The organism is Streptomyces sp. PH9007 (assembly GCF_059813725.1).
Genome location: NZ_CM187440.1, coordinates 5055078 through 5112748 on the forward strand (window position 1 = coordinate 5055078; position 57671 = coordinate 5112748).

42 protein-coding genes and 1 pseudogene (2 of these 43 cut by a window edge) are annotated in these 57671 nt (G+C 72.4%); 29 read left to right on the plus strand and 14 right to left on the minus strand.

Annotated features, from left to right (window positions below; all coding sequences use genetic code 11):
• A protein-coding gene (locus ACTFAP_RS23380; RefSeq protein WP_495682209.1) for a SpoIIE family protein phosphatase crosses the window boundary here: on the minus strand, positions 1-98 show its beginning. Its footprint begins 2512 nt before the window's first position; 98 of the gene's 2610 nt are visible here — the first part of the coding sequence; the start codon lies at positions 96-98; its stop codon lies off the left edge, out of view.
• 312 nt (positions 99-410) lie between these two features.
• Between ACTFAP_RS23380 and ACTFAP_RS23385 the strand changes: the two genes are divergently transcribed.
• The 8 genes from ACTFAP_RS23385 to ACTFAP_RS23420 all read left to right on the plus strand — a co-directional run bounded on the left by ACTFAP_RS23385 (position 411) and on the right by ACTFAP_RS23420 (position 14190).
• The gene (locus tag ACTFAP_RS23385) at positions 411-5933 is read left to right on the plus strand and encodes a HAMP domain-containing protein (RefSeq protein ID WP_500469544.1); all 5523 of its coding nucleotides are present in this window, start codon (positions 411-413) and stop codon (positions 5931-5933) included.
• A gap of 388 nt (positions 5934-6321) precedes the next feature.
• The gene (locus ACTFAP_RS23390; RefSeq protein ID WP_495682210.1) at positions 6322-6996 is read left to right on the plus strand and encodes a response regulator; all 675 of its coding nucleotides are present in this window, start codon (positions 6322-6324) and stop codon (positions 6994-6996) included.
• A gap of 216 nt (positions 6997-7212) precedes the next feature.
• Positions 7213-9894, plus strand: a complete 2682-nt coding sequence (locus ACTFAP_RS23395) for a DNA translocase FtsK (protein ID WP_495682211.1) — start codon at positions 7213-7215, stop codon at positions 9892-9894.
• Positions 9895-10048: 154 nt separating this feature from the next.
• A complete protein-coding gene (locus ACTFAP_RS23400) occupies positions 10049-10870 on the plus strand; it encodes a helix-turn-helix domain-containing protein (RefSeq protein ID WP_390125839.1) in 822 nt (273 codons plus the stop codon).
• Positions 10871-10974: 104 nt separating this feature from the next.
• Positions 10975-12492, plus strand: coding sequence for a 30S ribosomal protein S12 methylthiotransferase RimO (gene rimO / locus ACTFAP_RS23405; RefSeq protein WP_500467316.1), 1518 nt, complete (start codon positions 10975-10977; stop codon positions 12490-12492).
• Entirely contained in the window at positions 12489-13163 is a 675-nt protein-coding gene (gene pgsA, locus ACTFAP_RS23410) for a CDP-diacylglycerol--glycerol-3-phosphate 3-phosphatidyltransferase (RefSeq protein WP_390125835.1), read from the plus strand. Before rimO ends, pgsA begins: the two co-directional genes overlap by 4 nt.
• Positions 13160-13714 carry a CinA family protein gene (locus ACTFAP_RS23415; protein WP_500467317.1) on the plus strand — a complete coding sequence of 185 codons (555 nt, stop codon included), beginning with the start codon at positions 13160-13162 and terminating at the stop codon, positions 13712-13714. The genes pgsA and ACTFAP_RS23415 overlap by 4 nt, the downstream gene beginning before the upstream one ends.
• Positions 13715-13809: 95 nt before the next feature.
• A complete protein-coding gene (locus ACTFAP_RS23420) occupies positions 13810-14190 on the plus strand; it encodes a helix-turn-helix domain-containing protein (protein ID WP_026047653.1) in 381 nt (126 codons plus the stop codon).
• Between the two features lie 79 nt (positions 14191-14269).
• On the opposite strand, the gene ACTFAP_RS23425 is transcribed toward ACTFAP_RS23420, so the two are convergent.
• Positions 14270-18937 (minus strand): ATP-dependent helicase, encoded by a 4668-nt coding sequence (locus ACTFAP_RS23425; protein WP_500467318.1) that lies wholly within the window; start codon positions 18935-18937, stop codon positions 14270-14272.
• Positions 18938-19054: 117 nt separating this feature from the next.
• Between ACTFAP_RS23425 and ACTFAP_RS23430 the strand changes: the two genes are divergently transcribed.
• The 3 genes and pseudogenes from ACTFAP_RS23430 to recX form a co-directional block, all read left to right on the plus strand.
• Positions 19055-19249, plus strand: coding sequence for a DUF3046 domain-containing protein (locus tag ACTFAP_RS23430; RefSeq protein ID WP_030730086.1), 195 nt, complete (start codon positions 19055-19057; stop codon positions 19247-19249).
• A gap of 177 nt (positions 19250-19426) precedes the next feature.
• Complete coding sequence (gene recA / locus ACTFAP_RS23435; protein ID WP_495682214.1) at positions 19427-20572, plus strand: recombinase RecA; 1146 nt, start codon at positions 19427-19429, stop codon at positions 20570-20572.
• Positions 20494-21183, plus strand: a pseudogene (gene recX / locus ACTFAP_RS23440) (recombination regulator RecX); the annotation flags it as partial. The gene recA and the pseudogene recX, both read left to right, overlap by 79 nt.
• A gap of 35 nt (positions 21184-21218) precedes the next feature.
• On the opposite strand, the gene ACTFAP_RS23445 reads toward recX, so the two are convergent.
• The 5 genes from ACTFAP_RS23445 to ACTFAP_RS23465 all read right to left on the minus strand — a co-directional run bounded on the left by ACTFAP_RS23445 (position 21219) and on the right by ACTFAP_RS23465 (position 26255).
• Entirely contained in the window at positions 21219-22796 is a 1578-nt protein-coding gene (locus tag ACTFAP_RS23445; RefSeq protein ID WP_495682215.1) for an FAD-dependent monooxygenase, read from the minus strand.
• Between the two features lie 73 nt (positions 22797-22869).
• Positions 22870-23814, minus strand: coding sequence for an amino acid ABC transporter permease (locus tag ACTFAP_RS23450; protein ID WP_500467319.1), 945 nt, complete (start codon positions 23812-23814; stop codon positions 22870-22872).
• The gene (locus tag ACTFAP_RS23455; RefSeq protein ID WP_390125821.1) at positions 23811-24485 is read right to left on the minus strand and encodes an amino acid ABC transporter permease; all 675 of its coding nucleotides are present in this window, start codon (positions 24483-24485) and stop codon (positions 23811-23813) included. The genes ACTFAP_RS23450 and ACTFAP_RS23455 overlap by 4 nt, the downstream gene beginning before the upstream one ends.
• A gap of 98 nt (positions 24486-24583) precedes the next feature.
• Positions 24584-25408 (minus strand): transporter substrate-binding domain-containing protein, encoded by an 825-nt coding sequence (locus ACTFAP_RS23460; protein ID WP_495682217.1) that lies wholly within the window; start codon positions 25406-25408, stop codon positions 24584-24586.
• 61 nt (positions 25409-25469) lie between these two features.
• Positions 25470-26255, minus strand: a complete 786-nt coding sequence (locus ACTFAP_RS23465; protein WP_390125816.1) for an amino acid ABC transporter ATP-binding protein — start codon at positions 26253-26255, stop codon at positions 25470-25472.
• 268 nt (positions 26256-26523) lie between these two features.
• On the opposite strand from ACTFAP_RS23465, the gene ACTFAP_RS23470 reads away from it, so the two are divergent.
• Together ACTFAP_RS23470 and ACTFAP_RS23475 are read left to right on the plus strand one after the other, a co-directional pair.
• Positions 26524-27210, plus strand: coding sequence for a response regulator (locus ACTFAP_RS23470; RefSeq protein ID WP_495682218.1), 687 nt, complete (start codon positions 26524-26526; stop codon positions 27208-27210).
• A gap of 15 nt (positions 27211-27225) precedes the next feature.
• Positions 27226-28665: an ATP-binding protein gene (locus tag ACTFAP_RS23475; RefSeq protein ID WP_495682219.1), complete on the plus strand. Its 1440-nt coding sequence runs from the start codon at positions 27226-27228 to the stop codon at positions 28663-28665.
• Here the strand turns inward: ACTFAP_RS23475 and ACTFAP_RS23480 are convergent.
• Positions 28628-31711, minus strand: coding sequence for an alpha-mannosidase (locus tag ACTFAP_RS23480; RefSeq protein ID WP_500467320.1), 3084 nt, complete (start codon positions 31709-31711; stop codon positions 28628-28630). The genes ACTFAP_RS23475 and ACTFAP_RS23480 overlap by 38 nt on opposite strands.
• 147 nt (positions 31712-31858) lie before the next feature.
• Positions 31859-32869: a TAXI family TRAP transporter solute-binding subunit gene (locus ACTFAP_RS23485; protein ID WP_500467321.1), complete on the minus strand. Its 1011-nt coding sequence runs from the start codon at positions 32867-32869 to the stop codon at positions 31859-31861.
• 116 nt (positions 32870-32985) lie between these two features.
• On the opposite strand from ACTFAP_RS23485, the gene miaB reads away from it, so the two are divergent.
• Positions 32986-34491, plus strand: coding sequence for a tRNA (N6-isopentenyl adenosine(37)-C2)-methylthiotransferase MiaB (gene miaB, locus ACTFAP_RS23490; protein ID WP_390125803.1), 1506 nt, complete (start codon positions 32986-32988; stop codon positions 34489-34491).
• 164 nt (positions 34492-34655) lie between these two features.
• Positions 34656-35375 (plus strand): class III extradiol dioxygenase subunit B-like domain-containing protein, encoded by a 720-nt coding sequence (locus ACTFAP_RS23495; RefSeq protein WP_500467322.1) that lies wholly within the window; start codon positions 34656-34658, stop codon positions 35373-35375.
• Positions 35376-35443: 68 nt separating this feature from the next.
• Here ACTFAP_RS23495 and ACTFAP_RS23500 read toward each other — a convergent pair whose 3' ends face one another.
• The gene (locus ACTFAP_RS23500) at positions 35444-35668 is read right to left on the minus strand and encodes an antitoxin (protein ID WP_390125797.1); all 225 of its coding nucleotides are present in this window, start codon (positions 35666-35668) and stop codon (positions 35444-35446) included.
• A gap of 38 nt (positions 35669-35706) precedes the next feature.
• Complete coding sequence (locus ACTFAP_RS23505; RefSeq protein WP_500467323.1) at positions 35707-35985, minus strand: hypothetical protein; 279 nt, start codon at positions 35983-35985, stop codon at positions 35707-35709.
• 119 nt (positions 35986-36104) lie between these two features.
• Here ACTFAP_RS23505 and miaA point away from each other — a divergent pair, with 119 nt between their 5' ends.
• The 5 genes from miaA (at position 36105) to hflX (ending at position 42654) form a co-directional block, all read left to right on the plus strand.
• Entirely contained in the window at positions 36105-37055 is a 951-nt protein-coding gene (gene miaA, locus ACTFAP_RS23510; RefSeq protein ID WP_500467324.1) for a tRNA (adenosine(37)-N6)-dimethylallyltransferase MiaA, read from the plus strand.
• A 110-nt stretch (positions 37056-37165) separates the two neighbouring features.
• Positions 37166-37645, plus strand: a complete 480-nt coding sequence (locus ACTFAP_RS23515) for a hypothetical protein (RefSeq protein WP_500469546.1) — start codon at positions 37166-37168, stop codon at positions 37643-37645.
• A 56-nt stretch (positions 37646-37701) separates the two neighbouring features.
• Positions 37702-38574 carry a diaminopimelate epimerase gene (dapF, locus tag ACTFAP_RS23520; RefSeq protein WP_436978393.1) on the plus strand — a complete coding sequence of 291 codons (873 nt, stop codon included), beginning with the start codon at positions 37702-37704 and terminating at the stop codon, positions 38572-38574.
• A 300-nt stretch (positions 38575-38874) separates the two neighbouring features.
• Positions 38875-41028, plus strand: coding sequence for a RelA/SpoT family protein (locus ACTFAP_RS23525; protein ID WP_500467325.1), 2154 nt, complete (start codon positions 38875-38877; stop codon positions 41026-41028).
• A 150-nt stretch (positions 41029-41178) separates the two neighbouring features.
• Complete coding sequence (hflX, locus tag ACTFAP_RS23530) at positions 41179-42654, plus strand: GTPase HflX (RefSeq protein WP_030730146.1); 1476 nt, start codon at positions 41179-41181, stop codon at positions 42652-42654.
• A 55-nt stretch (positions 42655-42709) separates the two neighbouring features.
• Here the strand turns inward: hflX and ACTFAP_RS23535 are convergent, their stop codons facing one another.
• Positions 42710-43723 carry a glycoside hydrolase family protein gene (locus tag ACTFAP_RS23535; RefSeq protein WP_390125784.1) on the minus strand — a complete coding sequence of 338 codons (1014 nt, stop codon included), beginning with the start codon at positions 43721-43723 and terminating at the stop codon, positions 42710-42712.
• Positions 43724-43978: 255 nt separating this feature from the next.
• Here ACTFAP_RS23535 and ACTFAP_RS23540 point away from each other — a divergent pair, with 255 nt between their 5' ends.
• The 5 genes from ACTFAP_RS23540 to ACTFAP_RS23560 all read left to right on the plus strand — a co-directional run bounded on the left by ACTFAP_RS23540 (position 43979) and on the right by ACTFAP_RS23560 (position 49966).
• Positions 43979-45037 (plus strand): LacI family DNA-binding transcriptional regulator, encoded by a 1059-nt coding sequence (locus tag ACTFAP_RS23540; RefSeq protein WP_500467326.1) that lies wholly within the window; start codon positions 43979-43981, stop codon positions 45035-45037.
• A gap of 80 nt (positions 45038-45117) precedes the next feature.
• Positions 45118-46722 (plus strand): FAD-dependent oxidoreductase, encoded by a 1605-nt coding sequence (locus tag ACTFAP_RS23545; RefSeq protein ID WP_500467327.1) that lies wholly within the window; start codon positions 45118-45120, stop codon positions 46720-46722.
• Between the two features lie 118 nt (positions 46723-46840).
• Positions 46841-48100 carry an ABC transporter substrate-binding protein gene (locus ACTFAP_RS23550; RefSeq protein WP_500467328.1) on the plus strand — a complete coding sequence of 420 codons (1260 nt, stop codon included), beginning with the start codon at positions 46841-46843 and terminating at the stop codon, positions 48098-48100.
• Positions 48101-48108: 8 nt separating this feature from the next.
• A complete protein-coding gene (locus ACTFAP_RS23555; protein WP_500467329.1) occupies positions 48109-49053 on the plus strand; it encodes a carbohydrate ABC transporter permease in 945 nt (314 codons plus the stop codon).
• 160 nt (positions 49054-49213) lie between these two features.
• Positions 49214-49966, plus strand: a complete 753-nt coding sequence (locus tag ACTFAP_RS23560) for a carbohydrate ABC transporter permease (protein WP_390125849.1) — start codon at positions 49214-49216, stop codon at positions 49964-49966.
• A gap of 99 nt (positions 49967-50065) precedes the next feature.
• Here ACTFAP_RS23560 and ACTFAP_RS23565 read toward each other — a convergent pair whose 3' ends face one another.
• Positions 50066-50542, minus strand: a complete 477-nt coding sequence (locus ACTFAP_RS23565) for a macro domain-containing protein (RefSeq protein WP_500467330.1) — start codon at positions 50540-50542, stop codon at positions 50066-50068.
• A gap of 265 nt (positions 50543-50807) precedes the next feature.
• Here ACTFAP_RS23565 and ACTFAP_RS23570 point away from each other — a divergent pair, with 265 nt between their 5' ends.
• The 3 genes from ACTFAP_RS23570 (at position 50808) to panD (ending at position 54822) form a co-directional block, all read left to right on the plus strand.
• The gene (locus tag ACTFAP_RS23570; protein ID WP_495682229.1) at positions 50808-52442 is read left to right on the plus strand and encodes an ATP-binding cassette domain-containing protein; all 1635 of its coding nucleotides are present in this window, start codon (positions 50808-50810) and stop codon (positions 52440-52442) included.
• A gap of 79 nt (positions 52443-52521) precedes the next feature.
• Entirely contained in the window at positions 52522-54183 is a 1662-nt protein-coding gene (locus ACTFAP_RS23575; protein WP_500467331.1) for an ABC-F family ATP-binding cassette domain-containing protein, read from the plus strand.
• 216 nt (positions 54184-54399) lie between these two features.
• Positions 54400-54822, plus strand: a complete 423-nt coding sequence (panD, locus tag ACTFAP_RS23580; protein WP_390121612.1) for an aspartate 1-decarboxylase — start codon at positions 54400-54402, stop codon at positions 54820-54822.
• A 75-nt stretch (positions 54823-54897) separates the two neighbouring features.
• On the opposite strand, the gene ACTFAP_RS23585 is transcribed toward panD, so the two are convergent.
• Positions 54898-56091 carry a trypsin-like serine peptidase gene (locus tag ACTFAP_RS23585; RefSeq protein WP_495682230.1) on the minus strand — a complete coding sequence of 398 codons (1194 nt, stop codon included), beginning with the start codon at positions 56089-56091 and terminating at the stop codon, positions 54898-54900.
• A gap of 307 nt (positions 56092-56398) precedes the next feature.
• On the opposite strand from ACTFAP_RS23585, the gene ACTFAP_RS23590 reads away from it, so the two are divergent.
• A protein-coding gene (locus ACTFAP_RS23590) for an IucA/IucC family protein (RefSeq protein WP_500467332.1) crosses the window boundary here: on the plus strand, positions 56399-57671 show its 5' portion. It continues 662 nt past the right edge of the window; the window shows 1273 of its 1935 coding nt (coding positions 1-1273); it begins with the start codon at positions 56399-56401; its stop codon lies off the right edge, out of view.

A 57671-nucleotide genomic window follows, 5' to 3' on the forward strand; every position in this document is an offset into this window, starting at 1 on the left:
AGTCCCCAGCCCTGGAGTGTGTCCCGGACGAAGCCGCGTGCCGTGGCGACGGAGCGCCCAACCGGCTCGAAGGTGGCAGCGGCTCGCGCGGTGATCACGTCACTCCCCCAAAAGGTCTCTCGTCGCTTCCGGACGCCTCATCGACGGCCGGAAGCCAGATTACTGACGTTGACCGCCCGCGCGGGCGTCGGATCCGGTGATTTCCCCCCGACCGGGATACCCGGGTGTGCGATGCTGCCGAACTGTTATCGCCCGGTTCTTCGAGAGTGAAACACTGGGAAGGCTCGTTGAGGTAAGCCCGGGCGAAATGGTCGAACCGCAGGAGGGACACAGTGGTGTCTGAGGGAGCAGTGGCGCGCACCGGAACGCGTGGGCGCGGCGGGAAGTCTCGGGGAAGCGGCACGGTGGAAGTGGACGCCGTGGCGCTGGGCCGGCTGCTCTCTGCGCTGGAGTCGATGCGGGACGGGAACTTCCGGCGGCGGCTGACCGTGGCCGGTGAAGGACCGATGGCCGAGCTCGCCGCCGTCTACAACGAGGTCGCGGACCGTAATCTCCATCTCACCGGGCAGCTGTCGCGGGTGCGCCGGGTCGTGGGCCGTGAGGGAAAACTCACGGAACGGATGGAGAGCGGGGTCAGCGACGGCGCCTGGGCCAAGGCGATCGACGACGCCAACGAGCTGGTGGACGATCTCGCGCGGCCGATGGCCGAGGTGGGGCGCGTGCTGTCGGCGGTCGCCGTCGGTGATCTGGAGCCGCGCATGGAGCTGAAGGCGCCGGGCGGCAACGGCTCGGCGCGTCCGCTGCGCGGCGAGTTCCTGAAGGTCGGGCGCACCGTCAATGGCCTGGTGGATCAGCTGTCGGAGTTCACCGACGAGGTGACCCGGGTCGCCAGTGAGGTGGGGACCGAGGGCAAGCTGGGCGGCCAGGCGCACGTGCCGGGCGTCGCCGGCACCTGGAAGGACCTGACGGACTCGGTCAACCAGATGGTGCTGCGGCTGACCGCGCAGGTGCGGGACATCTCCACGGTCACCAAGGCGGTGGCGGACGGCGATCTGTCGCAGAAGGTCACCGTCCATGTGGAAGGGGAGATGCAGGAGCTGAAGAACACCGTGAACTCCATGGTGGATCAGCTCTCCTCCTTCCAGTCCGAGGTGACGCGGGTGGCCCGCGAGGTGGGCACCGACGGGCAGCTCGGCGGTCAGGCGCGGGTGGAGGGCGTGGCCGGTGTCTGGAAGGACCTGACCGACAACGTCAACACGATGGCCACGAACCTCACGGCCCAGGTGCGGGACATCGCCCGGGTGACGACGGCGGTGGCCAACGGTGACCTGTCGCAGACGATCCGGGTGAGCGCGCGCGGTGAGGTGGCGCAGCTGGCGCGCACCGTCACGGAGATGAACGGCACGCTGCGCAACTTCGCGGACGAGGTGACGCGGGCGGCCTCGGAGATCGGTACGGACGGCCGCCTCGACGCGCAGGCCCGGGTGCACGGGGTGGCCGGTACCTGGAAGGAGCTGACCGACACGGTCAACGACGCCTTCCGGAACCTGACGGCGCAGGTGCGCGACATCGCCGAGGTGACGACCTCGGTGGCCATCGGCGACCTGTCGAAGAAGGTGACCGTGGACGTCTCCGGCGAGATGCTGGAGCTGAAGACCACGGTGAACACGATGGTGGACCAGCTGTCGTCGTTCCAGTCCGAGGTGACGCGGGTGGCCCGGGAGATCGGCCACGAGGGCGCGCTGGGCGGTCAGGCGTCCGTGCTGGGCGTGGCCGGGGAGTGGCGGGACCTGACCGACTCGGTCAATACGGCGTTCCGCAACCTCACCGCGCAGGTCCGGGACATCTCGCAGGTGACGAAGGCGGTGGCCAACGGTGACCTGTCGCAGAAGGTCACGGTCGATGTCTCGGGTGAGATGGCCGAGCTGAAGAACACCGTGAACACCATGGTGGACCAGCTGTCCTCGTTCGCGGAGCAGGTCACGCGGGTGGCCACCGAGGTGGGCATCGAGGGCCGGCTGGGCGGCCAGGCGCGGGTGGACGGCGTCTCCGGTACCTGGCGGCAGCTGACGGACTCCGTCAACGACATGGCGACGAATCTGACCGATCAGGTGCGGGGCATCGCGCAGGTCACGATGGCGGTGGCCGGCGGCGACCTGTCGCGGAAGATCACCGTGGACGCCCGCGGCGAGATCCTCGAACTGAAGAACAGCATGAACACGATGGTGGATCAGCTGTCGATGTTCGCCGCCCAGGTCACCAGGGTGGCCCGTGAGGTGGGTACGGAGGGCCGCCTGGGCGGTCAGGCGATGGTCGCCGGGGTCGGCGGTGTGTGGCGGGACCTGACCGACTCGGTCAATGACATGGCCACCAACCTGACCAGCCAGGTGCGGGGCATCTCGGAGGTCGCCACGGCGGTGGCCCGGGGTGATCTGTCGCGGAAGATCACCGTCGACGCGCAGGGCGAGATCCTTGAGCTCAAGGACACCCTGAACCAGATGGTGGACCAGCTCTCGTCCTTCGCCGACCAGGTGACACGTGTCGCCCAGGAAGTGGGCACGGAGGGCCGCCTCGGCGGGCAGGCCCGGGTGGACGGGGTCTCCGGCACCTGGAAGGACCTCACCCGGTCCGTCAACAGCATGGCGAACAATCTGACCGATCAGGTGCGGGGCATCGCCGAGGTGATGAAGGCGGTCGCGGACGGCGATCTGACCAAGAAGATCACGGTGGACGCCCGGGGCGAGATCCTGGAGCTGGTCACCACGGTCAACACGATGGTGGACCAGCTGTCCTCCTTCGCCGACCAGGTGAGCGGCGTGGCCCGCGAGGTGGGTACGGAGGGCCAGCTCGGCGGCCAGGCGCGGGTGCGCGGGGTGTCGGGCACCTGGAAGGACCTGACCGACAACGTCAACGTGATGGCCAGCAACCTGACGATGCAGGTGCGCGGCATCTCCGACGTGGCCACGGCGGTGGCCAACGGTGATCTGTCGAAGAAGGTGACGATCGAGGCCAGCGGCGAGGTGGCGCAGCTCGCCGACACCGTCAACAAGATGGTGACGACGCTGTCCTCGTTCGCGGACGAGGTCACGCGTGTGGCGCGCGAGGTGGGCACCGAGGGGCAGCTGGGCGGCCAGGCCAGTGTGCCGGGGGTGTCGGGGACCTGGCGGGACCTGACCGAGTCGGTGAACCAGATGGCCACCAACCTGACGCTCCAGGTGCGCAACATCGCGGATGTGACCACCGCGATCGCGCGCGGCGATCTGACGAAGAAGATCGACATCAACGCCCAGGGCGAGATCCTGGAGCTGAAGAGCACGATCAACACGATGGTCGATCAGCTGTCGATGTTCGCGGATCAGGTGATCCGGGTGGCCCGCGAGGTGGGTACGGACGGACAACTGGGCGGTCAGGCGGTGGTGCGCGATGTGGCCGGGTCCTGGAAGGACCTGACGGACTCCGTCAACGAGATGGCGGGGAACCTGACCCAGCAGGTGCGCACGATCGCCCGGGTGGCGACGGCGGTGACCCGCGGGGATCACACGGTGCGGATCGAGACCGACGCGGAGGGCGAGATCCTCGCGCTCCAGGAGAGCGTCAACACGATGATCACCAACCTGCGGGACACCACCAAGGCGAACGACGAGCAGAACTGGCTCAAGAGCAATCTGGCCAGGATCTCGGCGCTGATGCAGGGCCGTCGCGATCTGAAGGACGTGGCGGGGCTGATCATGAGCGAGCTGGCGCCCGCCGTCTCCGCGCAGCACGGCGCGTTCTTCCTGTCGATGCCCGCCGACGCGGAGTCGCCGGTGGTGGCGGGGCCCGACGACGGGGACGGGTTCGAGCTGCGGCTGATCGGCTCGTACGGCTACGCGGCGGGGGCGCATCCGACCTCGTTCCGGCCGGGTGACTCGCTCATCGGCACGGCCGCGGCCGAGCGCCGGACGATCATGTTCGGGCCGACGCCCGAGGGCTACCTGGCGATCTCCTCCGGTCTGGGGCAGGCCCCGCCGGCGCAGGTGATCGTGCTGCCGGTGGTGTTCGAGGACCGGGTGCTCGGTGTGCTGGAGCTGGCGACGTTCGGCGAGTTCACCGTCATCGAACGGGACTTCCTCAACCAGATGGCGGAGATGATCGCCGGCAGCGTCAACACCATCAGCGTCAACACGCGGACCAAGATGCTGCTGGACCAGACGCAGGAGACCGCGGACAAGCTGCGGGTGACCCGCAACGAGCTGGAGGAGCAGCAGCGGGCGCTCAAGAACTCCAACGAGGAGCTCGTCCTCAAGGCGGATCAGCTGGCGCGCACCAACCGGGACATCGAGGTGAAGAACTCGGAGATCGAGGACGCCCGGCAGGTCCTGGAGGAGCGGGCCGAGCAGCTGGCGCTGTCGATGAAGTACAAGTCGGAGTTCCTGGCGAACATGTCGCACGAGCTGCGCACGCCGCTGAACTCGCTGCTCATCCTGGCGAAGCTGCTCGCGGACAACGCCGAGGGCAATCTCTCGCGCAAGCAGGTGGAGTTCGCCGAGACGATCCACGGGGCGGGTTCGGACCTGCTGCAGCTGATCAACGACATCCTGGACCTGTCGAAGGTCGAGGCGGGCAAGATGGACGTCTCGCCGGCCCGGATCGCGCTGGTGCAGCTGGTGGACTATGTGGAGGCGTCCTTCCGGCCGCTGACGGCGGAGAAGAACCTGGAGCTGTCGGTGCGGGTCTCGCCCGAGCTGCCGGCCACGCTGCACACCGATGAGCAGCGGCTGCTGCAGGTGCTGCGGAACCTGCTGTCGAACGCGGTGAAGTTCACCGACACGGGTTCGGTGGAGCTGGTGATCCGGGCGGCCGGCACCGAGGCGCCGTACGAGATCCGGGAGCAGATGCTGGCGAACGGGTCGATCGAGAACGGGGACGCGCCGCTGGTGGCGTTCTCGGTCTCGGACACCGGGATCGGGATCGCGGCGAGCAAGATGCGGGTGATCTTCGAGGCGTTCAAGCAGGCGGACGGCACGACCAGCCGCAAGTACGGGGGTACGGGCCTGGGTCTGTCGATCAGCCGGGAGATCGCGCGGCTGCTGGGCGGTGAGATCCACGCGGCGAGCGAGCCGGGGCGCGGATCGACGTTCACGCTGTTCCTGCCGCTGCACCCCACCGAGCTGCCGCCGCCCGGATACCGGCAGCTGACGGAGGGCGCCCCGGTCCTGGACAGCGCGCAGACCCGGGAGGCGATCGCGCGCAAGGCGGCCGAGCGCCGGGCCCTGGAGGCGGCGCGCCTGCCCGAGCCGGACGCCGGGGTGACCGGCGCCGCACGGAACGGGGAGGGCCCCGTACCGGCGGCCGACTCCGCGCCCGCCGTACCGCCGGCACTGCCGCGGGCGCGGGAGAGCGAGGACCACGCGCAGAACGGGTCCGGGAACCGTACGGCGGCGTCCTCCGCGGCCGAGCGGGCCGCGGCCACCATGACGCGGCGGTTCCGCGAGCCGGAGGTGCCGTCCGGCGGTGGGGACCGCGAGGCGGAGCGGGGCCGTGACGCGGTCCGCAGGCGGCGGGAGTTCCACGACTTCCGGGGCCGCAAGGTACTGATCGTCGACGACGACGTGCGCAATGTGTTCGCGCTGACCAGCGTGCTGGAGCAGCACGGGCTCTCGGTGCTCTACGCGGAGAACGGGCGGGAGGGCATCGAGGTCCTGGAGTCCAACGAGGACGTGGTGCTCGTGCTGATGGACATCATGATGCCGGAGATGGACGGCTACGCGACGACGGCGGCGATCCGCCGGATGCCGCAGTTCGCCGGGCTGCCGATCATCGCGCTCACCGCGAAGGCGATGCAGGGCGACCGCGAGAAGAGCATCGAGTCGGGCGCCTCGGACTATGTGACCAAGCCGGTGGACACCGATCATCTGGTGGCCGTGATGGAGGAGTGGATCGAGAGGAAGTGACCTTTCCCACGGCCGGTGTTGACGGAACCATCCCGGGGTTGCGGGCGTTGACGGTGTGCGGTTCACTCTGTTCGCCGCTCCCGAGCGCACATGGTATGGTGACGCAGCGCAATGCGCTGATCACCGGGCGCCGTGCGCGGTCGGTTGCTGAACGGCGGGCAGGGTAATCGCCCGTGGAGCGGGGAGCTGGCCGAAAGTGATTTCGGCTTCCCGTGACGAAGCGGGGCCCACCGTAGGCCGCCGCCCCCTGGGCTGGTGACCGGGATCGCTGGCGGTCCCGCGCGCGTGGGTGCCAACATGTCCGGCACAGGAGTGGGCGGCGTGCACAACAGCCGTCCTGGACAGCGGCGCGCCACGGCGACGCCGCAAGGGGCGAGGAGGACGGGCCATGGTGCAGAAGGCCAAGATCCTCCTGGTCGATGACCGGCCCGAGAATCTGCTGGCGCTGGAGGCGATCCTCTCCGCGCTCGATCAGACACTGGTCCGGGCATCGTCAGGGGAGGAAGCGCTCAAAGCGCTGCTCACAGACGATTTCGCGGTGATCCTGCTGGACGTCCAGATGCCGGGGATGGACGGCTTCGAGACCGCCGCGCACATCAAGCGGCGGGAGCGCACCCGGGACATCCCCATCATCTTCCTCACCGCGATCAATCACGGCCCGCACCACACCTTCCGCGGCTACGCGGCGGGCGCGGTGGACTACATCTCCAAGCCGTTCGACCCGTGGGTGCTGCGGGCGAAGGTCTCGGTGTTCGTCGAGCTGCACATGAAGAACGTGCAGCTGCGGGAGCAGGCGGCGCTGCTGCGCCGCGAGCTGGAGGGCGGCGTCTCGCCCGCCGACACCGAGCGCGGCCCCGGCGGTCTGCTGCCGGAGCTGTCGGCGCGGCTGGCGGCCGTCGAGGAGCAGGCCGAGGCACTGTCCAAGGAGCTGGCCGAATCGGGCGGCTCGGCGGCGGTGTCCACGGCAGCGCATCTGGAGCGGAAACTGTCCGGGCTGCGCAGGGCGCTGGACGCCCTGGAGCCGGGGTCGGGAGAAGCCGGCCAGGCGGACGAGTCGCCGTAGCGGAAGACAGGGGCCGGGCCCGGTGGCGGAGCGTGCGACGTGCCGGGCCCGTTCCGGTGGTGGACGGCCGGCCGCTGCCGCCCGCCGTGGCGGCGGCCCGGGCGCGCTCGCGGCCCCGCGGCGCGTGCTCCCACTACCCGTTCGGCACCCGCCCGCTGGCGGCGCCCGGGAGCGGTGTCCGTGCTCCGGCGCGAAGTCCCCGGTAATCTGCCCCTCATGGCTTCAGGTACGTCCGGCAGGAGTTCCCACAGCGCAGGCGCCGGGCGCAGCGGCGGGGGAGCCAGGAAGACGGCGCCCGCCAGGAGAGCGCCCGCGAAGAAGACGGCGGCACGCAAGCCGCCGGCCAAGAAGAAGGCCGCGCCCAAACGCAACATCGTGGTCCGCGTCGCCCGCCGGCTGTGGCTGGGTGTCGCGCACTCGGTGGGCGCCATGATGCGCGGCATACGGAGCGGCACCAAGGGGCTCGACCCCGATCTGCGGCAGGACGGGCTCGCTCTGCTGCTGCTCGGCCTCGCGCTGATCGTGATGGCCGGCACCTGGGCCAATCTCCAGGGCCCGGTCGGCGATCTGATCACCCTGATCATCACCGGGGCGCTGGGCCGCCTGGATCTGGTCTTCCCGCTGCTGCTCGGCTTCATGGCGGTGCGCCTGTTCGCGCACCCCGAGAAACGCGAGGCGAACGGCCGGATCGTGGTCGGGCTGACCGCGCTGGTGATCGGGGTGCTCGGCCTGGTGCACGTCGCCACCGGCGCGCCCGGCCGCAGCGACGGTGCCCAGGCGCTGCGGGACACGGGCGGCTACATCGGCTGGGCGGCCTCCCGCCCGCTGATCCTGACGCTGGGTGAGATGCTGGCCGTGGCACTGCTGGTGCTGCTGACGGTCTTCGGACTGCTGGTGGTGACCGCCACCCCGGTCAACGCCATCCCGCGCCGCGTGCGGCAGGCAGCCGTCCGGCTGCGGGTCTACACCGAGGACGACGACGGGGACCCGTACCCCTCCGACACCCCGTACGGCGGCACCGAGCGCCCGGTGCGCCCGCGCCGGCCGCGCCGTGGCGAGGGCTCCGAGCGGGGCGAGGACGCCGAGGGCCCGGAGCAGGAGGAGCTGGAGCGCCGCCGGGCGCCGCGCGGCCGCAAGGGGGCGCGGGAGCGGGACGGTGACCCCATCGACGTGGCAGCGGCGACCGCCGCCGCCCTGGACGGCGCCGTGCTGCACGGGGTGCAGCCCTCGCCGCTGGTCGCCGATCTCAGCAGCCGGGTGTCCACCGGCCGCTCCCGTACCGCCTCCGCCGCCGACAGCGGGGCCGCCGCGCCGCCCGCGCAGCGTGGTGCGAGCGGCGGTGTGCCCGATCTGACCAAGGCCGCCCCCGAGCCGGTGGAGTCGCTGCCGCGGCGCGCCGAACAGCTCCAGCTGGCGGGGGACATCACCTACGCGCTGCCCTCCCTGGACCTCCTGGAGCGCGGCGGCCCCGGCCGCACCCGCAGCGCCGCCAACGACGCGGTGGTGGAGTCGCTGACCACGGTGTTCACCGAGTTCAAGGTGGACGCGGCGGTCACCGGTTTCACCCGGGGCCCGACCGTCACCCGCTACGAGGTGGAGCTGGGTCCGGCGGTCAAGGTGGAGAAGATCACCGCCCTGACCAAGAACATCGCGTACGCGGTGGCCAGTCCCGATGTGCGGATCATCAGCCCGATCCCCGGCAAGTCGGCGGTCGGTATCGAGATCCCCAACAGCGACCGGGAGATGGTCAACCTCGGGGACGTGCTGCGCACCGCCGACTCAGTGGGGGACACCCACCCGCTGCTGGTGGGGCTCGGCAAGGACGTCGAGGGCGGCTATGTGGCGGCGAACCTGGCGAAGATGCCGCATCTGCTGGTGGCCGGTGCCACCGGATCCGGCAAGTCCTCGTGCATCAACTGCCTGATCACCTCGATCATGCTGCGCGCCACCCCGGAGGAGGTCCGGCTGGTGCTGGTGGACCCCAAGCGGGTGGAGCTGACGGCGTACGAGGGCATCCCGCACCTGATCACCCCGATCATCACCAACCCCAAGCGGGCCGCCGAGGCGCTCCAGTGGGTGGTGCGCGAAATGGATCTGCGGTACGACGATCTGGCCGCGTACGGGTTCCGGCACATCGACGACTTCAACGCGGCGGTGCGGTCGGGCAAGGTCACCGCGCCGCCCGGCAGCGAGCGCGAGCCGGCCCCGTACCCGTACCTGCTGGTGATCGTCGACGAGCTGGCGGATCTGATGATGGTGGCGCCGCGGGACGTGGAGGACGCGATCGTCCGCATCACGCAGCTGGCGCGGGCCGCGGGGATCCATCTGGTGCTCGCCACCCAGCGGCCCAGCGTGGACGTGGTGACCGGTCTGATCAAGGCGAACGTGCCCTCGCGGCTGGCGTTCGCGACGTCCTCGCTCGCCGACAGCCGGGTGATCCTGGATCAGGCGGGCGCGGAGAAGCTGATCGGCAAGGGGGACGGTCTGTTCCTGCCGATGGGCGACAGCAAGGCCACCCGCATGCAGGGCGCCTTCATCACCGAGGCCGAGGTCGCCGCCGTGGTGCGGCACTGCAAGGAGCAGATGGACCCGGTTTTCCGGGACGACGTCACGGTCGGCGGCGGCGGGCGCAAGAAGGAGATCGACGAGGAGATCGGCGACGATCTGGATCTGCTGTGCCAGGCGGCGGAGCTGGTGGTGACCACCCAGTTCGGTTCGACGTCGATGCTCCAGCGCAAGCTGCGGGTGGGCTTCGCCAAGGCCGGGCGGCTGATGGACCTGATGGAGTCGCGGGGCGTGGTGGGGCCGAGCGAGGGGTCCAAGGCGCGGGACGTGCTGGTGAAGCCGGACGAATTGCCGGGGGTGCTGGCGGTGATCCGGGGTGAACCTCACCCGTAAGGCGTAATCCGGTGCGCCGTGTGAGGCCGGGAGGGGGCGCGGGCGGGACCATTCGGTTGGCGGACAAAGTTCACCGGCCCGCTTGCCCGTTCCTTCGGCGTCCCCCCTAGACTTGTCCGCACAGCACGCGGTATCACGCTCGAAAGGCCCGCCCGTGTCCAACGGCAATTCCCCCGCCAAGGACCGGCCTTCCGTCGGTCGCACCCTTCAGCAGGCCCGGATCGATGCGCGCCTGACCGTGGATGAGGTCAGTTCCGCGACTCGGGTGCGGGCTCCGATCATTCATGCCATCGAGGCGGACGATTTCTCCCGCTCCGGCGGTGACGTCTACGCGCGCGGGCACATCCGGATGGTCGCGCGCGCGGTCGGGCTCGACCCGGCCGAGGTGATCGCCCTGTACGCGGATCAGGAGGGCGCCGCGCCGCCACCGTCGCCCGCCGCGCCCGTCTTCGAGGCGGAGCGCATCCGGCCCGAGCCCCGGCGCCCCAACTGGACGGCCGCGATGGTCGCCGCGATCGTCGCGGTGATCGCCTTCGTGGGCTTCAGCTTCCTGTCCGGCGGCGGCAACTCGGCCGGTTCGGTGGCCCAGGACAGCCCCTCGCCCTCACCCACCGCCGAGGGCGGCCCGGAGGGCGCGGAACAGGAGAGCGAGCCGCTGCCGCCCGCCGACCCGGAGCCCGACCCGTCGGACGAGGCGGTGGCCGGGGTGCCGGCCGACAAGGTCACGGTGATGGCCACGGTGGAGGGCGGATCGAGCTGGATCTCCGCCAAGGACAGCAGCGGCCGACTTCTGTTCGAAGGGGTGCTGAGCGACGGCGACTCCCAGACCTTCGTGGACGACGAGCAGATCGACCTGGTGCTGGGCAACGCCGGCGCGGTGCAGCTGCATGTCAACGGGAAGCCCCTGGACAGCGTGGGCGACTCGGGCCAGGTGCAGCGGCTGACGTACACCAAGGGCGACCCCGAGGAAGGCTGAGCCGGCGCCTGGTGGAGCCGCCGCGGGGTCGCACGACCGTGCGTGCGGGCTCTGTTGCCGGGCCGGGGGCGGGCGGGCCGGTGGGGACGAAGTAGGCTGAGCCCATGTCCGATCGCCGTACCGTTGCCCTGGTCACCCTTGGATGCGCCCGTAATGAGGTGGATTCGGAAGAGCTGGCGGGGCGGCTGGCCGCAGACGGCTGGGATCTGGTCGAGGACGCGGCGGACGCCGACGTCGCCGTGGTCAACACCTGCGGCTTCGTCGAGGCCGCCAAGAAGGACTCGGTCGACGCGCTGCTGGAGGCGGGCGACCTGAAGGCGGCGGCCGGCCAGGGCCAGGGCCGCACCCAGGCGGTGGTGGCGGTCGGCTGTATGGCCGAGCGGTACGGCAAGGAACTGGCCGAGGCCCTGCCGGAGGCGGACGGCGTGCTCGGCTTCGACGACTACGCGGACATCTCCGAGCGGCTCGGCAGCATCCTGTCCGGCGGCGGGCACGTGCCGCACACCCCGCGCGACCGGCGCAAGCTGCTGCCGATCAGCCCCGTGGAGAGGCAGGGCGCCGAGGTGGCGCTGCCCGGGCACGGGGAGAGCGTCCCGGCGGACCTGCCGGCCGGTCTGGCGCCGGCCTCCGGGCCGCGGGCGCCGCTGCGGCGCCGGCTGGGCGACGGCCCGGTGGCGTCGGTGAAGCTGGCCTCCGGCTGCGACCGGCGCTGCTCGTTCTGCGCGATCCCGTCCTTCCGGGGCTCGTTCATCTCCCGGCGGCCCTCCGACGTTCTGGGAGAGGCGCGCTGGCTGGCCGAGCAGGGCGTCAAGGAGATCATGCTGGTCTCCGAGAACAACACCTCCTACGGCAAGGACCTCGGCGACATCCGGCTGCTGGAGACCCTGCTGCCCGAACTCGCCGCCGTGGACGGCCTGGAGCGGATCCGGGTCAGCTACCTGCAGCCCGCCGAGATGCGGCCCGGGCTGATCGACGTGCTGACCGGCACCGAGAAGGTCGCCCCCTACTTCGATCTCTCCTTCCAGCACTCGGCGCCCGCGGTGCTGCGCGCCATGCGGCGGTTCGGGGACACCGACCGCTTCCTCGAACTGCTCGCCACCATCCGGGGCAAGGCGCCGCTGGCCGGGGTGCGGTCCAACTTCATCGTGGGCTTCCCCGGTGAGACCGAGGCCGACGTGGCGGAACTGGAGCGCTTCCTGATCGGGGCCGACCTGGACGCGATCGGTGTCTTCGGATACTCGGACGAGGACGGCACCGAGGCGGCCTCCTACGAGCGGAAGAACGCTCCGGAGGTGATCGCCGAGCGGCTGGACCGGATCACTCAGCTGGCGGAACAGCTGACCGCGCAGCGTGCCGAGGACCGGATCGGTGAGCCGGCCCGGGTGCTTATCGAGTCCGTCGCGGCCGAGGACGGCGCCGAGGACGGGGTCATCGCGGTGGGTCGCGCCGCCCACCAGGCGCCCGAGACCGACGGCCAGATGCTGATCACCGGCTCCCCGGACGCCCCGGTGCCGGGCGTCGGGGAGTTCGTCGACACCGAGATCACCGGCGCCGAGGGAGTGGACTTGTTCGCCGCACCGCGCCCGGCCGCCGTCCCCGTACCCGCCGGGGCCGACAGATGAGCAATGTGCCGGCCGCGGCGGCCGGGAAGGGACGGCCGGCCGGCGGGCGGGCCGCGGCGACGGCGGCCGGGCCCGGACTGTGGAACATCGCCAATGTGCTGACCATGATCCGGCTGCTGCTGGTGCCCGGCTTCGTGCTGCTGATGCTCGCCGACGGCGGCCACGACCCGGTCTGGCGGGCCTGGGCATGGGCCGCGTTCACCATCGCCATGATCACCGACCTGTTCGACGGGGAGCTGGCCAGGCGCTACAACCTGGTCACCGACTTCGGCAAGATCGCCGACCCCATCGCGGACAAGGCGATCATGGGCGCCGCGCTGATCTGTCTGTCGCTGCTGGCCGAGCTGCCCTGGTGGGTGACCGGGGTGATCCTCGCCCGTGAGCTGGGCATCACCGCGCTGCGCTTCTGGGTCATCCGGCACGGGGTGATCCCGGCCAGCCGGGGCGGCAAGGTGAAGACCCTCGCCCAGGGCGTCGCGGTCGGCATGTACATCCTGGTGCTGCCCGGACTGCTGGCCACCGCCCGCTGGTGGGTGATGGCGGCGGCGGTGGTGCTCACGGTGGGCACCGGTCTCGACTACATACGGCAGGCGATCGTGCTGCGCCGGGCCGGACTGGCGCGCGAGCGCGGTGGGCGGCGTACGGCGGAGCGGGAGGAGAGCGAACGGTGAGTGACGGCGGCACGGCGGGGAACCCCGCGGCCCAGGTACTGACCCTGCTGGCCGGGCGCGGACAGACTCTCGCGGTGGCCGAATCCCTCACCGGCGGGCTGGTGGCCGCGGCGCTCACGGACATCCCCGGGGCCTCCCGGGTCTTCCGGGGCTCGGTCACCGCGTACGCCACCGATGTGAAGCGCGGGACGCTCGGCGTCGACGGAGCCCTGCTCGCGGAGCGCGGCGCGGTCGACGCGGAGGTCGCCAGACAACTGGCCACCGGGGTGCGCGAGCGGCTCGGCGCCGACTGGGGCGTGGCCACCACCGGGGTGGCCGGTCCTGATCCGCAGGACGGTCAGCCGGTGGGCACCGTCTACGTAGCGGTTTCGCCTCCCGGATCCGGGGGAGTCGTCGCTCAGCGGATTCAGCTCAGTGGGGACCGGGCCGCGATCCGGGCCGGGAGCGTACGGGCGGTGCTCGCTCTGCTGCGCGAAGAACTCGTCCATACCGCCCGAGCGGCGGGTCGAGATACGGAACAGAACGGAGAGGATGGATGTTTGCAGCCCTGAGTGAACAAGACATCGCTCCCCGCACGGGTGGAGTCCGAGGCGGTACGGTGGGGCATGAAGCAAGCGAGGCCAACGGTCCGAGGAGGGAGCCACCGATGATCCTGCTCCGTCGCCTACTGGGTGACGTGCTGCGTCGGCAGCGCCAACGACAGGGCCGCACTCTGCGCGAAGTGTCCTCGTCAGCCCGGGTCTCGCTCGGTTACCTCTCCGAGGTGGAGCGCGGGCAGAAGGAAGCGTCCTCGGAGCTGCTGGCTGCCATCTGCGACGCTCTTGAGCTGCGGATGTCGGAACTGATGCGGGAGGTCAGCGACGAGCTGGCACTCGCCGAGCTGGCCGCGTCCGCCGCGAGCGACGCGGTGCCGGCCCCGATGCGCCCGATGCTCAACCCGGTCCGCGTGACCTCGGTCACGCACCGTCCGGACGAGCATGTGACGATCAAGGCGCCGGCCGAGGCCGTGGACGTCGTAGCGGCCTGAGCACACAGGCACCACACCGCCGGGGAGAGCCGTCAGGGCCCTTCCCGGTCGGTCTTTCCGGAGCGCGCCTCCGGCCGGCTCAACCGCGCAGCCGCAATCCGCGCGGGGTGGCGTGGAAGCCCGCCTCCTCCAGCAGCCGCACCCAAGTGGGGTCCGACAGCACGGCCGTGCCGTTGACCCGTTCCACCGTGATGGTGCCCAGCGCGCCGTGTCCGGCCGCCGCCGCCAGCGCCCCGGCCGCCGCCCGCAGGGCTTCCGTGTCGTCCGCGTCCCGCCAGGCGAGCAGGGACCGGCCGCCGCGCTCCAGGTAGCACACCAGGGCGCCGTCGACGAGGACGACCAGGGCGCCCGCCTTGCGGCCGGGCTTGTGGCCGGCGTCCTGCGGGGGCTCAGGCCACGGCAGCGCGGCACCGTAGGCGTTGGCCGGGTCGGCCGCCGCCAGCACCACCGCCTTGCCCGCCGTCCCGGGGCCGGGATGCTCCCCGGAGGTGGCGATCGCCCGCAGCCGGTCCACCGCCCCCTCCATCGCGAACTGGGCGGCGCCCAGGCCCTCCACCACGTAGCCGCGCCGCGCCTGGCCGCTCTCCTCGAACACCGACAGCACCCGGTAGGCCGCCGCGAAGCCGCCCGTCACCCCTTCGGCGGACACCGCGCCCCGGGTCACCACCCCGTGCCGGTCGAGCAGCGTACGGGCCAGGGCGTGCGCACGGACCGTCGGATCGCTCTCCCGGGGCGGCAGCAGCGACCAGCGGCCCGCCACGGTGGGCGGTCCGCCGCGCGAGGCCGGCGGTCTGCGGCCGGGGCCCGCCGCCACCGTCAGGGAGCCGTACCGGCCGCGCGGGGTGCTGCGCCGGGCCCGGTGGGCGGTGGAACCCGCCGTGCGCCCCGAGCCCAGCAGTGACCGCAGCGGGGCCAGCGAGTCATTGGTCAGCCGCCCGGACCAGGCCAGCTCCCACACGGCCTCGGCCAGCGCGGGTTCCGGTGTGTCGGACCCCTGCTGATGGACCCGGTCGGCGATCTGCCGGAAGAACAGCCCGTAGCCGCCCTCCAGGGCCGACAGCACCGCCTGGTGAACCGGGGTCAGCTCCAGCGGGTGCGCGGGAGGCAGCAGCAGCGGGGCGCTGTCCGCCGGATACAGCGCCACCCAGCCGTCCTTGCCGGGCAGCGCCCCGGCGCCCGCCCAGACCACCTCGCCCGAGGTGGTCAGCTCGTCCAGCAGATGTGGGCCGTACCCGGGCACCCGGGAGGGCAGTACCAGCCGTTCCAGGGCGGAGGCGGGCACCGGCGCGCCCTGGAGCTGTTCCACGGCGCGCAGCAGTCCGTCGACGCCCCGCAGGCCGCCCCCGCCGCCCGACGGGTCGCCGACGTGCTGCCAGCGCGGCAGGAAGGCGGCCAGCGCGGTCGGCGGCACCGGCTCCAGCTCCTGGCGCAGCACGGCCAGCGAGCGGCGCCGCAGCCGGCGCAGCACCGTCGCGTCGCACCACTCCTGGCCCCGCCCCTGGGGGTGGAACTCGCCCTGGACCAGCCGCCCCTCGGCCGCCAGCCGGTGCAGCGCGCCGTCGGCGACGGCGGTGCCCAGCCCGAACCGTTCGGCGGCGTGCGCGGAGGTGAAGGGGCCGTGGGTACGGGCGTGGCGGGCCAGCAGGTCACCCAGCGGATCGCGCACCGGCTCGGTGAACGCCTCGGGTACCCCCACCGGGAGGGCCGCCCCCAGGGCGTCCCGCAGCCGTCCGGCGTCCTCGACGGCCGCCCAGTGCTCCCGGCCGCCGATGCGCACCCGCAGGGCGCGGCGGGTGTGCTCCAACTGCTCGGCCCAGTGCGGTTCCGCGCCGCGTTCGGTCAGCTCGGCGTCGGTCAGCGGGCCCAGGACGCGCAGCGCGTCGGCGACGGACTCGGCGTCCTTCAGCCGCCGTTCCGGGGTCAGCCAGCGCAGTTCGCGCTCCAGCTCCTCCAGGACGCCGGGGTCGATCAGCTCGCGCAGCTCCGCCTTGCCGAGCAGTTCGGACAGCAGCCGGGAGTCCAGCGAGAGGGCGGCGGCGCGGCGTTCGGCCAGCGGCGAGTCGCCCTCGTACAGGTACTGCGCCACGTACCCGAACAGCAGGGAGCGGGCGAAGGGCGAGGGTTCGCGGGTGGTGACCTCCACCAGGCGGACCCGGCGTCCGGCGATGTCGCGCATGAGTTCGGCGAGCCCCGGCACGTCGAAGACGTCCTGCAGGCATTCGCGCACGGCTTCCAGGACGATCGGGAACGAGCCGAACTCGCTGGCGACCGAGAGCAGATGGGCGGCGCGCTGGCGCTGCTGCCACAGCGGGGTACGGCGGCCGGGGTCGCGGCGCGGCAGCAGCAGCGCGCGGGCCGCGCACTCGCGGAAGCGGGCGGCGAACAGCGCGGAGCCGCCGACCTGTTCGGTGACGAGGTCGTCGACCTCGCCCGCCTCGAAGAGCACATCGGCGGCGGTGACCGGGGGCTGTCCGTCGTCCGCCGCGTACCGCGCGGGGTCGAGGCCGGCGTCGGGGGCGGCGCTGTCCGGGTCGAAGCCCAGCAGATCGATGTCGGGCAGCCGCAGCACGATGCCGTCGTCCGCGTGCAGCACCTGGGCGTCCACGCCGAAGCGTTCGGTGAGCCGGGCGCCGAGGGCCAGCGCCCAGGGGGCGTGCACCTGCGCGCCGAAGGGGGAGTGCACCACCACCCGCCAGTCGCCCAGTTCGTCGCGGAACCGCTCCACCACGATGGTGCGGTCGTCGGGGACGTGCCCGCACGCCCGGCGCTGCTCGTCCAGGTAGCCGAGGACGTTGTCCACGGCCCAGGTGTCCAGGCCGGCCGCGGTCAGCCGTTCCCGGGCCGCGGCGGGCTCCAGGGCGCCGACCTCGCGCAGGAAGGCGCCGAGGGCGCGGCCGAGCTCCAGCGGGCGGCCCAGCTGGTCGCCCTTCCAGAACGGCAGCCGCCCCGGCACCCCGGGTGCCGGGGTGACCAGCACCCGGTCCCGGGTGATGTCCTCGATCCGCCAGGAGGTGGTGCCGAGGGTGAACACGTCGCCGACCCGCGACTCGTACACCATCTCCTCGTCCAGCTCCCCGACCCGGCCGCCGCCCTTGCGCGGGTCGGAGCCGGCCAGGAACACCCCGAACAGGCCGCGGTCGGGGATGGTGCCGCCGGAGGTCACGGCCAGCCGCTGGGCGCCGGGGCGGCCGGTGACGGTGTGCGCCACCCGGTCCCACACGAGGCGGGGCCGCAGCTCGGCGAAGGCGTCCGAGGGGTAGCGGCCGGCGAGCATGTCGAGGACCGAGTGGAAGGCCGATTCGGGCAGCGCGGCGAACGGGGCGGCGCCGCGCACCAGTGCGAGCAGTTCGTCCACGTCCCAGGTGTCCAGGGCGGTCATCGCGACCAGCTGCTGGGCCAGGACGTCGAGCGGGTTGGCCGGGACGCGCAGGGCCTCGATGGCACCGGCCCGCATCCGTTCGGTGACCACCGCCGACTGCACCAGGTCGCCCCGGTACTTGGGGAAGACCACGCCGGAGGAGACCGCGCCCACCTGGTGTCCGGCGCGGCCCACACGCTGGAGCCCCGAGGCCACCGAGGGTGGGGACTCCACCTGGATGACCAGGTCGACGGCGCCCATGTCGATGCCCAGTTCCAGTGAGGAGGTGGCGACGACGGCGGGCAGCCGGCCCGCCTTGAGGTCCTCCTCGATCTGGGAGCGCTGCTCCTTGGAGACCGAGCCGTGGTGCGCGCGGGCGAGGACGGCCGGGGCGCCCTTCGCGGCGCCCGAGCCGCCCATCAGGTCGGCGGGGGAGTGTTCCTCGGGGAGCGGGGTGCCGGTGTCGCGCTCGTGGGCGATCTCGTTCATCCGGTTGCACAGCCGCTCGGCCAGCCGCCTGGAGTTGGCGAAGACGATGGTGGAACGGTGCGCCCGCACCAGGTCGACGATGCGCTCCTCGACGGAGGGCCAGATGGAGGGCTTCTCGCCGGAGCCGGGGGCGTCGGGGACGGGGGAGCCGCCGAGCTCGCCGAGGTCGGGGACGGGGACGACCACGGACAGCTGGAACTGTTTGCCGCTGGGCGGCTGCACGATGGTGGCGCGGCGGCGCGGGGACAGGAAGCGGGCCACCTCGTCGACGGGGCGCACGGTGGCGGACAGCCCGATGCGGCGGGCGGGGCGCTCCAGCAGGGCGTCGAGCCGTTCCAGGGAGAGCGCGAGGTGGGCGCCGCGCTTGGTGCCGGCCACCGCGTGCACCTCATCCAGGATCACCGTCTCCACGCCGGCGAGCGCCTCGCGGGCGGCGGAGGTCAGCATCAGGAACAGCGACTCGGGGGTGGTGATCAGGATGTCCGGGGGGCGCCGGGACATGGCGCGGCGTTCGGCGGGCGGGGTGTCGCCGGAGCGGATGCCGACCGTGATCTCCGGCTCCGGCAGGCCGAGGCGGACGGATTCCTGCCGGATGCCGGTCAGCGGGCTGCGCAGGTTGCGTTCGACGTCGACGGCAAGGGCCTTGAGCGGGGAGACGTACAGCACCCGGCAGCGCTTGAGGGGGTCGGCGGGGGGCGGGGTGGCGGCCAGCCGGTCCAGGGAGGCGAGGAAGGCGGCCAGGGTCTTGCCGGAGCCGGTGGGGGCGACCACCAGCGCGTCGGACTCCGCGGCGATCGCGTGCCAGGCGCCCTCCTGGGCGGGGGTGGGCGCGGAGAAGGCCCCGGTGAACCACGCGCGGGTGGCCGGGGAGAATCCGCTCAGGGCGCTGGAAGTGCTCACCCGACCATCGTGCACCCGGCCACTGACAAACGGCCGGGTGGCGGCGGGGGCGGCGGCCGGCCGGGGCCGTGGCGAGGGTTGCCGGGACCGGCCGCGCGGGGGCGGGATACTGGAACCATGCGGTTGACGGAATTCTGGGCGCGGATGCGGGAAAACTTCGGGCCCGCGTACGCGGAATCGTTCGCCCGGGACCATGTGATGTCCGAGCTGGGCGGGCGGACGGTGCACGAGGCGCTGGACGCCGGATGGGCGGTCAAAGACGTCTGGCGCGGGGTCTGCGCGGCGGTCGAGGTGCCCGCGCACCTGCGCTGAACTGCGGAGATGAGGTTTTCCACAGGTCGGGCGGGGGCGCTTGACACAAAAATCGAACATCCATTCTTATGAGGGTGCGGAGCGGTGCCCCGGCCGGGTGTCGGCGTCGATTGTCAGTGGCAGGCACTAGCGTCCGTGAGTGTGAAGCGATCGAATCAGACGGACCGGGTGGCTCCCATGGCAGGTACGGACCGCGAGAAGGCGCTCGACGCCGCTCTCGCACAGATTGAACGACAGTTCGGCAAGGGCGCGGTGATGCGCCTGGGGGAGCGCCCTGACGAGCCCATCGAGATCATCCCCACCGGCTCCACGGCCCTGGACGTGGCCCTGGGCGTCGGCGGTCTCCCGCGCGGGCGGGTGGTGGAGGTCTACGGCCCCGAGTCCTCCGGTAAGACCACCCTCACGCTGCACGCGGTGGCCAACGCCCAGAAGGCGGGCGGCACGGTCGCGTTCGTGGACGCCGAGCACGCGCTGGACCCGGAGTACGCCAAGCGTCTGGGCGTGGACGTGGATCAGCTGATCCTCTCCCAGCCGGACAACGGCGAGCAGGCGCTGGAGATCGTGGACATGCTGATCCGCTCCGGAGCCCTGGACCTGATCGTCATCGACTCGGTGGCCGCCCTGGTGCCGCGCGCCGAGATCGAGGGTGAGATGGGCGACTCGCACGTGGGTCTCCAGGCCCGGCTGATGAGCCAGGCCCTGCGGAAGATCACCGGTGCGCTCCACCAGTCGAAGACCACCGCGATCTTCATCAACCAGCTCCGGGAGAAGGTCGGGGTGATGTTCGGCTCGCCGGAGACCACCACGGGTGGCCGGGCGCTCAAGTTCTACGCCTCGGTGCGCCTGGACATCCGGCGGATCGAGACCCTCAAGGACGGCACCGACGCGGTCGGCAACCGCACCCGCGTCAAGGTCGTCAAGAACAAGGTGGCCCCGCCGTTCAAGCAGGCCGAGTTCGACATCCTGTACGGCATGGGCATCAGCCGCGAGGGCGGGCTGCTGGACATGGGTGTGGAGCACGGCATCGTCCGCAAGTCCGGCGCCTGGTACACCTACGAGGGCGACCAGCTGGGGCAGGGCAAGGAGAACTCCCGCAACTTCCTGCGCGACAACCCCGATCTCGCCAATGAGATCGAGCGGCGGATCAAGGAGAAGCTGGGCATCGGCCCGAAGACCGGGACGAGCGAGGGCGAGCCGGCCAAGGACGCGGCGAAGACGGCCGCCACCGGGGCGTCCGCCACCGCCGCCGCGAAGACCGTGCCCGCGCCGGCGGCCAAGGCCACCAAGACGGCCAAGACCGCGGCCGCCGCGGCCAAGAGCTGACGGTGACCCGGCGCACCGAGAGCGGCGATGCCCCCTCCCTGTCGAGGGCCGGGGCGGGGGCGTCGCAGAAGGAGCGGGAGCCGCGGGACCCTGCGGAACGGGCGCGGGCGATCTGCCTGCGGCTGCTCACCGGGGCCCCGCGCACCCGGCAGCAGCTGACGGAGGCGCTGCGCAAGCGGGAGATCCCCGACCCGGTGATCGAAGAGGTCCTGGACCGCTTCGAGGAACTGCGGTTCATCGACGACGCCGCGTTCGCCGGCGCCTGGGTCGAGTCCCGGCACCACGGCCGGGGCCTGGCCCGCCGGGCGCTGGCGCGGGAGCTGCGCACCAAGGGGGTGGACCCGGCCGTCATCGAGGAGGCCGTGGGCACGCTGGACAGCGAGCGCGAGGAGGCCACCGCCCGCGAACTGGTGGAGCGCAAGCTGCGCGCCACCCGGGGGCTGGAGCGGGACAAACGGCTGCGCCGGCTGGCCGGGATGCTGGCCCGCAAGGGCTACCCGGAGGGGATGGCTCTGCGGGTGGTCCGGCAGGCCCTGGAGGCGGAGGGCCACCAGGAGGAGGACGCATGGGAGGACTCCGCGGCCTGGCCGCCGCCCGCCACCGGTCAGTGACCGGGCCGCGGCCCGGTCACTGACCGCCCGGGTCCTCAGGCAGCCGTGGTGTCCGCGCGGGCGTCCGTCCCGCCCTCCGGCCCCGCCGCCGCCTCCGCACGCCAGCGCGCTATGAAGGCCAGCAGCTCCTCCCGGTCCGCGCCGGGCAGGGTCGCCGCCAGATGGCCGTCGGGCCGGATCACCAGCAGGGTGTGCGCCGCCGCGCCCGGATACTCCTCGGTGACCAGCAACTCGGTGGGCACCGGAAGCGCCCGGGCGGCCACCGCCAGCCGGGGCATCAGCCCCGCCGACAGCCAGTGCTTGGCGTCCCACACCCGCGAGCCGGGGGCGGTCAGCATCAGCAGCAGCGGCCCGCCCAGGCAGTGCCGCAGCCGGGTGCGGGTGCCGTCCAGCGCGGTCACCGGCACATCGAGCACCGTGGACCCGGGCGGGGTGGCGCTGGTGGCCCGGCGAGAGACGAAGGTCAGTGGCGAGTCCGGGTAGCGGCCGGGCGCGCCCAGCGCCCCGTCGCCGGTGTGGCCGTCGGTGAGCAGCCGCAGCCGCCCCTTGCCCCGGCCGCGCACGAGCCGGGTGAGCAGCCCGCGCCGGCCGCGTACCAGGGGCAGCGCCTGGTCCACGGCCCGCAGCCGGTCGGCGACCGCGGCGCGGCGCTCGATCTCATAGCTGTCCAGCAGATGCGCGGCCGTCGCGTGATGACAGGCGGCGGCCAGCTTCCAGGACAGATTCTCGACGTCCCGCAGGCCCTCGGCGATCTGCTGGGTGCCGAGCGCGCCCAGCAGGCGGGCGGCGTCCCCGGCGAGAAAGACCCGCCCCGAGCGCCAGCGCAGGGCCAGTCGCTGATGACAGACCTGGACCCCGGCATCCAGCAGCTCGTACGGCGGCAGGTCGCCGTCATGCCAGCCGCCGAGGGTGGTGTGCACCCGTTCCAGCATCGCGTCCGGGGTGATGAGCCCGTCCTCGTCGGGCAGCGGCCAATCCAGCCGCCAGCGGTTACCCGGCAGTGGCCGGACGGTCACCTCGCCGCCGGGGCCGCCCCGGTGCACCCCGCCCTCGCCGGGCCACGGCAGCTCCGTGCGCAGCGCCGCCACCGCGTGCCGCTCGACGGCGGTGCGGCCGGGGAAGCCGATGCCCAGCAGCTTGCGCACGGTGGAACGTGCGCCGTCACAGCCGACCAGATAACTGCCGCGCAGGGTCTGCTCGGTGAGTTCGGTGCTGCGGACGACGACCTCGGTGTCGCTCTGTTCCACGGCGGTGACGCGGGTGCCGGTGAGGACACGGATCAGTTCCTGGCCGGCGACCGCCGCGCGCAGCGCACCCTCCAGGGCGTGCTGCGGAAGGTGGAACGGCGCCTCACCGGCGGTGAAGGGACGGTGCGCGACCGTGCGGCCGCGCTGCCGGGTGTGCCAGCCGCTGAGGGTGGCGGTCTCCCGGCCCAGGCCCGGCAGCCTGGCCCAGTGGGCGAGGTCCGGGAAGAGGACGCAGGTACGGGCGAGGCGGGGCGGCGGGGGGCCGTCGGCACCATCGAGCACGATGGTGGGAACACGGTGCCCGGCCAGGGCAAGCGCCAGCGCGAGCCCGATCGGGCCCGCGCCGGCAATGATCACGGGCAGCACATCATGTATGCAACCCAGCGGTTGTTCTTGCGTCAAGTCGGCCTGAAGCCAAGCCAGTCGGGAGTCGGCCGGATCAGGCGATCCGGTCCCCGCCATCCTTGGGCTCGGGCCCCTTCACCCTGACGCCCGAGATGCCGCCGGCTTCGCCGGCACCGAACTGGTCGCCCGGGTCGACGGTCACCGTCGCCCCGGTGCTGCGCTTGCCACGCCGCAGCTTGCCCTCCAGCCAGCTGGCGAAGCTGGTGATGAGGAAGTTCACCACGATGAAGATCACCGCGACGACCACGAAGCTGGCGATGACGTTGCCGTAGTTCGCGCTGACCAGACCGACACTGCGCATGAGTTCGCTGTAGCCGAGCAGGGCACCACCGAGTGCGGTGTCCTTGACGATGACGACCAGCTGGCTGACGATCGCCGGCAGCATCACCGTGACCGCCTGCGGCAGCAGGACGAAGGTCATCATCTGGCTCTTGCGCATGCCGATCGCCTGAGCGGCGTCACGCTGGCCCCTGGGCAGGGAAAGGATGCCGGCCTTGACCACCTCGGCCAGGACCGAGGCGTTGTACAGCACCAGGCCCGTGACCACCGCGTACATCGGCCGGTCGGCACGGTCCACGCCCGTCCACATGGCGTACGCCTCATTGGCGAACAGCATGAGCAGCAGCACCGGAATGGCGCGGAAGAACTCGACGATCGCGCCGACCGGCTTGCTGATCCACCAGTGGTCCGACAGCCGGCCGATGCCCAGGACCGCGCCCAGCGGAAGCGCGATCACCATGGCGAGCGCCGCCGCCGTCAGGGTGGCCTGCAGACCGGGCAGCAGGTAGGTCGTCCACACCTGGGAGTCCGTGACGAACGGCTCCCACTTGCGGGCCTCCAGCTCACCGTTGTCGTCCAGCGTCCGGTAGAGCCACCAGGCGCCCGCGGCGAGCAGGACCAGGAAGACGGCGGCGATCAGGACGTTGCGCTGACGGGCGCGGGGGCCCGGGGCATCGTACAGAACGGAGAGGTCGCTCATCGTTTCACCGCCACGCGCTTGCTCACCCAGCCGAGGAACAGCCCCATGGGGAGAGTGAGAATGATGAATCCCAGGGCGAAGATCGCCGCGATCGGAATCAGTTGGGCTTCGTTCTCGATCATGGCCTTCATCAGGGCGGAGGCCTCGGCCACGCCGATGGCGGAGGCGATCGTGGTGTTCTTGGTCAGCGCGATCAGCACGTTGGCCAGCGGCGCCACCACGGAGCGATACGCCTGGGGGAGCACGATGAGTCGCAGCACCTGGAAGAAGTTCAACCCCAGTGCGCGGGCGGCTTCCGCCTGGCCCACCGGGACGGTGTTGATGCCGGAGCGCACCGCCTCGCAGACGAAGGTGGCGGTGTAGGCGACGAAGCCCAGGACCGCCAGCCGGAAGCCCAGCGTCTTCAGGTCGCCGTTGGCCCCCATGTCGAACTGCAGGGTGAAGTACAGGCCCTGCGAGCAGGCCAGGATGATCAGGGTCAGAGGGGTGTTGCGGAAGATATGCACATAGGCGGTACCGAAGGCACGCATGATCGGGACCGGGCTGACGCGCATCCCGGCCAGGATGGTTCCCCAGATGAGGGATCCGACGGCTGAGTAGAAGGTGAGCTGCACCGTTACCCAGAACGCCCCGAACAGGTCATACCGTTCGAGATCAAGGAATTCGAACACGGAATCTCGCAGTCTCGGCGGAGAGTGGGATGAGGAGGTGGGGCGGAGCGCCGCCGCCGGATGTCAGCGGCGGCGCTCCCTCCCCGTGGCCCGGACGCTCAGTTGGTCTCCGTGATCTCCGGGGCGCCCTCGGCGGCGTAGCCCGAGGGGCCCACGTTCTTCTCGATGGCCGCGTCCCACTCGCCGTCGTCAATCATCTTCTGGATGGCGGTGTTGATGTCGGCGCGCAGGTCGGAGCCCTTCTGGACACCCACACCGTAGAACTCGTCGGAGAGGTTCAGGCCGGCCAGCTTGAACTTGCCCTGGTGCTGGTCCTGCGCGGCGTAGCCGGCCAGGATGACGTCGTCCGTGGTGATCGCGTCGACCGTGCCGTTCTCCAGGCCCGCAAGGCACTCGGAATAGGTGGCCTGCTCGTGCAGACCCGCGTCGGGGGCGATCTCGTCCTTGATGCGCTGCGCCGGGGTGGAGCCGGCGACCGAACACAGCGTGAGGCTGTTGATGTCGTCCTCGCTGGTGACGTCCTCGTCGGCGCGGATCAGCAGATCCTGGTGGGCCACGAAGTACGGGCCGGCGAAGTCGACCTCCTGCTTGCGGGTGTCGGTGATGGAGTAGGTGGCGACGATGAAGTCGACGTCACCGCGCTTGAGCAGGTTCTCGCGCTCGGGGCTGGGGGACTCGACGAAGTTGATGTCGCCCGGCTCATAGCCCAGCTCACCGGCGACGTACGTGGCCACGTCGACGTCGAAGCCGGCGAAAGAGCCGTCGGGGGTCTTCAGGCCCAGACCCGGCTGGTCGAACTTGATACCGACGGTGATCTTGTCCCCCCCACCGTCACCGCTGTCGTCACTCGAACCGCAGGCGGTCGCGGTCAGGGACAGGGCGAGAACGGAGGCGGCCAGCGCGCTTGCCTTGCGGAGCTTCATGGTTGTACTTCCCTCTTCGTCGAACGTGCTGTGCGTATCGGTTGCGTGCGGCGTGCCGGGCTCAGTGGGCGAGGATCTTCGACAGGAAGTCCTTGGCCCGGTCGCTGCGCGGGTTGTCGAAGAACTGGTGGGGGTCGGCCTCTTCGACGATCCGGCCGTCCGCCATGAACACCACGCGGTTGGCGGCGGAACGGGCGAAGCCCATCTCATGGGTGACGACGACCATGGTCATGCCCTCGGCAGCCAGCTGCTGCATGACTTCGAGGACCTCGTTGATCATCTCCGGGTCCAGGGCGGAGGTGGGCTCGTCGAAGAGCATCACCTTCGGCTCCATCGCCAGGGCACGCGCGATGGCCACGCGCTGCTGCTGGCCGCCGGAGAGCTGCGCCGGGTACTTGTCGGCCTGGTTGCCGACGCCCACCCGGTCGAGCAGGGCCCGGGCCCGGGTCTCGACCTCGGCCTTGTCCTTGCGGCGCACCTTGATCGGGCCGAGCATCACGTTCTGCAGCACGGTCTTGTGCGCGAACAGATTGAAGGACTGGAAGACCATGCCCACATCGGCGCGCAGCCGGGCCAGCTCGCGGCCCTCCTGCGGAAGGGGATCGCCGTCGATGGTGATCGTTCCGGCGTCAATGGTCTCCAGCCGGTTGATGGAACGGCACAGCGTGGACTTGCCGGATCCGGAGGGACCGATGACGACGACGACCTCGCCGCGCTTGATGGTCAGGTTGATGTCCTGAAGCACATGCAGCGCGCCGAAGTGCTTGTTCACGCTGTCCAGGACGACCAGGTCTCCCGTCGCAGGCGACGCGTCCTCGGGTTCCTTGGTCAGCGACGTCTCGCTCATCGTGGGGTTGCTCCGTCCTCGTCGGTTGCAGGGACACTAGCCAGCACGCGGGGCAGCGTCAGCAGAGTTGAGCGGAAATTGAGCATCACGATCCGATCGCGCGGAATGCGTACGGTGACGCCCGGTCGCTGTCGGTATGCGTTCCCCGTTTTCCGGATAACGGAACAGTTCAGCTCTCCGGAAGCCCCTTGACTCCGGGTCCGCCCGCGTGATGGATGCAGATAGGAAGCACACCGGCAGCGCAGCGGATGGGAGGTCGCGGAGCGGGATGAGACTCCTCCTGGTCGAGGACGACGAGCACGTGGCCGCCGCCCTCATCGCGGTGCTCGGCCGCCACGGCATCTCCGTGGCGCACGCCCGGGGCGGCGAGGACGCACTGACCCGGCTGCGGAACGGCTCCTTCGACGTCGTCCTGCTCGATCTCACCCTGCCCGACCTGGACGGCTTCGAGGTGTGCGGCCGGATCCGCCGCCTCACCTCGATCCCGGTGATCATGGTGACCGCGCGCGCCGACGTACGCTCGCGCATCCACGGCCTGAACATCGGCGCCGACGACTACGTGGTGAAGCCGTACGACACCGGCGAGCTGCTGGCCCGCATCCACGCCGTGAGCCGCCGCAAGGCCGCCGAGGAGCCCGAGCGCGCCGAGGGCCCCGCCGGCGTCCTGTCCCTGGGCCCGGTCACCCTGGAGCACGCCACCCGCCAGGTGACCGTGGACGGCGAACGGATCGCGCTGACCCGTAAGGAGTTCGACCTGCTGGCACTGCTGGCCCACCGGCCCGGGGTGGTCTTCCGCCGGGAGCAGATCATCTCCGACGTGTGGCAGACCAGCTGGGAGGGCACCGGCCGCACCCTGGAGGTGCACATCGCCTCGCTGCGCTCCAAGCTGCGCCGCCCCGAACTCGTCGAGACCGTGCGCGGCGTCGGCTACCGGCTCGCCCTGCCGCCCCGCTGAGAGACCCGCCCCGACATGCGCTCGCGCCTCCTCCTGCTGCTCACCGTGCTGCTCGCCACGGTGCTGCTGGCACTCGGCATCCCTCTGGCCACCAGCCAGGCCAGCACCGAGCAGCAGCGCGTCGTCGTCGACCGCATCGACGACACCGCCCGCTTCGCCTCGCTCGCCCAGTTCGCCGCCGGCCAGTCGCCCGACGGCGACGGGGCCGCCGACCCGCTGGGCACCCTCCAGGAGGAACTGCGGCGCTACCACGAGGTGTACGGGATCAAGGCAGGCGTCTTCCAGCGGGACGGGGAGCCGATGGCGGTGGCGCCCGACGGCTGGGCGGCGCCGCGCGGGGAGGAGGACGGCGACGCCTTCGCCGAGGCGCTGGCCGGGCGACGCAGCCGCGGCCCCGGCCAGGTGTGGCCCTGGGACGACGAGCGCACCCTGGTGGTCGCCTCCCCGGTGATCCGCGACGGGGATGTGATCGCGGTGGTCGTCACCGAGTCACCGACCGGCCCGCTGCGCTCGCGCATCCTGTCCGGCTGGCTGCCCATCGGGTACGGTCTGGCCGCCGCGATGCTGCTGGCGCTGGCCGCCGCCTACCAGCTCACCGGCTGGATCCTGCGCCCGGTGCGGGTGCTGGACCGGGCCACCCACGAGATCTCCACCGGCCGGATGACCGCCCGGGTGGCGCCCGGCGGCGGGCCGCCCGAGCTCAAACGGCTGGCGCGGTCCTTCAACGAGATGGCCGACCACGTCGAGGAGATCCTCGAACAGCAGCGGGCGTTCGTCGCCGACGCCTCTCACCAGCTGCGCAACCCGCTCGCCGCCCTGCTGCTGCGCATCGAGCTGCTGGGTCTCGACCTCCCCGAGGGCAGCGCGGAGTTCGCCTCCGTGCAGGCCGAGGGCAAGCGGCTGGCGCGGGTCCTGGACGACCTGCTGGACCTGGCGCTGGCCGAGCACGCCGCCGCCGACCTGCGGCTGACCGATGTGGCGGCGCTGGTCGCCGAGCGGATCGGCTCCTGGCGGCCGGTGGCGGGCCGTGGCGGGGTGCTGCTGCGCCAGGCGGGGGCCGGCGCGGTCACCGGCTGGGCGGATCCGGTGGCGCTCTCCAGCGCGCTGGACGCGGTGGTCGACAACGCGCTGAAGTTCACGCCGTTCGGCGGCGAGGTCACCGTCACCGTCACCGCCGAGGGGGACCGGGTCACCATCGAGACCGCCGACACCGGGCGCGGCCTGGACGACGAGGAGCTGGAGCGGATCGGCGACCGCTTCTGGCGGGCCGGGCGCCACCAGAACGTCGCCGGATCCGGTCTCGGCCTGTCCATCGTGCACGTGCTGCTGGCCGCGGGCGGCGCCACCATCGCCTACGCCCACAACCAGCCGCACGGACTGCGCGTGCTGGTCTCCGTGCCCCGGCACGCGCCCGAGGTCAGCCCGCAGCGGCGGCCGGCACCAGCCGCAGGGTGAGGATCTCGAAGGGCCGCAGGGTCAGCTCCACCCCGCCGTCCCGGCCCACCGGGTAGCCGGGGGCGTCGGTCAGGGGGCGCTCCAGCAGATCGGTGGCGGTCGCCGAGGCGAGCGGGAAGCCCGCCAGCAGCCGGCCGCTCGCCCGGCCGCCGCCCGACTCGTACAGCCGCACCACCACGTCACCGCTGCGGTCCTCGGCCAGTTTGACGGCCTCGACCACGATGGGCGCCTCCGGTGCCACGCTCACCAGCGGCGTGACGGTGGCGTTCCCGGGGACGGACTGCTCGGGCAGGTTCAGGGCGTGCCCCTCGCGTACCGCGTCGGCGAGCGTCGCACCGGGCGCCAGCGCGTACCGCAGCCGGTGCGTGCCCTGGTCGGTCTCCGGGTCGGGGTAGCGCGGGGCGCGCAGCAGCGACAGCCGTACGGTCGTGGTCTGCCCGCCGTCCGCCCGTACCTCGCGGGTGACGTCGTGTCCGTAGGTGGAGTCGTTCAGCAGCGCCGCGCCCCAGCCGGGCTCGCCGACGTGCAGCCAGCGGTGCGCGCAGATCTCGAACTTCGCCGCCTCCCACGAGGTGTTGGTGTGGGTGGGGCGGAAGACGTGCCCGAACTGGGTCTCGGCGGCCGAGTGGTCGGCCTTCACATCCAGCGGGAAGGCGGCCTTGAGGATCTTCTCGCTCTCCTGCCAGTCGATCTCGGTGTCGAGATCGACCTGGCGGGCGCCGGAGCGCAGCGTGATGCGCTGCCGTACGGCCGAGCCGGCGCCGAAGGAGCGGGTCACCCGCACGGTGGCGGCGTCCTCGTCCGCCTCGGCGAGCTCGAACTCGTCGAAACCGGTGAGATCGGTGGTGTTGTGGCGGTAGAAGGCGTCGATGTCCCAGGCGTCCCAGTGGTTGGGCAGGTCCGGGTGGAGCTGGAGGAGGTTGCCGGCCCGGCCCGGGGCGATGGCCTCACGGCCCACGCCCTCCCCGTCGCCGTCACGTACTGAGACCAGCAGGCCCCGGTGGTCGATCTCCACCCGCAGCAGGCCGTTGGCCAGGACGAAACCGCCCCCGGCGCGTTCGGCCACGGTGACGGGCGGGGTGGCGCGCGGCGGGCGCGGGGCGGCGCCGCCCGCGGGGATGCCGCCGCGGGCGTGCGGGGCGCCGTTGAACACCGTCACGGCGTCGGCGCCGCCGTCCGCGCCGCCGCCCGCGCCGTCTCCGGCCAGTGCGCGCTGGGCGGCCCCGGCGAGGGCTGCCAGCTCACCGTGCACCCGCTCGTACGTGGCCCGGGCCTCGCGGTGCACCCAGGCGATGGACGAGCCCGGCAGGATGTCGTGGAACTGGTGCAGCAGCACCGTCTTCCACAGCCGTTCGAGATCCTCGTACGGGTACGCGTAGCCGGGCACCCGCAGCGCGGCGGTGGCCGCCCACAGCTCGGCCTCGCGCAGCAGCGACTCGGCGCGCCGGTTGCCCTGCTTGGTCTTGCCCTGCGAGGTGTACGTGCCGCGGTGCAGCTCCAGATACAGCTCGCCCACCCACACCGGGGCGTCCTCGTACTCCGCCCGGGCCGCGTCGAAGAACGCGCTGGGCTCCTCGATCCGCACCCGGGGCGAGCCCTCCAGATCGGCCAGCCGGCGGGCCCTGGCCAGCATCTGCCGGGTGGGACCGCCGCCGCCGTCGCCGTGCCCGAAGGGCGCCAGGGAACGGGTGCCGCGGCCCTTCTCGCGGTAGTTGCGCGCCGCGCGGGCCAGCTCGGCGCCCCCGAGATCGGAGTTGTAGGTGTCGATCGGCGGGAAGTGGGTGAAGACCCGGGTCCCGTCGATGCCCTCCCACCAGAACGTGTGGTGCGGGAAGGCGTTGGTCTGGCTCCAGGAGATCTTCTGGGTCAGGAACCAGCTGGAGCCGGACAGCTTCACCAGCTGCGGCATCGCCGCCGTGTAGCCGAACGAGTCCGGCAGCCACACCCCGTCGGTCTCGATCCCGAGCTCGTCCAGGAAGAACCGCTTCCCGTACAGGAACTGCCGGGCCATGGCCTCGCCGCCGACCATGTTGGTGTCCGACTCCACCCACATCCCGCCCACCGGGACGAAGGTGCCGGCCGCGATCTTCTTCTTCACCCGCGCGAACAGCTCGGGCCGGTGCTCCTTGAGCCAGGCCAGCTGCTGCGCCTGGGACATCGCGAACACGAACTCCGGGTGCTCGTCCATCAGCGCGACGACGTTGGCGGTGGTACGCGCCACCTTCCGCACGGTTTCGCGCAGCGGCCACAGCCACGCCGAGTCGATGTGCGCGTGGCCCACGGCGCTCAGCCGGTGCGCGGAGGCGCGCGCGGGGGCGGCGAGCGCCGGCGCGAGGCGGGTGCGTGCGGCGCCCGCGCTGCCCGGCACATCGTCCAGGTCCAGGACGTCCAGCGCCGACTCGATGGTGCGCAGCAACTCCCAGCGCCGCGCGTCCTCCACCGGCAGCTGGGTCATCAGCCCGCCCAGCACCTCCAGATCCGCCACCAGCTCGAAGACCTGCGGTTCGAAGACGGCCAGGTCCATCGCGGCCAGCCGGTACAACGGCTCGTCGCCCGCCGTGCGGACATCGCCCTGGCGGGTGGGGCGCGGGTCGTTCAGGATCGGGTTGGCCGCCGCCTCCACGTACAGCACCACCTCCTCGCCGCCGGCCGCCGAGTCAGCCAGCCGCACCCAGGAGTTGTCGGGGTTCAGGCCCTTCACCACGGTGCCGTCGGGGAGATGCACCAGGCCCTCGCACTGAAAGCCCGGCATGCCGCGGTCGAAACCCAGGTCCAGCACCGCCTCCACGCTGCGGCCGGCCCAGCCCCGCGGAACGCTGCCGGTCACCCTGAACCAGGTGGTGCCCCACGCCGGGCCCCAGCGCTCCCCGGCCCCGGCACACGGCGCGTACGGGGCGGCCAGCGCCTCGGCGACGGGGACGGGCTCGCCGGGAGCGTCCCAGCGCTCCACGGTCAGCGGCACCGGGTCCCGGTGGACGGCGGGCCGGACGCGTTCATCGAGAACGCGCCGCAGCCGGTCTTCGACAATGCTGCGGTCGTCATGCATGGCGGGCTCCGAAGGCTCGTCGTCGAACCGGGATGACCGGGACTTCCCGGACTACCGGGATTACCAGGACTGCGCGCCCACCGAGGCTAGATCACTTCCGCCGCGCGCACGAGGGGGCGCGGGACACGGCCGGGGAGGGGCCGGCGTTCAGGACTTGGCCGAGCGGTAGTACTCCCGCGCCCCCGGATGGAGCGGGAGCGGCTGCGTGTAGATCGCCGTGCGCAGATCGACGCGTTGCGCCGCGTGCACCTGCGAACCGATCCGGTCCCGGCCGTTGATCACCGACCGGGTCATCTGCTCCGCCAGCGCGGTGTCCACCCGGTCCGTGGTCACCAGCAGATTCGCCACCGCGACCGTGTCGATCACCTGGCTGCCGGCGATGTCCGGATAGGCGTCGGGCGGCAGCACCGCCGCCCGGTAGTGGTCGCGGTACGAGCCGTCCTCGCCGCGCAGCGCCGGCACCAGATCGCCCAGCGGCACCAGGCGGACGTCCGAGTGCTGCGCCAGCCGCTCCACCGCCGAGGTCGGCAGCCCGCCGGACCAGAAGAACGCGTCGATCCGCCCCGCCTCCAGCATGGTGGGCGTGGTGTTGATGCCCTGCCGCACCGCCGTGATGTCCCGGTCCATGTCGAGCCCGGCCGCCGCCAGCAGCTCGCGCGTCACCAGCTGCACCCCGGACTGGTCCTGCCCCACCCCGACCCGCAGGCCCGCCAGGTCGGCGGCGCTCTGCACCGGGGAATCGGCCCGCACCACCAGCTGGATGTAGTCGTCGTACAGCCGGGCGCACGCCAGCAGCGTGTCCGCGCCCTCGCCGCCCGCCGCCTGGTACGAGGCGAGCGAGTCCGCCGTCGCGATGGCGAAGTCCGCCTCCCCCGACACCAGCCGCTCGATGTTCTCCACCGACCCGGCGCTGCCGCGCAGCGTGATCTCCAAATCCGGGGCCTCCCGGGCCAGCTGGCTCTGCAGCAGCGTCCCGTACCGCGCGTACACCCCGCTCGGCGCCCCGGTGCTCAGCGTCAGCGAGCCGCTCAGCCTCTCCTGGCCCCGGGTGGCCGGTGCCCACAGCACCACCCCCAGCAGCGCGAGCACGACGGCGACACCGAGCAGGACCGGCACCGGACGGCGGCGCAGCGGGGGCGGGAGGCGCAGGGAGACCATGCGGCAGATCCTGCGGGTTGTCCGCCCCCGGAGGCAAGGGCGGGCTGTCGGCGGCGGCACGTAAACTGGGTGATCCGCAATATCAGGTCCCGGATCTCTTTGGATTGAGCACTCGCATGCCGGAAGTCGCGCGCACATACGAAGTCAGAACGTTCGGCTGTCAGATGAACGTTCATGACTCCGAGCGCATGTCAGGGCTGCTGGAGCAGGCAGGCTACGTCCGCGCCGGGAAGGACGCCGAGACCGCCGACGTGGTGGTCTTCAACACCTGCGCGGTCCGGGAGAACGCCGACAACCGGCTGTACGGCAACCTCGGCCAGCTGGCCCCCAAGAAGGCCGCCCGCCCCGGCATGCAGATCGCCGTCGGCGGCTGCCTGGCCCAGAAGGACCGGGACACCATCACGCGCCGCGCGCCGTGGGTCGATGTGGTCTTCGGCACGCACAACGTCGGCAAGCTCCCGGTGCTGCTGGAGCGCGCCCGCGTGGAGCGCGAGGCACAGGTGGAGATCGCCGAGTCGCTGGAGGCGTTCCCCTCCACCCTGCCCACCCGGCGGGAGAGCCCGTACGCGGCGTGGGTGTCGGTGTCGGTCGGCTGCAACAACACCTGCACCTTCTGCATCGTCCCGGCGCTGCGCGGCAAGGAGAAGGACCGCCGGCCGGGCGATGTGCTGGCCGAGGTGGAGGCCCTGGTCGGCGAGGGCGTCCTGGAGATCACCCTGCTCGGGCAGAACGTCAACGCCTACGGCTCCGACATGGGTGACCGCGAGGCGTTCTCCAAGCTGCTGCGCGCCTGCGGCCGGATCGAGGGCCTGGAGCGGGTGCGGTTCACCTCGCCGCATCCGCGCGACTTCACGGACGACGTCATCGAGGCGATGGCCCAGACCCCGAACGTCATGCCGCAACTGCACATGCCGCTGCAGTCCGGCTCCTCGCGGCTGCTGAAGGCGATGCGCCGCTCGTACCGGCAGGAACGGTATCTGGGCATCATCGAGAAGGTGCGCGCCGCGATGCCGGACGCCGCCATCTCCACCGACATCATCGTCGGCTTCCCCGGGGAGACGGACGAGGACTTCGAGGAGACCCTGCACGTGGTGCGCGAGGCGCGGTTCGCGCAGGCGTTCACCTTCCAGTACTCCAAGCGCCCGGGCACCCCGGCCGCCGAGATGGACGGACAGGTGCCCAAGGCCGTCGTCCAGGAGCGGTACGAGCGGCTGGTCGCGCTCCAGGAGGAGATCTCCTGGGAGGAGAACAAGCGGCAGGTCGGCCGCACGGTGGAGGTGCTCGTCGCGGAGGGCGAGGGCCGCAAGGACGACGCGACCCGCCGCCTGTCGGGGCGCGCCCCCGACAACCGGCTGGTGCACTTCGCGCGGCCCGGGCAGCCGGTGCGGCCCGGTGACATGGTCACCGTGGAGATCAGCTACGCGGCCCCGCACCACCTGCTCGCCGAGGCCCCGCCGAGCGCGGTGCGGCGTACCCGGGCGGGCGACGCCTGGGAACTGCGCAACGCCGCCCCGCAGGCCGCGGCGAAGCCGCAGGGCGTGATGCTGGGCCTCCCGACGATCGGCGCCCCGGCCCCCGCCGCCCCGGCGGCGGAGCCCGGCGGCGGGTGCAGCGTCTGCTGACCCGTACCGGGCGGAGAGGCCACGGTGGTGGGGGCCTGCCCGTCACGCTGGTGGGACGCCGCGCTCACGGGGGCCATGGGGACGTCGTACCCGTGCCGGTTCGTGGCGCGGGAGCTGGTGTGGGACTCCGGTGAGCGCTCCTCGCCGCCGCTAGGCTGACCGGCATGCTTGTCGCCGCCGCCGTGTGCCCCTGCCCGCCGTTGCTCGTTCCCGAGGTGGCGGGGGGTGCCGCCGGGGAGCTGGACGGCGCGCGGGCCGCCTGCGCCGACGCGCTGGGGGTGCTGGCCGCGGCCCGGCCCTCGCGGCTCGTGGTGGTCGGCCCCGCGCTGAGCGAGGCGCGCGGGGCGTACCCGGAGGGCTCGCCCGGCTCCTTCCACGGCTTCGGCGTGGACCTCGGCGTCCGGCTCGGCCGGGCCGCCGTCCCCGCACCCGAGGACGGCCGCGAACTGCCGCCCTCCCTCGCCGTGGCGGCCTGGCTGCTGACCGAGCAGGGCTGGAACGCCGCCCCCGCCGAGGGGCTCGGCATCGGCGAGACGCTGGAGCGGCGTTCCTGCGCCGACACCGGCGCGCAGCTGGCCACCCGCACCGAACGGCTCGCGCTGCTGATCATGGGGGACGGCAGCGCGTGCCGTACCCCCAAGGCTCCCGGCGCCTTCGACGAGCGGGCCGCCGCGTTCGACGCGGACGCCGCCGCCGCGCTGGGCCGGGCCGACACCGCGGCCCTGGACGGGCTCGACGCCGAGCTGGCCCGCGAACTGCGGGTCGCCGGCCGCTCGGGCTGGCAGCTGCTCGCGGGCGCGGGCCGGGGCGCGGGCCTCGGCGGCGCCCTGCTGTACGACGAGGCCCCGTACGGCGTGGGCTACTTCGTCGCCACCTGGTCGTGAACGCGAACGGAGCAGGCCCGGGACGGATGTCCCGGGCCTGCTCCGTACCGGCACCGCGAAGGCGGTGATCAGGAGCCGCTCTTGGCGCCCTTGCCCTGGTCCTTGCCGTCCTCGTCGTCCCCGAGCTTGCCGAGGGCGTCCTTCGCCTTGTCCGTGCCGCTGTCGATCTTGTCGCTGTACTTGCCCTTGGTCAGGGAGTCCACGGCGTCGGCGGCCTTGTCCAGACCCATCTCGACCTTGTCGCGGTTCTGGCTGAGCGTCTGCTTCAGCTTGTCGACATTGAGCTTGTCCATGAAGCCCATCCCGGCCACCTGCTTTCTCGACGTGCTGCCTACTGCTGCTGACGAGCGCCCTCGTCCGCCTCATTATCCGCCGCCTCGCCGGCCGCTGTCTGCTTCGGGATGTCGACGGCGTCCGCGGCGCCCGGCTGCCCGGCGCCCCGGTCCGTCTCCGGGGCATCGGTGGTGTCCGCGGCCGCCACCACGTCCACCACCGCCGTCGCCGTGTCCTGCGCCTCCGCCGCCCCGGCGTCCGGGGCGGTCGCCGACGCCTGCCCCGCCTCGTCCGTCGGGCGGCGGAAACGGCCGAAAACCTTGCTGACCACACCCATGAGCTGCTCCTGATCTTCCGTGTGTCCCTGGCATGCCCCCGAGGTGCAAACGACCCCGGCCGCATCACGTCACGTCGCTCATTCGTGGTGTCGCCCGGTGGTCTGCGAGACTGCACCGGATGAACACCGCAGCCCCAACCCCCCAGGTCATCGCCGTGGTCGGCCCGACCGCCGCCGGCAAGTCCGACCTGGGCACCGCCCTCGCCCGGCGGCTGGGCGGCGAGGTGATCAACGCCGACTCGATGCAGCTGTACAAGGGCATGGACATCGGCACCGCCAAGCTGTCCGAGGCCGAACGCGGGGGAGTGCCCCACCGGCTGCTCGACATCTGGGACGTCACCGTCACCGCCAGCGTCGCCGAGTACCAGCGGCTCGCCCGCGCCGAGATCGACCGCCTGCTGGCGGCCGGCCGCACCCCCGTCCTGGTGGGCGGCTCGGGACTGTACGTCAGGGGCGCGCTGGACAAGCTGGAGTTCCCGGGGACCGACCCGGCGGTACGGGCCCGGCTGGAGGCGGAGCTGGCCGAGCGCGGCAGCGGCGTCCTGCACACCCGCCTCGCCGCCGCCGATCCGGCCGCCGCCGCCGCGATCCTGCCCGGCAACGGCCGGCGGATCGTGCGCGCGCTGGAGGTCATCGAGATCACCGGCCGCCCGTTCACCGCCAATCTGCCGGGACCGGACGAGGAGACCGGCCACTACCGGGCGCTCCAGATCGGCATCACCACCGACCGCCCCGCCCTGGACGAGCGGATCGCCACCCGGGTGGACCGCATGTGGGCGGCGGGCCTGGTCGACGAGGTGCGCGCGCTGGAACCGGCCGGACTGCGCGAGGGGCGTACGGCCTCCCGCGCGCTGGGCTACCAGCAACTGCTGGCGGCGCTGGCGGGTGAGTGCACGGAGGAGGAGGCGCGCGCCGAGACGGTACGCGCCACCCGGCGCTTCGCCCGGCGCCAGGAGACCTGGTTCCGGCGCGACGCCCGGGTGCGCTGGTTGAGCGCCGCCCCGGACGCCTCCGGCACGCCCCTGGAGGAGCGGGCCTGGGAGCTGCTCGAACGGACGGTCACATCCTGATCACGTGATGGCATCGGGACGCTCCATGAGGCCGGTCCCGGCCGCCTCCCGTGCCATCATCGAGCGATGCCGCAGCCGTGAATACCGTTCAGCTAGGAGGGCACGTGGCAATGGAGGCCGGCCCTCGCGAGACAGACGGAACCACCGGAGACATCCCCCGGCAGCACCGGGGTGAGCCGGTGCCGGCGCGCGCCGGCGAACCCGCGGCGCCGCAGCGGCCGCAGGACACCCCGGAGGAGAGCGGCGACCGCGCCGAGTCCTATGGCGAACTGCGCCCGCCCCGGCGGCTGCGCGCCCTGCAGATCGTGCCGATCGTGCTGCTCGGCCTGCTGGGTTCCCTGATGTTCGCGTTCCCGCTCGCCTTCACCTTCGACGACGGCGGCGCCGTCGTCGCGATGACCGGCCTGCTCATCGGATGCAGCGCCGCCGGCCTGGGCATGATGGCCGCCCTGCGGGTCGGCTACACCCTGCCGGGGCTGCCCGCCCGGGGCTCCGGGCGCCGCCCCGACTGGCGGCTGATCACGCTCTACGGGCTCGGCTTCGCCCTGCTCGCCGCGCTGGCGGTCAGCCGCGTGGCGCTGCTGCGCTGAGCGGCGCCGCCGAGCCGGAACGGCGGGGCCGGGGCCCGGCCGATACGATCGGGCAGATGAGCACCGCACGGCAGTCCGTACCGTTCCTCAAGGGCCACGGCACGGAGAACGACTTTGTGATCATTCCCGACCCCGACGGCGTGCTGGACCTGTCCGCCGCCCAGGTCGCCCGGCTGTGCGACCGGCGCGCCGGGCTCGGCGGCGACGGGCTGCTGCGGGCGGTGCGCTCCGCCGCCCACCCGGAGGCACGGGAGCTGGCGGACGAGGCGGAGTGGTTCATGGACTACCGCAACGCGGACGGCAGCGTCGCCGAGATGTGCGGCAACGGCGTACGGGTCTTCGTGCGCTACCTGCAGCGGGCCGGGCTGGTGAAGGACGGCGAGGTGCCGGTCGCCACCCGGGCCGGGGTGCGGCGGGTACGGGTCGCCGGGGACGGTCCGCTGACCGTGTCGATGGGCGCCGCCCGGCTGCCCGGCGGGGACGGCGACTCCGTGACGGTGCGGGTCGGGGAGCGGTCGTGGCCCGCGCGCCACGTGGACATGGGCAACCCGCACGCGGTGGCGTTCGTGACGGCGCTGGCGGATGCCGGTCCGCTGCTGAGCCCGCCGCAGGTGCGGCCGGCGGAGGTGTATCCGCACGGGACGAACGTGGAGTTCGTGGTGGATCGCGGGCCCCGGCATGTGGCGCTGCGGGTGCACGAGCGCGGCTCGGGCGAGACCCGCTCGTGCGGGACGGGCGCCTGCGCGGTGATGGTCGCGACCGCCCGGCGCGACGGACTGAACCCCGTGCTGGACGGCGAGCCGGCCGCGTACACGGTGGACGTCCCCGGCGGCACCCTGCACATCACCGAACACCCGGACGGCGACATCACGATGACGGGCCCGGCGGAGATCGTGGCTGAGGGCACGGTGGCCCTTCCCGGCCACTGACCGTGGCCCGCCGCGCGCTCGGGCCCGCGCTCCCGGTGCGCGGTGAGAGCCGTTCGCGCCGGCTTCCGTGACCCCGGCCCCGCCCCTCCCTGCCCCCACACGCCCCGTCAACTCCCCGGCAAGGGGCTGGATTTCGGACAGGTTGGCCGGGACATTCGTCGCTCGAACGGGTGATCCGGGCGGGAAGGGGCAACGGGCGGGCGGGCGGGGGTGATCAGCTCGGTACCATCAAGCACCGGCGCCGCTGAGGGGATTGTCACGGGAGCCACGCGGTCCGGTGACGCAGCCGGGAGGTGCCCCTTGAGTGCAGAGGCGATCGGACCGAGCAAGGCCGCCAGGACACGGCGCGGCCACCGGATCGACGTGCTGAGACTGCGCCGGCTCGGGCGTGCCGCCGTCTTCGGGCCCTCGGCCCCCCGGCACGGGCTGCCCGATGCGATCGAGCACATCGCCCAGGTGCACCGCCGCCACCATCCGCGCGCCGACATCGACGCGCTGCGCCGCGCCTATCTGCTCGCCGAGTCCGCCCACCGCGGCCAGATGCGCAAGAGCGGCGAGCCGTACATCACCCACCCGCTCGCCGTCACGCTCATCCTCGCCGAACTCGGCGCCGAGACCACCACCCTGACGGCCTCCCTGCTCCACGACACCGTCGAGGACACCGAGGTGACCCTCGCCCAGGTGCGGGCGGGGTTCGGCGCCGAGGTGGAGCTGCTGGTCGACGGCGTCACCAAGCTGGAGAAGGTGGAGTACGGCGCCGCCGCCGAGCCCGAGACCTTCCGCAAGATGCTGGTGGCCACCGGCACCGATGTGCGGGTGATGTCGATCAAGCTCGCGGACCGGCTGCACAACATGCGCACCCTCGGGGTGATGCGTCCCGAGAAGCAGGCCCGCATCGCCCGCGTCACCGACGAGGTGCTGATCCCGCTGGCCGAGCGCCTCGGCGTGCAGGCGCTCAAGACCGAGCTGGAGGACCTGGTCTTCGCCATCCTCCACCCCGCCGAGCACGCGCACGCCCTGGAGCTGCTGCGTGCCCACCGCGCCGGCCCCGAGCCGCTGGAGGGGGTCGCCGATCAGGTCCGCGACATCCTGCGGGACGCCGGGATCACGGCCGAGGTGATGATCCGGCCCCGTCACGTCGTCTCGCTGCACCGGGCGCTGCTCAAACGCGGCGGACTCGGCCCCGGCGGCTTCGGGCGGCTGCTGATCCTGGTGGCCGAGGACGCCGACTGCTACGGGGTGCTGGGCGAGCTGCACACCTGCTTCACGCCGGTGGTCTCGGAGTTCAAGGACTTCATCGCGGCCCCCAAGTTCAACCTCTACCGTTCCCTGCACACTGCCTTCGCCGACCGCGACGGGCTGGTCGCCGAGGCCCTGGTGCGGACCCACGCGATGCACCGGATCGCCGAGGCCGGCGTGATCGCGCTCGGCGACCCGCACCGCGCGGGGGAGCCGGAGGCACCGGGTACCGCGGGCGAGGACGGCGAGCGGGCCGATCCCGGCCGCCCCGGGTGGCTCTCCCGGCTGCTGGACTGGCAGCGGCAGGAGCCCGACCCGGACACCTTCTGGACCTCACTGCGCGCCGAGCTGGCCCAGGACCGCGAGATCACCGTCTTCGCCGAGGCCGACGACGAGGGACCCCTCCAGCTGCCCGCCGGAGCCACCTGCGTGGACGCCGCCTACGCCCGGCACGGGCAGCTCGCCCACACCTGCATCGGCGCCCGGGTCAACGGCCGGCTGGCCACGCTGCGCACCGTGCTGCGCGACGGCGACACCGTACGGCTGCTGCTCGACCCGGATCCGGGTCCGGGCGCGGGGCCCGCCGCCGAATGGCTGGAGTACGCGACCACGCCCGCCGCCCGGATCCCGATCCGGCGCCGCCTGGAGGGGGAGCCGCCTCAGTCGCCCCGGACGGCCGAGCAACGCCCCGCCCCCGCGCCGGCCGCCGCCGCCCCGCGGTCCCCGGCCGCCCCGGCCCCCAGCCGTACCGAGCCCGCCCCCGAGCCCGTGGCGCTGGTGGCGGAGGCCCCCGGCGCCCCGGTGCGGCTGGCGCGCTGCTGCACCCCGGTCCCGCCGGACCGGGTGCGCGGCTTCCTGGTCAGCGGCGGTGCCGTCACCGTGCACCGGGAGAGCTGTCCGACCGCGGTACGCATGACCGGTGCCGGCCGCGGGGCGCTGGAGGTCGGCTGGCGGTCACCGTCCGTCGGTTGCCGCGTCACCCTGTACGCGGAGTCACTGGGCCGTCCGCACCTGCTGGCCGACCTGACCGAGGCGCTCGCCGCGCACGGCGCCGCCGTCCTCCAGGCCGAGGTGGAGCCGCCGCGCCAGCAGCGGGTACGGCACACCTACACGCTGCGACTGCCCGACGCCTCGGGGCTGCCCCGGCTGATGCGCGCGATGCGCGAGGTGCCCGGCGTGTACGACGTCTCGCGGGCGGCCCGGCCGCGGCGCTGAGCGGCGCGCCGCAAACCGGGTGACGCTCCGATCCCGCCGTGCCACTATGGACCCGTCCGGGAAAGCGGGAATCTTCCGAAGTGCCCCGGCGTTCTTGTTGACATCCAGACGGCTGTCACAGCCGCTTCGCCGAAACGACTAAGGATCGCATTGACGTTTTCATCCCTTCCTCAGGAAAACTCACGCCCCGCCGCGAGCCGCCGGGCCGACGCCCTGATGGATGAGGACGCGGACTGGAGCACCTTCGACGAAGAGCGGGACGGAGAGCAGTTCGACCGCGAGGAGCGCGCCGCGCTGCGCCGCGTCGCCGGGCTGTCCACCGAGCTGGAGGACGTCACCGAGGTCGAGTACCGCCAGCTGCGCCTGGAGCGCGTGGTGCTGGTGGGCGTGTGGACCTCGGGTACCGCCCAGGACGCGGACAACTCCCTCGCGGAGCTGGCGGCGCTGGCGGAGACCGCGGGCGCGCAGGTGCTCGAGGGCGTCACCCAGCGCCGCACGAAGCCCGACCCGGCCACCTACATCGGCTCCGGCAAGGCGCAGGAGCTGCGTGATCTGGTGCTGGAGACCGGCGCCGACACCGTCGTGTGCGACGGTGAGCTCAGCCCCGGCCAGCTGATCAAGCTGGAGGACGTCGTCAAGGTCAAGGTGGTCGACCGCACCGCCCTGATCCTGGACATCTTCGCCCAGCACGCCAAGTCCCGTGAGGGCAAGGCGCAGGTCTCGCTCGCCCAGATGCAGTACATGCTGCCCCGGCTGCGCGGCTGGGGTCAGTCGCTGTCGCGGCAGATGGGTGGCGGCGGCGGTGGCGGCATGGCCACCCGTGGTCCCGGTGAGACCAAGATCGAGACCGACCGGCGGCGCATCCGCGAGAAGATGGCGAAGATGCGCCGGGAGATCGCCGAGATGAAGACCGGCCGGGAGATCAAGCGGGGCGAGCGGCGCCGCAACCATGTGCCGTCGGTGGCCATCGCCGGATACACGAACGCCGGCAAGTCCTCGCTGCTGAACCGCCTGACCGGCGCCGGGGTGCTGGTGGAGAACGCGCTGTTCGCCACCCTGGACCCGACGGTGCGCCGGGCCGAGACGCCCAGCGGGCGGCTGTACACCCTGGCGGACACGGTGGGGTTCGTCCGGCACCTGCCGCACCACCTGGTGGAGGCGTTCCGTTCCACGATGGAGGAGGTCGGCGAGGCCGATCTGATCCTGCACGTGGTGGACGGCTCGCATCCGGTGCCCGAGGAGCAGCTGGCGGCCGTGCGCGAGGTGATCCGCGAGGTCGGTGCCACCCAGGTGCCGGAGATCGTGGTGATCAACAAGGCCGACGCCGCCGACGAGCTGACCCTCCAGCGGCTGCTGCGCGCGGAGCGGCGGGCGATCGCCGTGTCGGCGCACAGCGGGCTCGGCATCGAGCAGCTGCTGGCGTGGATCGACGACGAGCTGCCGCGCCCCGACGTGGAGGTGGCGGCGCTGGTGCCGTACACCGAGGGTGCGCTGGTCTCGCGGGTGCACTCCGAGGGTGAGGTGCTCCGCGAGGAGCACACCGGTGAGGGCACGCTGCTGACCGCGCGGGTCCACCCGGAGCTGGGTGCGCTGCTGGAGCCGTACGCGCTGGCGACCCAGGGCTGAATCGCGTGTTGACGAGTGGGGCTTCCCCGGCCGGGGGAGCCCCACTCGCGTGGGATCAGTTGGCGCGGGCCAGGGCGATGTTGGTCGAGCCGCGCTGTCCTGCCTCGTAGAACATGTGCAGCCGTCCGTCCGCCTCGACGAACGAGGGCGCGGCGGCCCGTCCGTTGTCCGGGGCGGCCGACCGGGAGTCGTACAGCACCCCGAGGTGGTCCTCGCGGTCGAAGCCGGTGCCGACCCGGGCGACATGGATGTTCCCGGCGCCGGAGTGGTACACCACGTGCCCGCCGCCGTTGCGTGACCAGTAGTGCGCCCCGGAGAGCTGACCGCCCTCGCCCGCCCGCGGCGAGATCAGCGGGTTCGGCTTGACCTGCCAGCCGGAGGTCAGCGACTGGGACCAGCCGATGTAGATCTTGCGGGTGCCGCCGTGGTTGCCCATGAAGAGCATGATGTACATGTCCGACTTGGTCGGGTGCGGGAAGACCCGCGCGTAGGACGTCTCGCTGACGCCCGGGAGCATGTAGGTGCCCACCACCCTGTTGTGGTACTGGAAGCTGCGTCCGTCGGACGAACTCGCCACCCGGGTCGTGTGGTTCTCGCCGTGGAAGAATAGGTAGATCTTGCGGTCGGCGGGGTTGTAGAAGGCGTCGGGGCTGGAGACGTGGGAGACGTCGAAGCTCGCCCAGGTGCGCGGAATGATGGGGTTGTTCGGGTACTCCTTCCACGGGCCGGTGACCGTGTCGGCGTAGGCCAGGCAGATCCCGCCGGGGGCGTCGTGCGGGGCGTAGTACATGTACCAGCGGCCCAGCGGGTTGGCGATCCGGCCGGCGACGTACCGCACGGAGGGGAAGATCAGCTCGTTCCTCGGGTTGTACTTCAGCCGGCTCTTGTCGAGCACCACGCCGTAGTGGCTGAAGGTGGGGAAACCGGGGACGGCCGCCTGGGCGGATGAGGCCCCGGCCAGCGAGAGCAGCCCGCCGGCCGCCGTCGCGGTGCCCAGCGCCGCGGTGCCGCGCAGCAGGTTGCGGCGGCTCAGGGGGGTGGTGGGGGAGGGGCTCACTTCGTCCGTCATGACGACTCCAGAGTGAGAGGAGTGACAGGGGCGGGGTACAGGGGATGTGCCGATGGCTGACGACGGTGGTGCTCGGTCCTCCCGCTCGGGGAGCCGATGGCAGCACAGCTTCCGCGTCGCCCGCGGCAGCGTCAAGGTGCTAATACGAATTACCTTCTTGACGGCCCTCGGCCGGGAATGCAGCATGGCGGAACGCACCGGCCACTAATACGTATTAGTGATGATGGACAGGCCGTGCGGCTCAACCATGGCGCCATGGATGGCAGTCGAGAGGAGGCGGCCGTGACCGGACCCCGCCGCCGGGTGACCCAGCAGGACATCGCCCGGATCAGCGGCGTCAGCCAGACCACGGTCTCCCTGGTGCTGAACAACCGGCTCGACGCCGGGGTACGGATCGCGCCGGAGACCAGGGAACGGGTGCTGGAGGCCATCGCCGAGACCGGCTACGTGGCCGACCCGGTGGCCCGGCGCATGGTCGCCCGGCGCAACCGGATCATCGGTGTCTTCACTTACGAGGCGGTCTTCCCCAGCGGAACCCGGGACTTCTACCAGCCCTTTCTGGCGGGCATCGAGGAGAGCGCCGAACAACTCGGCTGCGATCTGCTGCTGCTGACCAGCGCCCCGGTGGTGGACGGACGGCGGCGCATCTTCCACGACGGCAACCGCTTCCGGCTCGCCGACGGCTGCATCCTGCTCGGCAGGGAGACCGACTCCGGCGAACTGGCCCGGCTGGTGGCCGAGGACTACCCCTTCGTCTCGGTCGGCCGCCGCGCGGACGCCGGCGGCCCGGTGCCCTACGTCGGTGCCGACTACCCCGGCGCGGTCGCCGCACTCGTGGCCGAGGCGGTGGACAGCGGACACCGGAGGCTGGCCTACCTGGGCAGTGGCAGCCGGGCCGAGTCGCGCGGTGACCGGCGGGACGGCTTCACCGCCGCGCTCACCGCCACCGGCGCCACGGGCACCGTACTCGCGGGGGAGACCGCCGAGCTGATCGCCCGGCTGCCTCGGCTGCTCGCCGACGGCGTGACCGCGCTGTTCGTCGAGGAGCCCGCCGACTGCCAGCAACTGGCCGACCGGCTGGGCGAACTCGGGCATCCGGTACCGGTCGGGATCTCCATCGTGGCGCTGGGCGACCCGACCTGGCCGGCCACCGCCGACATCGACTTCACCGGATTCCGCATCCCCCGCCGGGAGATGGGCCGGCAGGCCGTGGAGGTGCTCAGCGCCCTGCTGGAGGAGGAGAGCACCGCGACGCAGCGTCTGCTCGGCTGCGCGAGCCACCGGGGCGCGAGCCTCGCACCGCCGCCCGGATGACCCCGCGCCCGCCCCGTACCACCCCTCCCCGAGGACCCCGCTGCACCCGCACACCCGTACCCCCTGATGAGAGGCGAGACATGACGGAACTGGACACCGACCTCGTGGTCGTCGGCGGCGGCCTCGGCGGCGTCGCCGCCGCCCTCACCGCCCTGCGCGCCGGCCAACGGGTCATCCTGACCGAGGAGTACGACTGGCTCGGCGGCCAGCTGACCAGCCAGGCCGTACCGCCGGACGAGCACTCCTGGGTCGAGCAGTTCGGCGTCACCGCCTCCTACCGGCAGCTGCGGGACGGCATCCGCGCGTACTACCGCCGCAACTACCCCCTGACGCCGCGGGCCAGGGCACGCCGCGACCTGAACCCCGGCGCCGGGCACGTCAGCCGGCTGTGCCACGAGCCGCGCGTGGCCGTCGCCGTCATCGAGGAGATGCTCGCCCCCCACCGAGGCAGCGGGCGGCTGCGGGTGCTCCAGCCCTACCGGCCGGTCGGCGCGGAGACCGAAGGCGACCGGGTGAGCGCCGTCCGGCTCGCCCACCGGGACGGCGGCGAGGAGATCACCGTCACCGGCCGGTACGTCATCGACGCCACCGAGAGCGGCGAACTGCTGCCGCTGACCGGCACCGAGTACGTCACCGGGTTCGAGTCGCGCGAGGTGACCGGCGAACCCAGCGCCCCCGCCGAGGCCCAGCCGATGAACATGCAGGCCGTCTCGGTCTGCTTCGCCGTCGACCACGTGGACGGCGACCACACCATCGACCGGCCCGCCGACTACGGGTTCTGGCGGGAGTTCCGCACGGACTTCTGGGGCGGCAACCTGCTCGGCTGGAACACCCCCAACCCCCGCACCCTGGAAACCGGCACGCGCAGCTTCACCCCCAACCCGGACGACGACCCGGACGCGGTCGTCGCCGACCAGCGGCTGTCCGGCGGCGACGCCAACCTGTGGACGTTCCGCCGCATCGCGGCCCGCCGCAACTTCACCCCCGGCGCCTACGAGAGCGACATCTGCCTGGTCAACTGGCCGATGATCGACTACTTCCTGGCCCCGGTCATCGACGTCCCGGACGCGGCGGCCCGGCTGGCGGCGGCCCGGCAACTGTCGTACAGCGTGCTGTACTGGCTGCAGACCGAGGCACCGCGCCCCGACGGCGGCACCGGCTTCCCCGGGCTGCGGCTGCGCGGCGACATCACCGGTTCGGCCGACGGCCTGGCACAGGCGCCGTACTACCGCGAGTCGCGGCGGATCGCCGCCGAGTACACCGTCGTGGAACAGGACCTGTCCGTGGCGGTGCGCGGCGACCGGGGCGCCGTCCCCTACCACGACACCGTCGGCGTCGGGATGTACCGCATCGACCTGCACCCCTCGACCGGCGGCGACAACTACATCGACGTCGCCGCCAGCCCGTTCCGCATCCCGCTCGGAGCGCTGATCCCGGTCCGCATGGAGAACCTGCTGCCGGCCGGGAAGAACATCGGCACCACCCACATCACCAATGGCTGTTACCGCCTGCACCCGGTCGAATGGAACATCGGTGAGGCCGCCGGAACCCTGGCCGCCCACTGTCTCCAGCAGTCCACCACCCCGCGCGCCGTGCGCAACGACCCGGCGCAACTGGCGTCCTTCCAGGACCGGCTGACCGCCCAGGGCGTCGAACTGAGCTGGCCCGACATCGCGGGCTACTGACCCGGCGACGCCACCGACGGGCAACGCCGCCGAGGGCGACGCCACCGACCCACCGGACATCCACGACACCAGGCACGACTCAAGGAGAAGTGCAATGAAGCCTTCCATGAGCAGGCCCATGGCAGCGGCCACGCTGGCCGGCCTGCTGACCCTCACCGCCTGCGGCGGCTCCGGCAGCGGGGGCGACCCCGACGCGCCGGTCTCGCTGCGCGTCGCCGTGTGGACCGCGAACGACGCCCACCTGGAGCTGTTCGACGAGATAGCCGACGCCTACATCGCGGAGCACCCCCGGGTCGAGAAGATCACCTTCGACCCGCTGCCCTTCGACGGGTACACCACCGCGCTGACCACCCAGATCGCCGGCGGCAACGCCCCCGACCTGGCCTGGATCTTCGAGAGCTCCGCCCCGGACTTCGTCTCCTCCGGCGCGCTGGTGCCGCTGGACGAGGTGCTGACCGGGACCGAGGGCTACGAGTTCCAGGACCTGCTGCCCGCCACCACCGAACTCTGGCGCGAGGACGACCAGTTGTTCGCCTACCCGTTCTCCACCTCGCCCTTCGCGGTCTTCGCCAACCTCGACCTGCTGGCCGAGGCCGGGGTCCCCACGCCCGGCGAGATGACCGGCGCGGGGGAGTGGACCTGGGACGAGGTCATCGGCGCCGCGTCCACCGTCGCCGGGCAGACCGACGCCTCCGGCATGGTGATCCGCGACTTCGACTACACCGGCTGGGACTACCTCGCCACCCTGTGGACCGGCTGGGACGCCCAGGCCTGGGACGCGTCCTCCCAGTGCGGCTTCGACCGGCCCGAGATGGTCGGGGCGATGACCTTCCTGCACGAGGCCGTCTTCGAGCGCGGCGCGATGCCGGGGCCGGGGACCAGCGCGGACTTCTTCGCCGGTGAGGCCGCCTACACCGTCACCCAGATCTCCCGCGCCTCGCTCCTCGAAGAGGCCGGTTTCGCCTGGGACATGGTGCCGCTGCCGGCCGGTCCGGCCGGCGAGTACGCGGTGATCGGGCAGGCCGGGCTCGGCGTGCTGCGGGTCGGCGACCACCCCGAGATCGCCGCCGACTTCCTGGCCCACTTCACCGCACCGGAGAACTCCGCCCGGCTCGCCGAGTACTTCCCGCCGCCCCGCGAGTCCCAGCTGACCGCCGAGACCCTGGCGCAGACCAACCCGCTGCTCAGTGCCGAGCAGTTGCAGGACACCGTGGTGGCCGGCATCGCCGGCGGCGTGGTCAAGCCCAGCCATCTGGGGCAGGAGCAGATCGCGCAGACCGTGCGCGCCCAGCTGGACGCGCTGTGGAAGCCGGGCGCGGACGTACCGGCGGTGCTCGGGGACGTGTGCGCCTCCGTGCAGCCCCTGCTGGACCGGTGAGTTCCCGGATGAGCGGCCCGGTGCCGAAGGAGCGGCGGCGGGCGGACCGCTCCGGGCCGCCCGGCCGCCCGTTCTGGACCGGCCGGCGCCGTGAGGCGCTCGCCGGATACCTCTTCGTCGCCCCGCAGCTGATCGGCAGCGCCGTGTTCGTCCTGCTGCCGCTGATCCTGGTGTTCTGGTACAGCCTGCACGAGTGGAACGTGCTGGCGGGCTCCTTCGAGTTCACCGGCACGGACAACTACGACCAGCTGCTGAACGACCCCTCGCTGCCGGGGGTGCTGACGGCGACCGCCGTGTTCTCCATCGGTCTGGTGCTGCTCAACCTGAGCCTGGCGCTGTGGCTGGCGCTGATGCTGAACCGGCGGCTGGCCGGAACGACGTTCTTCCGCACGGTGTTCTTCTCCCCGGTGGTCGTCTCGCTGGTGGCGTGGACGATCGTGTGGCGCTTCCTGCTCCAGGAGAACGGCGGCGTCAACGGGCTGCTCGACGTGTTCGGGATGACCGGGCCGAACTGGCTGCGCGGTGAGTTCACCGCCATGCTCTCGGTGATCGTGGTGCAGGTCTTCAAGAACGTCGGTCTGAACATGGTGCTCTTCCTCGCCGCCCTGCAGGGCGTGCCCCGGGAGCTGTACGAGGCGGCCACGATGGACGGGGCGGGCCGGTGGACGCGGTTCGTGCGCATCACGGTGCCGATGATCAGCCCGACGATCCTGCTGACCTCCATCATCACGGTCGTCGGCTCCCTGCAGGTGTTCGCCCAGATCGATGTGCTCACCAGCGGCGGACCGGGGACCTCGACCACGGTGCTCGTCTACTACCTGTACCAGCAGGCTTTCCAGTTCCACCACTTCGGATACGGGGCGACGCTGTCGGTGCTGCTGTTCGCGATCGTCTTCGTGCTGACGTTCGTCCAGTGGCAGTTGCGCAAGAAGTGGGTGTTCCATGAGCAGTGAGGTCGCAACCCGCCGCCCCCGTGGCGCCGGGGGCAACAACCAGGACCGCGACGAGCCGGCCCGTCGGAAGCCGAAACGCGGAGGATCGTGGCGCGGCGCGCTGATCGTCTACGGGACGCTGGCGCTGCTGTCCGTCCCCTTCCTCTTCCCGACCTGGTGGATGGTGACGGCCTCCCTGAAACCGGCCAACGAGATCTTCGCCTTCCCGCCCTCGCTGCTGCCGGACAGCCCCCGGCTGGACGCCTACCAACGGGTCTTCGAGGTGCAGCCGTTCGCCGCGCAGTACCTGAACTCCATGTACATCGCGCTGGTGGTCACCCTCGGGACGCTCGCGGTCTCCTCCCTGGCCGGGTACGCCTTCGCGCGCATCCGCTTCCCCGGCCAGAACGCGCTCTTCCTCGTGGTGCTGACCGGCCTGCTGATCCCCAGCGAGGTGACGATCGTCCCGCTGTTCCAGATGTTCAACGAGTGGGGCATGATCGACACCCACTGGCCGCTGATCCTGGTGCCGATCCTCGGCGCCCCCAGCGTGCTGGCCACCTTGATCATGCGGCAGTTCTTCATCGCCATCCCCAGAGAACTGGAGGAGGCGGCCCGGCTGGACGGGCTCGGCCAGTTCGCCGTCTACCGGCGGATCGCCATGCCGCTGGCCAGGCCGGCGCTCGGCGCGGTGGCCATCTTCACCTTCCTGCACAGCTGGAACCTCTATCTGGAGCCGATCGTCTTCCTGTCGACCCCGGAGAAGTTCACGCTGCCGCAGGCGCTCACCCACTTCGTCGACGCCTACGGCGGCCCGATGTGGGACGTGCAACTGGCGGCGGCCTCCATGACGGCGCTGCCGGTGCTGGTGTTCTTCATCGTCATGCAGCGTCAGTTCGTCGAGGGCCTCGCCCACACCGGGCTCAAGGGCTGACCCCGGCCCCGCCTCCCCGTACCGCCGCCGGGCACGCACCCCTTGCCCGGCGGCGGTACGCGGGTGGGCCCGGCACATCGGGGCGCGCCGTACCCGCGATCAGCCCACGTCGTAGACGGTGGTCGGGACACCGGACCGGCACAGGGTCTCCTCGACGATCGGTCCGATGCGCGCCCACGTCCCGCCGGCCAGGCCGCAGCCGATGCGCGGCATGTGCACGGACGCCTTGCGGGCGACGGCCTCCGCCGCCACCGTCCGCAGGCACTGCTCCACCGCCTCGTAGCGGATGGGCTTGCCCTGGCTCCCGGTCCGCATCCCGTGCTGGCCGATCATATTCGCCACCGTGATGTCCCGGCGTACCTCCACGAACTGCACCGCCCCCAGACCGAAATCGTTGTCCGCCCGCTCCCGGTGCCAGCGCCGGTAGGCCCGCTCGGGTTCCGGCCAGCGGCGGGAGACCGCGAGCACGAAGCCCTTGCCCCAGCCCCCGAGGTCGTTGCAGACATGGGCGATGATCTTGGGCCCCGCCGCCTGCGGATCGGTCGCATCCCCCTGGATGACGCGCAGCGATGTCATCCGCCCATCCTGTCAGCGACGGCCACGCCGCGCGGCCCGGGATTTTCCCGCGCCCCGCCGGGGCGGACCGTGTAGGCTCGATCGGGTCGAGAACCGTTCCAGGGAGACACAGACGTGGTGGGTGAAGACGACATCTCGGGGTGATACCCGGATGGGCAGGCCGCCGGCCGGTGCGTATGCGCACCGGGGTGGCTTCGTTGTCGTTCCCTGACACCCGTCCTCCGGGCCGCGCTGTGACGCGCCCTCTCCCTCACCGAGGTTCTTCATGTCCGACACCTTCATCACGTGCACCGGTATGTCCTTTTCCTGGCCCGATGACACCCCTGTCTTCGACGGCCTCACCTTCACCCTCGGCGCCGGCCGCACCGGACTGGTCGCGCCCAACGGCTCCGGCAAGAGCACCCTGCTGAAGCTCATCGCGGGCGATCTGCGCCCGACCGCCGGCACCGTGTCCGTCTCCGGCCCTCTCGGATACCTCCCGCAGAGCCTGCCGCTGGCAGCCGACCTCACCGTCGCCCAGGTGCTCGGCGTCGCCGAGGTGATCCGCGCGCTGGACGCCGTGGAAGCGGGCGACGTGGCCGAGGAGCACTTCGCGACGATCGGCGACGACTGGGACATCGAGGAGCGCACCCGGGCCCAGCTGGACCGGCTCGGCCTCGCGGAACTCGCCCTCGACCGGGACCTGGGCACCCTCAGCGGCGGGCAGGTCGTCTCCCTCGGGCTGGCGGCCCAGCTCCTGAAGCGGCCCGACATCCTGCTGCTCGACGAGCCCACCAACAACCTCGACCTCGACGCCCGGCGCACGCTGTACGACGTCCTGGAGGACTGGACCGGCTGCCTGCTGCTGGTCAGTCACGACCGCGCGCTGCTGGACCGCATGGAGCGCATCGCCGAACTCGACCGCGGCGCGCTCCGCTTCCACGGCGGCAACTTCACCGCCTACGAGCAGGCGGTCAGCGCCGAACAGGAGACAGCCGAGAAGAACCTCCGCAACGCCGAGAAGGAACTCAAGCGCGAGAAGCGCGAGCTGCAGCAGGCCAGGGAACGCGCCGAGCGCCGGGCGAGCAACGCCTCCCGCAACCTGAAGAACGCCGGGCTGCCCCGGATCTTCGCGGGCAACATGGCGCGCGGCGCACAGGAGTCGGCCGGCCGCGCCGGTCAGATGCACGCCTCCCGGGTCAGCGACGCGCAGGCCCGGCTGGACGAGGCAGGCCGCGCCGTACGCGACGAACAGCGGCTCACCCTGGACCTGCCCGACACCGGCGTACCGGCCGGGCGCAACCTCTTCCTCGGCCACGGCCTGCGGGTACGCCGCGGCGAGCGGCAGCTCTTCGGCGCCGAAGGCGTCGACCTGTCCATCCGCGGCCCGGAGCGCATCGCGCTGACCGGCCCCAACGGTGCCGGGAAGACCACGTTGCTGCGGCTGCTGGAGGGCGGTCTGGCACCGGACGCCGGGGAGGTGACCCGGGCGGATGGCCGGGTGGCCTACCTGTCGCAGCGGCTTGACCTGCTGGACGCCGGGCGCACCGTCGCCGAGAACTTCACCGCGTTCGCCCCGCACCGCACCGAGGCGGAGCGGATGAACCTCCTCGCCCGCTTCCTCTTCCGGGGCGCCAGGGCCCACCTCCCGGCAGGGGTGCTCTCCGGCGGTGAACTGCTGCGCGCCACCCTGGCCTGCGTGCTGTGCGCCGAGCCGGCCCCGCACCTGCTGCTGCTCGACGAGCCCACCAACAACCTCGACCTGCTCAGCGCGGGCCAGCTGGAGAGCGCGCTGTCCGCGTACCGGGGCGCGTTCGTCGTGGTCAGCCACGACGAGCCGTTCCTGGCCCGGATCGGGGTCGGCCGCCGGCTGTTGCTGGCCGACGGCACCCTGACGGAGACGGGGGCACCCCAGGGGTGACCCCGGCGTACGTTCCGGCCCGCGCCCGAGGCGGCACGCCCGGCGGGCCCCGTCCGTCCCTCACCCCAGGTGGATCGTCATGTCCCGACCCGCGCTGCTGGCGCACGACCTCGTCCGGATCCGCGGCGGCCGCCGGATCCTCGACGGCTTCTCCCTCACCGCCGCTCCTGGCCGCCGTATCGGCCTGATCGGCGAGAACGGCGTGGGCAAGACCACGCTGCTGCGGCTGCTCGCGGGGGTGGACCAACCGGATTCCGGTCGGGTCACCCGCCCGGACGACGTGGGCTTCCTGCACCAGGAGATGCCCTTCGACGCCGGGGCGACCCTGGCGCACGTCCTGGACGACGCGCTGCGCGAGCCCCGCGCCGCGCTGGCCGAACTCGACCAGCTCACCGCACTGCTGGGCCGGACGCCGGACGGCTCCCCGGACCACGCCGCCCTGCTGGAGGCCTACGCCCGGGCGCTCGAACACGCCCAGGAGATGCAGGCGTGGGACGCCGACCGGAGCGCGGCGATCATCCTGGGCGGGCTCGGCCTGGACCGCGTCCCGCGCGACCGTACGCTCGGTGCGCTCTCCGGCGGACAGCGCGGCCGGCTGGCCCTGGCCGCGCTGCTCGTACGGCGCCCCGGTGCGCTGCTGCTGGACGAGCCGACCAACCACCTCGACGACGACGCGGCGGACTTCGTCGCGCGGCGGGTGCGCGACCTGCCCGGGGCCGTCGTGCTGGCCAGCCACGACCGCGCGTTCCTGGACGCGGTGTGCACCGAGGTGATCGACCTCGATCCGGCGCCCGGCGGCGGCCCCGTGCGGTACGGCGGGAACTACACCGACTACCGGGCGGCCCAGCGGGCCGAGTACCGGCGCTGGGAACGGCGGTACGCCGAGGAACAGGAGGAACTGGAGGGCCTGCGCCGTGCGGCGGGGGTGACCGCGCACCGCCTGGCGCCGGACCGGGGCCGGACGGATCACGAGAAGATGGGCTACGGGCACCGCGGCGGCCGGGTGCAGCGGCAGATCTCCCGCCGGGTGCGGGACGCCGACCGGCGGCTGGCCGAGCTGGAACGCGACGCGATCGCCGCCCCGCCGCGCCCGCTCTCCTTCCGGCCGGGGCCGGTGACCGTCGGGACGGAGGCAGCCGGGGGTCACGGCGCGGACCCCGGGGAGGGCACGGCCCACCTGGTCTCGCTGCACGACGTCCACGTACCCGGCCGCCTGGCCCGCCTGCGGCTGGACATCGATCCCGGCGAGCGGCTCCTGGTCACCGGTGGCAACGGCGCGGGCAAGTCCACCCTGCTGTGGGTCCTGGCGGGCCGGCTCCCGGCGCGGGGCGAGACGTACCGCAGACCGGGGCTGACCATCGGACTGCTCCCGCAGGACACCGGGTTCGCTCATCCGGAGCGCACCGCGCGCGAGATCTACGCCCGCGTGCTGGGGGCGCGGCGCGCGGAGGAGGTTCCGCTGCTCTCGCTGGGGCTGCTGGGTGAGGCCGACGTGGGGCTGCCGGTCCACCGGCTGTCGGCCGGCCAGCGGCGCAGGCTGGCCCTGGCCCTCCTGGTGGCGCGGTCACCGCAGCTGCTGCTGCTCGACGAACCCACCAACCATCTGTCGCCCCGGCTGTGCGACGAGCTGGAGGAGGCGCTGGGCGGCGGACCCGGCGCGGTCGTGGTGGCCAGCCACGACCGCTGGCTGCGCGGGCGCTGGCGGGGACGGGAGGTGCGGCTGAACCCGGCGCCGGGGTGAACGGGCCGGGCGCGCCGTACGGTTCGGGGAGCGCGGCCTCCCGAGCGGCTCGACGTCGGCCGGCCGGGGGCCGCGCCGCCCCGTGGGGGCGCTGCGTAGGCTGGGGCGTCGTCGCCCCCGCAGCGGTGCTGCACGGGGGTGGCGCGTCGTAGAGTGGCACCAGAGCCCTTGACCCGCATCAGCGCAGGCAGGGAGCCGAGCTCCAGGAGTCCCTTCATGTTGCGAACCATGTTCAAGTCCAAGATCCACCGTGCCACGGTGACCCAGGCCGACCTGCACTACGTGGGGTCGGTGACCGTGGACGCGGAGCTGATGGAGGCCGCCGATCTGCTGGCCGGTGAGCTGGTGCACATCGTCGACATCACCAACGGCAGCCGGCTGGAGACCTATGTGATCGAGGGCGAGCGCGGCTCGGGCGTCATCGGGATCAACGGGGCGGCGGCGCATCTGGTGCAGCCGGGCGATCTGGTGATCCTCATCTCGTACGCGCAGGTGGACGACGCCGAGGCGCGGTCGCTGCGACCCCGCGTGGTGCACGTCGACGCGGACAACCGGGTGGTGTCCCTGGGCGCCGACCCCTCGGAGCCGGTGCCGGGCGGGGACGCCGTACGCGGTCCGCTGGCCGTGCCGCGCGGCTGAGCCGCCCAGGACAGGAAAGGGCCCCGTGCCCTCCGCCGCTGCGGAGGGCACGGGGCCCTTTCGATGTGTGCCGGGTCAGCGGCCGGCGCCGCTGCTCACGTGGTCCAGCACCGCCTGGGCCTCGCTCTCCAGGCGCGGGCCCGCCAGCCAGGTGCTCTCCATCGGGCCGATGGAGTTGACGGAGATCAGCTTGGGGTCGTTGCTCGCGTCCCAGCGGATCCAGGGGCCGCCGGAGGAGCCGCCGGTCATGGTGCAGCCGGCCCAGTACATCCCGGGCATGGTGTCGTCCAGGGACAGCCGCGAGGGGGTGTCCGTGCAGTTGTACATGAGGTTGCCGTCGTAGGGATCGGCGGCGGGGAAGCCGTAGAGGGTGACATCGCCCAGGCCGGAGACGGCGGGGGCGCCGAAGTCGATCTCGATGGCGTTGCCGACGGTCTCCTCGAGGGACTGCTCGGAGCCGTTCTCGTTGGTCACCTCGAGGATGGCGAAGTCACCGGGCGCGCCGCCGCCGCCCATCGCGGTGCCGTTGTCGATCCAGTACTGGGTGGTGGAGACGTAGTCGGCCCAGTAGACGCCGTAGGGAGCCATCTCCTCGTACGCGGCGCTGTACGGGTCGGGGGTGCCGTTGTTGTTGAAGGCCGGGACGAAGGCGATGTTGCGGAACCAGCCGCCCTCGGTGCCGGCGTGCACGCAGTGCCCGGCGGTGGCCACCAGGTTGGACTGACCGGGCCGGTTCGGGTCCTTCACCACGGTGCCTGAGCAGACCATGGAACCCTCGGGGGCGTCGAAGAACACCTTGCCGATCGGCGCCGCGTTGTCCGTGTAGGGGAAGGCGACCTGCTCGGCCTCCACCGGGAACGGCTCGGAGTCGGTGATCCCGCGGTCGGACTCGGGGTCGTCGTTCTGCGGCGGGTTGACGTCTTCCTGGATCTCGTCGTCGTCGATCGCCTGGTCGGGGTCCTGGGCCTCCTCCATGCGGTCGGAGTCCCACAGGCCCTCGATGATCGGGTTGAAGAACTCACCGATGTCGCGCACCCACGTGTCGGTGTCCCAGTCCTCCCAGCCACCGTTGATCCAGGCTTCGAGGTCGACGTCGAAGGGCAGGTTGTCCAGCAGGTCCTGGATCTCGGTGCCGTCGCTGGGCTTGGCGTCGTTGCTTGCGTCGTCATCGCCGTTGCAGGCGGTGGCGGTGAGCGCGAGTGCGGCCGCCATGGCCGTGGCGGCCAGGGTGGTGCGGCGGCGTCCGAACCGCCCGCGTATCGATGACATGCGTGAACTCCCCCGGAGTCATGTGGCTTGGTGCGTTTTGTCATGTGCCCCGCGACAGCGCGGGAACACCCCCACTATGCAGGTGCTCCCGTAGACGGCGGTCACGGGGTCCCCGGTTCCGGCCACCTGTGCGGGCGCGACGAGCCGTTCTGCCGGTTCCGCGTAAATGATCTTGTCGCAGGCCGTGTTCAGGTCGCCGTCGCGTCGTTACTCCCTATGCGGCTGGATGCCGCAGACATGACAGACACCAATGGCCGAAGGAGGGAGGCGCGGCGGCTCATCCCCGGCTCGCGCGCGCCGAACACCGATGAACGCACGCCCCCGCCCGGAGCGCAGCCCGGACCGCGAGCGTGAGCCGGTGCGCCAACGGCTGGCCCGGCTGATGGAGCCGGCGATCCCGGGGCACCGCCGCCCGCTGGACTCCGAGACCGGGCCGGGCGCCGCCGTACCCCCCTCGCTCACCGCCGACCCGCTGGAGCAGCCGGACCCCGAACTGGCCGCCGACGCCGCCGGTACCGAGAACCTGCTGCGCTGCTGGGTACGGGAGACCGGCGTGGAGCGACCGGCCGACGGCGAACTGTGGCTGCCGCTCACCGCCTCCGGCAGCACCCTGCGGGTGCCCGTGCGCTACTGGTCGCCCACCGGCTGGCACCGCTTCGGCCCCGCGGCGCTGGACCCCGCCCCGGCCGGCGGCGCCCCGGTGGACTCCGCCACCCTCGCGGCGCTGCTCGCCCGGGAGGGCGTGGCCGGCGCGCACGGCGCGCGGGGCGTACGCGAGTCGATCGCGCTGGTCGGCCGGGTCGCCGACTCCGTACAGCGCACCGCCGTCTTCCTCACCGAGCGCCGCGCGGAACCCGGCCCTGCCGCCCACGCGGACGCCTTCCTGGAGGGCGAACAGGCCCTGCTGCTCGGCCATCCGCTGCACCCCACACCCAAGAGCCGCGAGGGGCTCGCCGGTGCCGAGTCCCGGCGGTACTCCCCGGAACTGCGCGGCTCCTTCGCGCTGCACTGGCTGGCCGTCGACCGGGAACTGCTGGCCACCGACTCCGCCTGGCACGCGGGCGACGGCACCATCACCGCGGCGCCCGAACTCGCCGCCCGGCTCGCCGGTTCCGCGCTGCCGCTGCCCAAGGGCACCGCACCGCTGCCGCTGCACCCCTGGCAGGCCCGCGACGTGCTGCACCGCCCGGCCGTAGCGGCGCTGGTCGCCGCCGGCGCGCTGCACGACCTGGGCGAACACGGCGCCCCGTGGCACCCGACCTCCTCGGTGCGTACGGTGCACCGCCCCGGCGCGCCGTTTATGCTCAAGCTCTCGCTCGGGCTCAGCATCACCAACTCCCGGCGGGAGAACCTCCGCAAGGAACTGCACCGGGGCGTGGAGGTGCACCGGCTGCTGGGCAGCGGCCTGGGTGACCAGTGGCGGGCGGCCTTCCCCGAAGGACCCGGCTTCGACATCGTGCGCGACCCCGCCTACCTCGCGGTGGACGACGAGAGCGGCACCCCGGTACCGGGCCTGGACACCCTGCTGCGGCACAACCCCTTCACGCCGGGGGACGACCCGGTGTGCCTGGCCGGGCTGA

Excerpts from the sequence above, each read along its gene's own strand:
- ACTFAP_RS23480 (WP_500467320.1), bottom strand. The coding sequence starts at position 31,711 with ATGCATGACGACCGCAGCATTGTCGAAGACCGGCTGCGGCGCGTTCTC.
- ACTFAP_RS23555 (WP_500467329.1), top strand. The coding sequence starts at position 48,109 with ATGAGCGGCCCGGTGCCGAAGGAGCGGCGGCGGGCGGACCGCTCCGGG.
- ACTFAP_RS23515 (WP_500469546.1), top strand. The coding sequence starts at position 37,166 with ATGGAGGCCGGCCCTCGCGAGACAGACGGAACCACCGGAGACATCCCC.
- ACTFAP_RS23535 (WP_390125784.1), bottom strand. The coding sequence starts at position 43,723 with ATGACGGACGAAGTGAGCCCCTCCCCCACCACCCCCCTGAGCCGCCGC.
- rimO (WP_500467316.1), top strand. The coding sequence starts at position 10,975 with ATGTCCGATCGCCGTACCGTTGCCCTGGTCACCCTTGGATGCGCCCGT.
- ACTFAP_RS23430 (WP_030730086.1), top strand. The coding sequence starts at position 19,055 with ATGCGGTTGACGGAATTCTGGGCGCGGATGCGGGAAAACTTCGGGCCC.
- dapF (WP_436978393.1), top strand. The coding sequence starts at position 37,702 with ATGAGCACCGCACGGCAGTCCGTACCGTTCCTCAAGGGCCACGGCACG.
- ACTFAP_RS23390 (WP_495682210.1), top strand. The coding sequence starts at position 6,322 with ATGGTGCAGAAGGCCAAGATCCTCCTGGTCGATGACCGGCCCGAGAAT.
- ACTFAP_RS23585 (WP_495682230.1), bottom strand. The coding sequence starts at position 56,091 with ATGTCATCGATACGCGGGCGGTTCGGACGCCGCCGCACCACCCTGGCC.
- ACTFAP_RS23460 (WP_495682217.1), bottom strand. The coding sequence starts at position 25,408 with ATGAAGCTCCGCAAGGCAAGCGCGCTGGCCGCCTCCGTTCTCGCCCTG.
- ACTFAP_RS23485 (WP_500467321.1), bottom strand. The coding sequence starts at position 32,869 with ATGGTCTCCCTGCGCCTCCCGCCCCCGCTGCGCCGCCGTCCGGTGCCG.
- ACTFAP_RS23465 (WP_390125816.1), bottom strand. The coding sequence starts at position 26,255 with ATGAGCGAGACGTCGCTGACCAAGGAACCCGAGGACGCGTCGCCTGCG.
- ACTFAP_RS23470 (WP_495682218.1), top strand. The coding sequence starts at position 26,524 with ATGAGACTCCTCCTGGTCGAGGACGACGAGCACGTGGCCGCCGCCCTC.
- ACTFAP_RS23565 (WP_500467330.1), bottom strand. The coding sequence starts at position 50,542 with ATGACATCGCTGCGCGTCATCCAGGGGGATGCGACCGATCCGCAGGCG.
- ACTFAP_RS23420 (WP_026047653.1), top strand. The coding sequence starts at position 13,810 with ATGATCCTGCTCCGTCGCCTACTGGGTGACGTGCTGCGTCGGCAGCGC.
- panD (WP_390121612.1), top strand. The coding sequence starts at position 54,400 with ATGTTGCGAACCATGTTCAAGTCCAAGATCCACCGTGCCACGGTGACC.
- ACTFAP_RS23450 (WP_500467319.1), bottom strand. The coding sequence starts at position 23,814 with ATGAGCGACCTCTCCGTTCTGTACGATGCCCCGGGCCCCCGCGCCCGT.
- ACTFAP_RS23540 (WP_500467326.1), top strand. The coding sequence starts at position 43,979 with ATGGATGGCAGTCGAGAGGAGGCGGCCGTGACCGGACCCCGCCGCCGG.
- miaA (WP_500467324.1), top strand. The coding sequence starts at position 36,105 with ATGAACACCGCAGCCCCAACCCCCCAGGTCATCGCCGTGGTCGGCCCG.
- ACTFAP_RS23395 (WP_495682211.1), top strand. The coding sequence starts at position 7,213 with ATGGCTTCAGGTACGTCCGGCAGGAGTTCCCACAGCGCAGGCGCCGGG.
- miaB (WP_390125803.1), top strand. The coding sequence starts at position 32,986 with ATGCCGGAAGTCGCGCGCACATACGAAGTCAGAACGTTCGGCTGTCAG.
- ACTFAP_RS23505 (WP_500467323.1), bottom strand. The coding sequence starts at position 35,985 with ATGGGTGTGGTCAGCAAGGTTTTCGGCCGTTTCCGCCGCCCGACGGAC.
- ACTFAP_RS23570 (WP_495682229.1), top strand. The coding sequence starts at position 50,808 with ATGTCCGACACCTTCATCACGTGCACCGGTATGTCCTTTTCCTGGCCC.
- recA (WP_495682214.1), top strand. The coding sequence starts at position 19,427 with ATGGCAGGTACGGACCGCGAGAAGGCGCTCGACGCCGCTCTCGCACAG.
- ACTFAP_RS23475 (WP_495682219.1), top strand. The coding sequence starts at position 27,226 with ATGCGCTCGCGCCTCCTCCTGCTGCTCACCGTGCTGCTCGCCACGGTG.
- ACTFAP_RS23575 (WP_500467331.1), top strand. The coding sequence starts at position 52,522 with ATGTCCCGACCCGCGCTGCTGGCGCACGACCTCGTCCGGATCCGCGGC.
- pgsA (WP_390125835.1), top strand. The coding sequence starts at position 12,489 with ATGAGCAATGTGCCGGCCGCGGCGGCCGGGAAGGGACGGCCGGCCGGC.
- ACTFAP_RS23550 (WP_500467328.1), top strand. The coding sequence starts at position 46,841 with ATGGCAGCGGCCACGCTGGCCGGCCTGCTGACCCTCACCGCCTGCGGC.
- ACTFAP_RS23560 (WP_390125849.1), top strand. The coding sequence starts at position 49,214 with ATGGTGACGGCCTCCCTGAAACCGGCCAACGAGATCTTCGCCTTCCCG.
- ACTFAP_RS23495 (WP_500467322.1), top strand. The coding sequence starts at position 34,656 with ATGCTTGTCGCCGCCGCCGTGTGCCCCTGCCCGCCGTTGCTCGTTCCC.
- ACTFAP_RS23545 (WP_500467327.1), top strand. The coding sequence starts at position 45,118 with ATGACGGAACTGGACACCGACCTCGTGGTCGTCGGCGGCGGCCTCGGC.
- ACTFAP_RS23500 (WP_390125797.1), bottom strand. The coding sequence starts at position 35,668 with ATGGACAAGCTCAATGTCGACAAGCTGAAGCAGACGCTCAGCCAGAAC.